Here is a 48,323-nt window from a genome sequence, read left to right on the forward strand (position 1 = left end):
TGAACCTGCGCGGCCGCATCGTCACCGTGGTCGACATGCGCGCCCGGCTCGGCCTGCCCAAGGCCGAAGACGGCAAGGTGCCGATGGCGGTCGGCGTCGACCTGCGCGGTGAATCCTATGGCCTCTTGATCGACCAGATCGGCGAGGTGCTGCGCCTGCCCGAGGACGGCAAGGAGGAAAACCCCGTCAACCTCGATCCGCGCATGGCCAAGCTCGCCGGCGGCGTCCACCGCCTCGACGGCCAGCTCATGGTCGTCCTCGACGTCGATCGCGTCCTCGAGCTCGAAACCAAAGTGCAAATGGCTGCGTGAGCCAACCGAAACATCGAAACCGGAGAACCAAAATGAAAACGTGTTTGGTGGTCGATGATTCCAGCGTCGTGCGCAAGATCGCGCGCCGGATCCTGGAAGGCCTGGAGTTCGAAGTCACCGAGGCCGAGGACGGCTCGAAGGCGCTCGAAATCTGCCAGCGCAAGCTGCCCGATGCGGTGCTGCTCGACTGGAACATGCCCGTGATGGATGGCTTCGAATTCATGGGCCACATGCGTCGCCTGCCCGGCGGCGACCAGCCCAAAGTGGTGTTCTGCACCACCGAGAACAACGTGGCTCATATCGCCCAGGCGCTCAGCGGCGGCGCCAACGAATACATCATGAAGCCCTTCGACAAGGACATTATCGCCGACAAATTCGCTGAAGTTGGGTTGATCCCGGTCGGACAAACCATGGTCTGAGTGTGTCTGGCCCAAAGTGTTTGGGCCAGAGTGTTCCAGTACAGTTTCGAAGAGGCCATCCGTGACCCCGACCGAGTACGAGTATCTGCGCAAGTTCCTAAAGGATAATTCCGGTCTCGACCTGTCCGCAGACAAGCAATATCTGATCGAAAGCCGCCTGCTGCCGCTCGCCCGCAAGACCGGGCTCTCCGGCATCGCCGAGCTTGTGCAGAAGCTGCAGGCTGGCTCGCGCCCGCTGATCACCGACGTGGTCGAAGCCATGACCACCAACGAGACCTTCTTCTTTCGCGACAAGGTGCCGTTCGAACATTTCCGCGACACGATCATGCCCGAGATCATCAAGGCGCGCGCCGGCCGCCGCAGCGTGCGCATCTGGTGCGCCGCCGGCTCGACCGGGCAGGAGCCCTATTCGCTGGCGATGTGCCTGAAGGAGATGGGCGCGGCCCTCACCGGCTGGCGCATCGAGATCATCGCGACCGACCTGTCGCAGGAGGTGCTGGAAAAGGCCAAGGCCGGCGTCTACAGCCAGTTCGAGGTGCAGCGTGGCCTGCCGATCCAGATGCTGGTCAAATATTTCAAGCAGACCGGCGAGACCTGGCAGATCAATCCCGAATTGCGGGCGATGATCCAGCATCGGCAGCTCAATTTGCTGCACGATTTTGCCCAGCTCGGCACCTTCGACGTGATCTTTTGCCGCAACGTGCTGATCTATTTCGACCAGGACACCAAAATCAACATCTTCAATCGCCTGGCGCGCCAGATCGAGCCCGACGGCTTCCTGGTGCTGGGCGCGGCTGAAACCGTGGTCGGATTGACGGACACGTTCAGGCCGATTGCGGAGCGGCGCGGCCTCTACAAGCCGAACGATCCGCGCGCGGCGGCAGCCAAGCCGGCTCTCGTCGGCGCGGCCCCGCGCCTGGCGGCGATGGCAGGACGGTAAGCATGGCCGAGGATGGAAAAGGTGCGGAGCGCGTGACGTTCAGCCGCGGCTATGACGTCTGCATCATGGCGATCGACGGCACCTGGCGGCGCGACTGCAAGCTCAACGCGATCTCCGACACCGATGCCATCCTCACGGTGGAAGGCTCGATCCAGGGGCTGAACCTGAAAGAGTTCTTTCTGCTGCTGTCCTCAACCGGCCTCGCCTACCGCCGCTGCGAGCTGGTACGGGTCAACGGCGCCGAGATGGATATCCAATTCCTGCGCGGCAAGAACCGGAAGAAGCGCGGCGCGACCGGCGGCCATGACGCCGCAGCCTGATCGGCGCGTGGCTGGCGCCGCGCTTTCCGCCACGTTGCTTTATATTTGCTGAAACATCAGAGCCAATTTGCCATAGCCGCTTTACGTCGTCTAAGCGCGAGCCGTGTAACCATTGCTGGTCTCAATCTCAGGAATACCGGCAATGCCCAGAAGCTCTCTCTCCCCCGTCTCGTCAAACCTGCCCGACGTCGCCGAGCGGCGTGCGCTTCAGCTCCTGGTGGTCGATGACGACGCCACGCAGCGCAGCCTGATCACGGTCGCCGCCAAGCAGGCCGGCCACGAAGTCACCGTGGCGCCCTCGGTGGCGGAAGCGATCGAGAAGCTCCGCGCCGCGCGCTTCGACTGCGTGACGCTCGATCTCGTGCTGGAGGATGGCGACGGCATCGATGTGCTGCGCGAGATGAAGGACGCGAAATTCGCCGGCGCCGTGATCGTCATCAGCGGCATGGACGGCAAGCGCCGCAGTGCCGCCCGCAGCTTCGCCCGTTCCGTCGGGATCGAGCTCCAGAGCCTGCCGAAGCCGCTGGATCTGGCGGCCCTGCGCATCAGCCTCGCCAATCTCGGCAAGACTGCGATGGGCCTGCCGGCAATCCATACCTGGGGGGGTGTCGCCACCGACGCGATCGTGGAACGGCACCGCGCCTAAAGCTTGATCCGGACCCGAAGGGCCACGTTAGCGCAAAGTGCGCAGCGGTTCCGAAAAGATCATGCTCAAACAACCAGCCTAAAGCGCGATGACGATTCATCCTAATCTCGTCGCGCTTTAGCTGCGGAGCTGCCATGCGATCGGATTTGCCGCCGCGCCGGCGCGCTGATCGAGATCCTACGCGTCGCTGGATTTCGACAGGCATTGCAGGGCGTGGCGAAGGCCCGCCCGGCAGGCGCCGAGGGCGGCGCTCGCGGTGGCGTACTGGGGCGTGACGTCGTCGAGGATGAGGACGTCCGCGGAACTTTCCGCATCATTGCCGTGTTCTTGATCCATGGCTGCGGCGATCCGGCGCATGCTGGTCTCGATCTGTGCGATCAGCAAGCGAAGGTCAGCTGCAATCAGCTCACGGCTCTCGACTTCGGGCGTTGCGAGCAACTGCGGTGTACCGGCTAAATTTAGCATGGATATTCTCCGTCTCCCGCAATTAGGCGCCATGCCGCTACTTGTGCGTTAAGTCTATGTCCCGTACAAATACGGGTGGGCCGAATCCGCGCCGAACGCCATAACGGTTGGCGCGGACGCGAGTCCTTCATGCCAACTGGATGTGGCACATGGCCGAACAAAGCTCTCGCGGTGAAATCTTCGTGGTCGACGACGACCCTGCCGTTCGCGACACCTTGTCGATGGTGTTGAAGGCGGCGGGCTATGAGGTGATCTGTTTTGCGGACGGCGCAGCGCTGCTCTCCGTCGCGCGGAACCGCACACCGGCTGCGATCCTGCTCGACGTGCATATTCCCGGAAAGTCGGGCCTCGACATTCTCAAGGAACTGCACGGCGAGGACTATCCGGCGCCGATCTTCATGATCTCCGGGCAGGGCGACATCGCGATGGCGGTCGGGGCGATCAAGAGCGGTGCGCTCGACTTCATCGAGAAGCCGTTCCGCGGCAGCGAGATCGTCGGCCGGCTCGACGAGGCGATCGGCGCCTATGCGCGCCGGCAGGCGGAGAATGCGTCGCCAAAATTCGGCTCGCTGCATTTCCCCGGACGCGAGCCGTTGACGCGCAGGGAGCGCGAGGTGCTCGAACAGTTCGCCTCCGGTGCATCCAACAAGGAAGCCGGGCGCACGCTCGGCATCAGCCCGCGCACCATCGAGGACCACCGCGCCAACATCATGAAGAAGCTCGGCGCGCGCAATGCCGCCGACCTGATCCGCATCGTGATGACCGCGGCCCAGCGCGCGTCGTAGAATCGATCGGCGAGCCTTTGTAGCCCGGATGGAGCGTAGCCCGGATGGAGCGCCAGCGAAATCCGGGACCGGTGCACGCAGCAAGAGACTTCCCGGATTGCGCTGCGCTCCATCCGGGCTACACGCGACCAGCTATGAAAGGCCTGCCTAAAAGGCCTGCGCTCATCCCTGCAACGCCTTGCGGATGATCCGCGCCAGATCCGATTTTCGATAGGGCTTGGCCAGCAGCAGGACCCCCGAATCCAGCCGGCCGTGATGGATGATCGCATTCTCGGTATAGCCGGACGTATAGACCACCCTGAGATCGGGGCGGGTCTTCTGGATCTCGTCGGCGAGCTGACGTCCGTTCATCTTGCCAGGCATGATGACGTCGGTGAACAGGAGGTCGAACCGCTTGCCGGCGGCGACGATCGCGAGCGCCTCCGCGGCGTTCGCGGCCTGCAAGGTGACGTATCCCAGCGAATGCAGCTGAGCCAGCACGTAGTCACGCACCAGCCGGTCGTCCTCGACCACCAGGATGGTCTCGTGTCCGCCCTCGATCGCCGCCGCCGTCACGCCCTCGCCGACCGCCGTCGGCGTCTTGCCCGGCGGCAGGTACATCTTGATCGTGGTGCCGTGGCCTTCCTCGCTGTAGATCTTGATGTGCCCTGCGGACTGCTTGATGAAGCCGTAAACCATTGAGAGTCCGAGTCCGGTGCCCTTGCCCGGGCCCTTCGAGGTGAAGAAGGGATCGAACACCCTGGCCAGCATGTTCGCGGGGATTCCGGTGCCGGTGTCGCTCACGGCGATCAGCACGTAGTGCCCCGGTGGCACGTCGTTGGCGCTGGCATAGACCTCGTCGAGATAGGCGGCGCCCGTCTCCACGATCAGCTTGCCGCCGTTCGGCATGGCGTCGCGGGCATTGAGTGCGAGGTTGAGGATCGCGGTGGTGAGCTGGTTGGGATCGACGATCGCGACGCAGCTCTCGTCCTCGAACACCGATTCGATCTGGATCTGTTCGCCCAGCGTCGGCCGCAGCAGTTTCGCGGTGTCGATGATCAGCGAGTTGATGTCGATCTCGCGCGGCTGCAGCGGCTGCTTGCGCGCGAAGGCAAGCAGGTGCTGGGTCAGATCGGCGCCGCGCGCGGCCGCCTCGTCGATCATCTTGGTGATGGCCGCAAGCTGCGGCTCCTTCTCGACCGCCTCCGCAAGGATCTCGATGGTTCCGGTGATGACGGTGAGGATGTTGTTGAAGTCGTGCGCCACGCCGCCGGTGAGCTGGCCGACCGCCTCCATCTTCTCGGCATGGCGGATGCGCTCCTCGGCCGCGATCTTGTCGGTGAGGTCGCGGTAGAAGACGTTGAACAGCAGGCCCTCGCGGCGCTTCAGCGCGGTGACGCTCAGCTCAGCCTTGAACTCCTTGCCGTCGCGGCGGCGGCACATCAGCTCGCGACGGCGGTTCAGCGTCTTGTCGTCTTCGTTCGCGAGGAATTGCGTTAGGCCGGCTCTAACCCTCTCGCGTTCGCTTTCGGCGACGATGAGATCGATCGTGTTCTTGCCGAGCACCTCGTCGCGGCGCCAGCCGAACAGCCGTTCGGCTTGCGAATTCCAGTTCAGGATGCTGCCGGTCTCGTCGGTCTGCACGAAGGCGTCGAGCGAGGTCTCGACGATCTTGCGGGCAAGTCGCTCGCTCTCGCGCAGCGATTCCTGCGCGAGCCGCGCCTCCGTCATGTCGCGCCCGACGAAGAAGAACCGCTGCGCCGGTTCGGACCAGTTGCCGAGCCAGGACAGCCAGACCATGTGTCCGTTCTTGTGGAAGCAGCGCGTATCACCGAGCTTTGGCCGCTCGCCGAGCCGCATCGCGCGCATGTTTTCGCGGGACTGCTCCAGATGGTCGGGATGAACGAAGTCGGCGCCGCTGCGGCCGATCATCTCCTCCGGCCGGTAGCCGAGAATGGTCTCGCTGCTCGGGCTGATCTGCACGACATGGCCGCGCGCGTCCATGACCATGATCAGGTCCTGCGACGTCTCGAAGATCTGCCGGCGCTCTTCGAGCTGCTGCTGCAGCGCCCGCTCGGCCCGCCGCGCCTCGGTGAGGCTGCGCGCAGATCCGGAGGCACCGACGATCTCGCCCGACGGGCCCCTGATCGGCGAGAGGCTGAGCGAGATCTCGACCGGCGTGCCGTCCTTGCGCAGGCGCACCGTCTCGAAGCGTTCGATCGGCTCGCCTGCCGCGATCCGCCGCAAGATGTTCTTGCCCTGCTCGCGGCGGTCGGCGGGTACGATGATGGCGGTGGATTTCCCGATCGCCTCGTCCGCCGAATAGCCGTAGAGGCGTTCGGCAGCCGGATTCCAGCCCGTGATGATGGCTTCGAGCGACTGCATCACGATCGCATCGTCGGACGATTCCACTGCGGCGCTGAACAGGCGCTCTCGCGCCGCATGATGGCTTCGAGCTGCCTCGGTGCGGCGATGCTCCTCGATCTCGCGTTGGAGTGCGGCCGTTTTCGCCCCGGTTTCCTCGACCATCTGGGCAAAGGCCCGTGCCAGCACGCCGGTCTCGCCGCTGGCATCGACGGGTATGTCCGCCGGACGTCCGCTGCCGATGGCCTGCACCGCCTTGGTCAGGCGGCCGATCGGGCGTGTCAACGAGCGCGCCAGGAGCACCGCGAGCAAAGCCGCAGCCAGCACGGCAAGCACGCCGACGAGCAAGGACGTTCGTTGAATCGCTGCGGGCACGAGGCCGAACACCGGCGAGGGAATCGTCTCGATGATCGCAACCCAGTCCTTGCCCACGAGCAGCGCCGGCGCAATCGCCGCCCCGCTCGGCCGGCCCGACCCGTCGGTCATGAGCCGCGTGGATCCTTCCAGCGTCCCGGCCGAGGCCGCAAAATAGGGAAAATCCTTGCGCCAGTCGTTGGGACGATCATGCCATGCGCCGAATTCCCGCGTGCGATCGGGATGGACAAGATAGTCGCCGCGCGAATTCACGACATAGATCTCTCCGCCCGAGGTCACGGTGGAGCGGACGCGGTCGAGCGCCGGTCGCATGTCGATATTGGCGATGATGATGCCGAATGGCCTGCCGTCCGCCGTGAACAGCGGGGTTGCAACGCGTAACGTCGGAATGTGGGAGGTCGTGGTTCCCCCCTGGCGGGTGGCGAGATCGGTGGCGGACACGTAGATCTCGCCCGGCGCCAGCCGGATCGTCTCCTGAAAGTAGCTCCGTTCGCTCTTGCGCTCGAGTTCGTCGTTGGGGGCGATCCGCGCCTTTCCATTCGGGCCGGAGCGATCGACGCGGACCAGCTCGCGTTGGTCGTCGTCGAGACCGATGATGCGAAATTGCCCGTAACTGGGTTTGGCGTCGATCTCGGCTGCGAGCCGCGCTGCGATGCGCTCGCGCCAGGTTTGCTCCGACACACCGTCGGATGCGTCGATGCCTCCACCGATGTGAGCGCGGATCAGGCCGTTGATGGCTGCGGCAGAGCGGTAGCCGAGCAGATCGCCGCGCGCGCCGGCGACGTAGGACTCGAGATTGGTCGCCAGCAGCCTTGACTGGGCTTCGACGCGTTCCAGCACACGCGGAATGACGGCCTGGGTGGTGTTGCGATAGCCCAGCCATCCGACTGCGGCCACGGTCACCGCCACCAGCAGGGTCATCGTGATGGCAAGCCGCGTTGCGAGCGTCATGGGGATATTCGCACCGGGTCCCGAATGGCGACGCCTGTTCTGGCCTGGAAAGGAATGAGGGTCCTTGTCATCGGTGGCCGGTGCTGACATCCGGATTCCCCACCGATGCCGCCTGGGCCGTGCCCAGGCAGCCATCGACCGCCGCGAGCAGTGCGCCTGGTCGGAACGGCTTTTGCAAGCCTGCCACCGCGCCGAGCTTGGTTGCCATCTTCAGGAAATCCGGCTCCGCATAGGGGTCCGGCGCGGCCGAACGGCCGGAAATGACGATGATCGGGACGGTCGGGGCCAGCGCCCGGATATGGCGCATCGTCTCCAGCCCGTCCATGCCGGGCATGAAAATGTCGAGAAACAACAGGTCGAACGGGCTGGCTTCGAACAACGCAAGCCCCTCGTAGCCATCGCCGGCGACGGTGACGTGATGACCGGCCCGCTCCAGGAGCAGCCGGATCGTGATCTGCACGGCCGGGTCGTCATCCACGATCAGGATGTTGGCCACGTCTGAGATCCTCCGGGGTCGGATGGGGATGCCCCAGCGACCGCAAATCAAGCCATCAAAGACGAAATTGTTGCGCGGATTCCGCCCGGCCCGCAAGCGCTTCGCGAGCGCCACCGTCCGGTCGAGGTAACCTCACGCTATATGCACGCTCCTGTGCATAAGCCGAGCCCAGCTCGGGTTCCCTCTTAGTCGGTCAGGTACTCGGGATAGCGGCTTCGGATCTTGTCCAACTCGCTCAGCGTGCCCGACAGATGCTTGCGCAGATGCTGTTGCGCGGCCTCGGCATCTCCGGCCTCGATCGCGCGCGTGATCAGTCTGTGGTGACGGACAATGTTCTGGGCCTTGCCAGGTGAGGGCAAATGCAGCCGGCGCAGCCGGTCGATATGTCCGCTGCGGCTGCGCACCAGCGTCCATAGATCTTGCTTGCCGGCGGCCGTGTAGAGCTGGGCGTGAAAGTCGTTGTCTCCGGCCATGAAGGCCTCGAAATCGCCGGCCTTGGCGAATTGCTGTTGCAGCGTGATGGCGTGATCCAGGCGGATCACCAGGGACTGATCGGGATTTGTTGCGAGCAGGCGCACGATCTCCAGCTCCAGTGCCTGACGCAGGAAATGGGCCTGCTGCGCGCGGTCGACGTCGATCCGGCTCACCACGGTCGCATGCTGCGGAAAGACGTCGACGAGGCCCTCTTCCTCGAGGCGCATCAGCGCGTCGCGCACCGGCGTCGAGCTGACACCGAACTGGCCGGCAAGCTCGGCGCGCGACAAGGGAGCGCCGGGCGGCAGCTCCAGCGCGACAATCGCGTTGCGTAGCCGCTCGAACACCTGCGGCGCCGCCTGGCGGCCGCGGTCGAGCCGGGCGGGGCGTGGGGCCGCGCGCAGCGCGGTATGGGATGATTCCATGGCGGGTCCCGCGGGCTTGCGTTTGATGCACTAATATATTAGTGCATCAGCAGGGTCAACGCAGATCGACGCTGGCCGGAGGAAACACACAACAATGATCAAGCATCTTCGCAGCAAGCTTGCGGCCGCCACCGTGATCGCCGCGATCGCCTTCTCAATGTCAACGGCTCACGCTCAGCAGAAATCCGAGATCGCGCTGTCGCGCCAGCCCGGCATCTTCTACATGCCGAGCCACATCATGGAGAAGCTGAAGCTGATCGAGAAGCACGCGGCTTCCCTCGGCGTATCCGGTGTCACCACCAAATGGATCACCTTCTCCGGCGGCGGGGCGCAGACCGACGCGCTGCTCGCCGGCGGCGTCGACATCCTCAACACCGGCACCGGCAATCTGCTGCTGCTATGGGATCGCACCCGCGGCGGCGTGAAGGGTATCGTCGCCACATCGGCGCAGCCGATGACGCTGATCAGCCGCGACGCCAACATCAAGTCGATTAGGGATTTCGGGCCGGGCGACAAGATCGCGGTGCCGACCGTGAAGGTCTCGACCCAGGCGATCGTGCTGCAGATCGCGGCCGCCGAGGCTTTTGGTGCCGATCAATGGTCGAAGCTGGATGCCAACACCGTGCAGCTCGGTCACCCCGACGCCTATGCGGCGCTGTCCAACCCGAAGCACGAGGTGCACAACCACTTCTCGATCCCGCCCTTCACCTTCCTGGAGCTGAAAAACGTGCCGGGCGCGCATGTGGTGCTGTCGTCGCCCGACGTGATGGGCGGCCCGCTCAGCCAGGCGCAATTCTTCACCACGACGAAGTTTGCCGACGCCAATCCAAAGATCATCCAGGCCGTGCGCGACGCCACCAAGGAAGCGCAGGATCTGATCCGCAGCGACACCAAGCAGGCGGTCGAGATCTACAGGGAGATCACCGGCGACAAGACGTCGGTGCAAGAGCTGCTCGATCTCCTGAAGGAGCCCGGCATGATGGAGTGGAATCTCGAGCCGCAGGGCACGATGAAATTCGCCGCCCATCTCTACAAGACCGGAACGTTGAAGCATCAGCCCAAGGCCTGGACGGACTACTATCTCCCCGTCGCGCACGATCTGAAGGGCAACTGATGGCGCTGCTCGACGTCAGCGGCGTGACGCTGCGCTACAAGACCTCCAGCACCGTCGTCACCGCCACGGAAAAAGTGAGCTTCACCGTCGACCGGTCCGACCGCTTCGTGCTGCTCGGACCCTCCGGCTGCGGCAAGTCGACCCTGCTCAAGGCCGTCGGCGGCTACATGAGCCCGAGCGAAGGCCGCATGACCATTGGCGATCGCGAGATCCATGGGCCCGGCGCCGACCGCATGATGATCTTCCAGGAGTTCGACCAGCTCCTGCCCTGGAAGAGTGTGCTCGCCAATGTGATGTTCCCGCTGCTCACGGCGAGAAAGCTGTCGCGCAAGGACGCCGAGGCGAAAGCGCGCGCCTACATCGCGAAGGTCGGCCTCACCCGCGTGGTCGATGCCTATCCGCACACGCTCTCCGGCGGCATGAAGCAGCGCGTCGCGATCGCGCGCGGCATGGCGATGGAGCCGGACATCCTGCTCATGGACGAGCCGTTCGCCGCGCTCGACGCGCTGACGCGGCGGACCTGTCAGGATGAGCTGCTCCAGCTCTGGAGCGAGACCAAATTCAGCGTGCTGTTCGTGACCCATTCGATCGCGGAGGCGATCCGCATCGGCAACCGCATCCTGCTGCTGTCGCCGCATCCCGGCCGCGTCAAGGCCGAGGTGATCGACGTCGACAAGGTTTCGAATGAGGACGGCAGCGCCGGTCGGCTGGAGAAGGAGATCCACGATCTCCTGTTCGCCTCCGAAGCTGTAGCGCACTAAGGGAGCCGCCATGGGCGAAGCCAGAATCTTGCTGCGTGACGCGCCGGTTGCCAGCACGGGAGGTGCAGGCGAGGTCGAGCGCAAGTTGGGTGTGCTTGAGCTGCTGTGGAACGACGGCTTTGTCCGCAAGTCGGTCATCATCCTGTTTCTCGCGGCGGTCTGGGAAGCGTACGGGGTCTACCTCGACAATCCCCTGCTGTTTCCGACACTGCACGACACCTTCATGACGCTGTTCGATCGCGTCAAGGACGGCACCATTCCGATGCGGGCCTGGACCTCGCTGAAGGTGCTGTTCATGGGCTATTCGGCCGGCATCGTGCTGGCCGCGATCTTCACCGTGCTCGCGATCTCGACGCGGATCGGCACCGACTTCCTCGAGACCGTCACGGCGATGTTCAACCCGTTGCCGGCGATCGCGCTGTTGCCGCTGGCGCTGATCTGGTTCGGCCTCGGCAATGGCAGCCTGGTCTTCGTGCTGATCCATTCGGTGCTGTGGCCGGTCGCGCTCAACACCCATTCCGGCTTCAAGAGCGTGTCCAATACGCTGCGCATGGTCGGCCGCAATTACGGCCTGCGCGGATTGCCTTATGTGGCGAAGATCCTCATCCCCGCGGCCTTCGGCTCGATCCTCACCGGCCTCAAGATCGGCTGGGCTTTCGCCTGGCGCACGCTGATCGCGGCCGAGTTGGTGTTCGGCGTGTCCTCGGGCCAGGGCGGTCTCGGCTGGTTCATCTTCGAGAACCGCAATCTGCTCGACATACCTGCCGTCTTCGCTGGCCTCTTGACCGTGATCATCATCGGGCTCTTTGTCGAGAACCTGATCTTCCGCGCCATCGAGCGGAACACCGTCCAGAAATGGGGCACCCAATCATGACAAAGAACAAGAAGAAAACGCCCGACCAGCTCCGCAGCGCGCGCTGGTTCGCACCCGACGACCTTCGCTCGTTCGGTCACCGCTCCCGCACCATGCAGATGGGCTACGCGCCGAAGGAGTGGAAGGACCGCCCGATCATCGCGATCCTCAACACCTGGTCGGATGCGCAGCCCTGCCACATGCACTTCAAGTCGCGCGTCGATGACGTCAAGCGCGGCATCCTGATGGCCGGCGGCCTGCCGCTGGAGCTGCCGGCATTGTCGCTGTCGGAATCGCTGCTCAAGCCCACCACTATGCTCTACCGCAATCTGCTGGCGATGGACGCCGAAGAATTGTTGCGCAGCCATCCCGTCGATGGCGTGGTGCTGATGGGCGGCTGCGACAAGACCACGCCGGCGCTGCTACTCGGCGCCACCTCGATGAACATTCCGGCGATCTATCTGCCGGCCGGTCCCATGCTGCGCGGCAACTGGAAGGGCAAGACGCTCGGCTCCGGCTCCGACGGCTGGAAATATTGGGACGAGCGCCGCGCCGGAAAAATCTCCGACAAGGACTGGCTCGACATCGAGGCCGGCATCGCCCGTAGCTACGGCACCTGCATGACCATGGGCACGGCCTCGACCATGACTGCGATCGCCGAGGCGATCGGCATGACGCTGCCGGGCGCGTCCTCGATTCCCGCCGCCGACGCCAACCACATCCGCATGGCCTCCGAATGCGGCCGCCGCATCGTCGAGATGGTGTGGGAGGATCTGACGCCGAAGACGATCCAGACCCGCCAAGCGTTCGAGAACGCGATCGCGGTGGCGATGGCGATGGGCTGCTCGACCAACGCGATCATCCATCTGATCGCGCAGGCCCGCCGCGCCGGCCAGGACATCAGCCTCGACGATTTCGAGAAGGCCAGCCGCAAGGTGCCCGTCATCGCCAACGTGCGGCCGAGCGGCGATACGTATTTGATGGAGGATTTCTTCTATGCCGGCGGCCTGCCGGCGCTGATGAGCCAGATCAAGCCGCATCTGCATCTCGACTGCATCACCGTCACTGGCAAGACGGTGGCTGAGAACATCGCGCACGCCGAAGTGCACAATGCCGACGTCATCCGCTCCGTCGACAATCCCATCTACAAGGAAGGCGCGCTTGCGGTGCTCAAGGGCAATCTCGCGCCCGACGGCTGCGTCATCAAACCTTCCGCTTGCGCGCCACGCTTCCTCAAGCACACCGGGCCGGCGCTGGTGTTCGACGATTATCCCGCGATGAAGAAGGCGGTCGACGATCCCAATCTCGACGTCACCGAAGATCATATCCTGATCTTGCGCAATGCCGGGCCGCAGGGCGGGCCGGGCATGCCGGAATGGGGCATGCTGCCGATCCCGACCAAGCTCGTGAAGCAGGGCGTGCGCGACATGGTGCGCATCTCGGATGCGCGCATGAGCGGTACCAGCTATGGCGCCTGCATCCTGCACGTTTCGCCCGAGTCCTATATCGGCGGTCCGCTGGCGCTGGTGCAGAACGGCGATCGCATCACGCTCGACGTCGCCGCGCGCACCATCAATCTCGACGTCCCCGAAGCCGAGCTCGACAAGCGCCGCGCCGCTTGGAAGCAGCCCGAGCGCCGCTTCGAGCGCGGCTATGGCTGGATGTTCACCAAACACATCAAGCAGGCCAATGACGGCTGCGACTTCGACTTCCTCGAGACCGATTTCGGCGCGCCGATCGGCGAGCCTTCGATTTACTAGAGAGCACGACATGACCAAACTCAGCGAAGCCACCCGCAACAAGCTCAAATCCGTCTCCACCGCCACCGTCGCAACCGCTTTGTTCAAGCGCGGCCTGCGCATCCAGATGATCCAGGATGTGCACCCCTTAAGCCCCGATCAGCCGACCATGGTCGGCGAGGCCTTCACGCTGCGCTACATGCCGGCACGCGAAGATCTCAACACCATCGAGGTCTTCAAGGACCGCTCGCATCCGCAGCGCAAGGCGGTCGAGGATTGTCCGGCAGGCACCGTGCTGGTGATGGACAGCCGCAAGGACGCGCGTGCGGCCTCGGCCGGCGCGATTCTGATCACGCGGCTGATGAAGCGTGGCGTCGCCGGCGTCGTAACCGACGGCGGCTTTCGCGATTCCGCGGAGATCGCCAAGCTCGGCTTCCCCGCCTTTCACCACCGCCCGAGCGCGCCGACCAACCTCACGCTGCACCAGGCGATCGAGATCAACGTCCCGATCGGCTGCGGCGATGCGCCGGTGTTCCCCGGCGATGTCATCCTCGGTGATAGCGACGGCGTCATCGTGATCCCCGCGCATCTGGCAGATGAGATCGCAAACGAAACCTTCGAGATGACGGCGTTCGAGGACTTCGTCACGGAGGAAGTCGGCAAGGGCCGCGGTATCTTCGGCCTATATCCCGCGACCGATCCGCAGACGCTCACCGACTTTGCCGAATGGCGCAAGAAGAACGGCCGCTAAGCCGAGAGCAAATCACGTCAAGAAACAGGCCGGCCGCATCAAGCGCCGGCCTTTTATCAAGCAGGGAGGATTACAATGAATTTCACGCGACGCAATCTGATGGCCGGCGCCGGCGCAGCAGTGGCATCCACGTTTCTCGCCCGCGCTGCCGGCGCCCAGTCGTTCGCGTTCACGCCCAATCAGCGCTAGCCGGACCCGGCCGTCCAGATCCTCGATCCCAGCTTCACAAAATACCGGCTCTATTCCTCGACGGTCGAGCAGGTTGCAACCGGGATGCGCTGGGCTGAAGGCCCGGCTTATTTTCCCGAGGGCGGCTATCTCTTGTTCTCCGACATCCCCAACAACCGGATCATGAAGTTCGACGAGAAGACCGGCCAGACCAGCGTGTTCCGCGCCGATGCCAATTACGCCAACGGCAATGCGCGCGACCGTCAGGGCCGCCTCGTCACCTGCGAGCATTCGGTCACCCGCCGCATCACTCGCACCGAGAAGGACGGAAAGATCACCGTGCTCGCCGACAAGTTCGTCGGCAAGCGGCTGAACGCGCCGAACGATATCGTGGTGAAGTCCGACGACAGCATCTGGTTCACCGATCCGCTGTTCGGCATCAACGGCGAGTGGGAGGGCAAGAAGGAGAAGGCCGAGCAGGCCACCACCAACGTCTATCGCATCGCCAAGGACGGCAAGCTCACCGCCGTTCTCACCGACCTCGTCAATCCCAATGGCCTCGCCTTCTCGCCGGACGAGAAGAAGCTCTACATTGTCGAGTGGAAGGGCACGCCCAATCGCAGCATCTGGAGCTACAATGTCGGCGAGGACGGTGCCTTAAGCGGCAAGACCAAGCTGATCGACGCCGCCGACCAGGGCTCGCTCGACGGCTTTCGCGTCGACCGCGACGGCAATCTCTGGTGCGGTTGGGGCTCGAACGGCGCGTTGCAATCCGAGCCGACCGAAATCGGCGGCCGCAAGGTGTTCCAGCTCAGGGGAAGGCCGGACGATCTCGACGGCGCCATGGTGTTCAACCCCGAAGGCAAGCCGCTCGCCTTCATCAAGCTGCCGGAACGCTGCGCCAACCTCTGCTTCGGCGGTCCGAAGAACAATCGGCTGTACATGGCCAGCAGTCATTCGGTCTACGCGCTCTACGTCGAGGCGCACGGGGCGGTGTGAGGTAGTTTGTGGGGCAGGTAGCTCGTCCCACAATCTTCGCCGTCGTCCTGGCGAAAGCCAGGACCCATTACCCCAAGGAGCAGTTTGGCGAAGGCTAGCAGTTTAGTGTCTTCGGTACGGCTACCTGCACCTTATCGATAGATCACGCGGTATGGGTCCTGGCTTTCGCCAGGACGACGATGTGGAGGCATTCAGCGCTCCATCCAGGCTACGTCGTCACGCCCCCGCCATCCCCGCCGCCCACAGTGCAAACGCATAGACGATCGCCACTTCATCCAGCCGGTCGAACCGCCCCGAGGCACCACCATGGCCGGCGCCCATGTTGGTGCGCAGCAGCACCGGGCCGCCGCCGCGCATGGTCGCGCGCAGGCGTGCGATCCATTTGGCGGGCTCCCAATAAGTGACGCGCGGATCCGTCAATCCGCCCATCGCCAGGATCGCCGGATAGTCCTTCGCCGCGACATTGTCGTAGGGCGAGTAGGACAGGATGGTGCGAAAATCCGTCTCGCTCTCGATCGGATTGCCCCATTCCGGCCATTCCGGCGGCGTCAGCGGCAGCGTGTCGTCGAGCATGGTGTTGAGCACGTCGACGAACGGCACTTCAGCCACGATTCCCGCGAACAATTCGCCGGCGCGATTGGCGACCGCGCCCATCAGCATGCCGCCGGCCGAGCCGCCATGGCCGACGATGCGCTTGGCGCTGGTGTATTTCGCTGCGATCAGCGCCCGCGCGCTGGCGGCAAAATCGTCGAACGAATTGGTCTTCTTCTCGCGCTTGCCGTCGAGATACCAGCCCCAGCCTTTGTCGGCGCCGCCGCGGATATGGGCGATGGCATAGACGAAGCCGCGATCGACCAGCGACAAGCGGTTGGCGCTGAACGAGGCCGGCATCGCCATGCCGTAGGAGCCGTAGCCGTAGAGCAGCAGCGGCGCCGAGCCGTCGAGCTTCAGCCCACGGCGATAGAGGATCGACACCGGCACCTCGGCGCCGTCATGCGCCTTTGCGATGATGCGCGTGGTGATGTAGTCGGCGGCATCATGGCCGGATGGAATCTCCTGGCGCTTGCGCAAGGTGCGCGTGCGCTTGACCATGTCGTAATCATAGACCTCCGACGGCGTCGTCATCGACGAATAGGCAAAGCGCAAATTCGTCGTCTCGAACTCGTAGGAGCCCATCGTATCCAGCGAATAGGCGGCCTCGTCAAAAGCGATCGCATGTTCCTCGATCGAGGCAAGATCGCGGATCACGATCGCCGGCAGCGCATTGGCGCGCTCCAGCCGCACCAGATGGCCGGCATAGAGATCGAGGTCGATGATGTAGATGCCGGGACGATACGGGATCAGGTCGCGCCAGTTCTTGCGCTCGGGCGCGGCGAGCGGCGCCGTGACGATCTTGAAGTCGATGGCGTCGTCGGCATTGGTGAGGATGAACAGCTCGTCGCCGCGGTCGGCCAGCGAATATTGCACGCCCTCTTCGCGCGCTGCGACCAGGCGCGGCGGCGCTTCGGGGTTTGCGAGATCGATCAGCCGCTGCTCCGAGGTCTCGTGGTCGCCGCCAGCGATCACGCAGAAACGGCCGCTGGTGCTCTCGTGCAGATGGGTGAACCAGCCGGCATCCTGCTCCTCATAGACGAGCGTGTCGTCGGCCTGTCTGGTGCCGAGCCTGTGCCGCCACACCTGCATCGGACGGTGATTGTCGTCGAGCTTCACATAGAAAAAGCTCTTGCAATCCGCGGCCCAGACCATGCCGCCGTCGGTCTCCTCGACGAGATCGTCGAGATCCTTGGCCGTAGCCCAGTCGCGCACGCGGATCGAAAAATATTCCGAGCCCTTGGTGTCGGCGCTCCAGGCCTGCAGCTTGTGATCATACGAGTGCCGGCTGCCGCCGAACTTGAAGTATTTGTGGTCCTTGGCCAGCGCGTCGCCGTCGAGCACGATATGGCCGTCGCCGCCGTCGCGCGGCATGCGGCCGAACAGCTCGTGCTGCCCGCCCTCGCGAAACCGGCGGAAATAGGCGAAGGGACCGTCGGGCGAGGGCACGCTGGAATCGTCCTCCTTGATCCGCCCCCGCATCTCGCGCACCAGCGTCTTCTGGAGCGGTGCGGTGTGGCCGAGCAGGCTCTCGGTGTAGACGTTCTCTTCATCCAGATATTTGCGGATGTCGGGATCGAGCACGCTGGGATCGCGCAGCACCTCCTGCCACTTCTCGTCCTTCAGCCAGGCATAATCGTCGGTCACGGTGATCCCGTGCCGCGTGAAGGAATGCGGCTGGCGCGGCGCGACGGGCGGGGTTTTGCTGCTGCTGTTGGGCAAATCGATCCTCGTGGCGAGTCCTGGCGTGTCTCGCGCTTATATCAGATCGGACATGGGGGATTTAAAGACGGGCCGGCGCTGATGTGAGGCACCACAGCCGCTTCACCCTCCACCGTCGTCCCTGCGAACGCAGGGACCCATACCCCAAGCGAGGAGTCGCGGCGCGAGCTGGCAACTCCGAGTCGTCGCCAAACTACGCCCTGTGGTTATGGGTCCCGGATTGCGCTCCGCTTCGCTCGCTTGTCCGGGACGACGGCGGAGTTTGTGGCTCCGCCTACACCGCCACTTCCTCGCCGAGATACGCGACCGCCGCCTCGAGCCCGCCCTTGCCATGCGGGATCTTCAGCGCATTGAGGCCGATCTCGATCACCCCCAACGTGCCGAGCAGCATCGGCGCGTTGACGTGGCCCATATGGGCGATGCGGAAGGCCTGGCCCGAGAGATCGCCGATGCCGGTGCCGAGCACGACGCCGCACTTTTCCTTGCAATAGCGTTGCAGCACGGCCGGGTCGTGGCCGTTGCTCATGGTCACCGTGGTCACGGTGTTGGAGCGCTCGCTGGCTTCCGCCACGTTGAAGCCGAGCACCTGGCCTTCCGACCATGCGCCGACCGCGCGGCGCGCGGCTTCGCCGAGCAGGCTGTGGCGGCGGAAGGCGTTCTCCAGCCCTTCCTCGTGCAGGAGGTCGATCGCCTGGCGCAGCGCGAACAACAGATGCACCGGCGCGGTGCCGGCATATTTGCGATAGTGCTCGGTGCCCTCGCGCTCGCTCCAACTCCAATAGGGCGTCGCCATGTTGGCTGTCTTGTGCACCTCGAGCGCACGCGCGTTGGCGGCGACGAAACCGAGGCCGGGCGGCGTCATCAGGCCCTTCTGCGAGCCGGACATCGCGACGTCGATGCCCCATTTGTCCATCTCGAACGGCATGCAGCCGAGCGAAGCCACGGTGTCGACCATATACAGCGCGGGATGGCCGCTGGCCTTGATCGCCTTGCCGATCGCCTCGATGTCGTTCTGCACGCCCGAGGCCGTGTCGACCTGGACGACGACGACGGCCTTGATGGTGTGCTCCTTGTCGCGGCGCAGGCGCTCCTCGACCTCGTGCGGCCGCACCGCGCGGCGCCAGTCGCCCTTGAGCACCTCGACCTCGGCGCCCATCAGCGCCGCCGCATTGCCCCAGCCGATCGCAAAGCGCCCGCTCTCCAGCACCAGCACCTTGTCGCCGCGCGACAGCACATTGCTCAGCGCCGCTTCCCAGGCGCCGTGGCCGTTGGCGATGTAGATGTAGGACTTGCCCTTGGTCGAAAACAGCTTCGAGATGTCACTGAGCAGCCCCGCGGTCAGGTCGGTCATCTGCTTGGAGTAGATGTCGATCGCCGGACGATGCATCGCCTGCAGCACCTCGTCGGGCATCGTGGTGGGCCCGGGGATGGCCAGAAATTCCCGGCCCGCGCGAACGGTCATTGCTGTTGGTCCTTGTGTCGTGAGAACGGACTGGTGGGTCGCTGAAAACACAATTTTACGCGGCGCCGGGGTTTGAGAAAAGCGCTCAAAACGCAGGTCTGAGGTGGGTTATCGCTTCGTCTCGCGGCAGCCCGCGGCCTCCGCCTCTTCCACCGAACAGAACCAGCGGGTGCCTTTGCTGATCTTCATCTTGATCTGGGTGTACCAGCGGCTGGTCGGCTGGTGGTAGATGCATTCGCCGGCGCTGTTGACGTTGCCCTTGATGGTGCAATCAGGCGAAGGCGCGACCGGTCCCGAGGCCGAGGCGAGCAGCACCGCATGCGCCCCATCGGGCGGCTTGGTGGCGCCGAGGATGGTGGTCTTCTTGTTGCGGACCCGCCAGTCCCAGGGCGCGATGAAGGCGCCCTGCCACATCCCGGCCTTGGCCTCCCGCGCGGCGGCTTCGTCCGCGACGTAATCATGGGACATGCGGGTGTAGGCCAGCGCCCAGCCGCTGCGCACCAGCCATTTCTGGATGTCCTCGCCGCCGACCTCGCAGCGCGCCACGGTGCGGCCGCGCCGGTCGATCGCGCGGGTATGGCACACCCAATTCTTGCCATCGGCATATTTGGCGAGCTCGTCTCGCGCCGCGACGCCGCAGGTCCAGCGCTCGGTCTTGGTGTTGAGGCAAAGCTGGTCGACTGCCGGCGCGTCGATGCCGCCGAGCCGCACCCGCGTGTTGCCGATCACCACGGTATCGCCGGCGCGCACTTTTGCCATGCCCGTGATGTCGGCGGCGTCAGCCAGCGACGGGAGGGCGATGAAAGCCAGCGCAATCAGGACTTTTCGCAACATGCCGGGTCCGCAAGTTCCAGGAAAATCTCGATAGACCCCGCGATTGTGGTCAGCTTTTGGCCACTCGGCCAGCGCCTGCCTAACAGATGGGCTTTCAACTTCCCGTCATTGCATGGCGCTCCTTCACCCTCCCCTGGAGGGGGAGGGTCGGCATGCGATCGAGCGAAGCAAGATTGCGTGACGGGGTGGGGTGATCTCTCCACTCGGGCACTGTTCGTCGCGGAGGGACCGTCACCCCACCCCGCTCGCGCTGCGCGCGATCGACCCTCCCCCTCCAGGGGAGGGTAAGAGGGCATCACCCCCGCCCAGCCATCGCTCGCCTCGCCACCGCCAGTCCCATCAGCACGAACGCCGACGTCACCTCGGGCCCGCCGACCAGAATCCGCGTCGGTGTCTTCATCTTGTTCCATTCATAGGCACGGAACGGGCCGCGGCGGCCGCCTTCGCCGATGGCATCGACGATCACGTTCAGCGCTGGCGCGAAGGCGCGCGGGTCGGCGCCGAGATGGCCGAGCGCGATCAGCGCCAGCGCGGCGTCGAACACGTTCATCTCCGCGGCCATCAGCTCGCCCTTGACGTAGGACAGCACGCGGTGGCGGATGAAATCGAAATCGCCGTCGGGATCGATTGCGGCCTGCGCCGCCAGCGGCAGCGCCAGGAAGGCTGCGTAACAACGGCCGAAATAGGCGCTGTAGAGCTCCGGCAGGTAATAGATGTGCGAGCGCGGATTGGCGAAAGCACCGCTCGCGGCCAGCCGCTTCTGGAAGCCGATGATGCGATGCACGGTGGCGAGGCGCGCCGGCGTCTCCAGAATCTTCCAGCGCGCCAGGTTGCGGAAGCTGACCTCGAGAATGTCAAGATTGAGCGTCGGATCGAGATCGTTGCCGTAAGGACGCTCGCCCGCGAGGTTGTCGATCCAGGTCGCAACACCGCCCTCATAGTCGATATTGTCGTTGAGCGGCACCGTCACGCGCGGCGCGTTGACGCCGGCGCGGACCTGATAGCCGGCGTAGAAATCCAGCAGCGGCTGGTCGATGATCTCATCGGTGCAGCCTGCCTGCGTCGCTGCGGAGATCGAGCAGGCCGTGGTGTCGCAATCCGGCACATAGATTCCGAAGCCGAGATCCTGCTTGATCTGGGCGAAGAAGCGGGAGAAGCGGGGATGCGGCGCCGGCGCGAGCGCGGTGATGACATTGAACCGCGCGCCGTCGATGCCCTCGACCTCCTCGCGGCTGATGTTGACGCAGAAATCCACCATGTCGGCGATCGCGCGCTCCGCCGCGATCTTGTCGGCGGGTGAGGCGAGCCCGGTCTCGATATAGCCCAGCAGCGCCTCGATGAAGAACGCATCGTAATAGGCCGAGCGGTGGCGGATCTGCACCGGCTCCCACATCGGCTCGGCAACCCCTCGCCACGGCGGATGCACCACGGCGCGCGCCGGCGAGCGCGCGATGAAGACGCGGGCGAGGTTGAACAGCAGCGAGGAGTTCTTGTAGCCGCGCGCGTTCAGCCCCGTGAGCGCCATGATCAGCTCGCGTCCGCGGCAATCGGGATCGCCGATCAGGTTGAAGGCGGCGTAGGTCGGCAGAAAACCGTTTCGGCGATACGAGCCGAGCAGGTGCTGTGCGCAGTCGCGGATCACGCCGTCGATCCGCGATTGTTGCGGCGCCTTACCGACGAACACGGCCGGTGGCGGCCTGGGATGGTCAAGCGCGATGCTGTCGAGGAGATCGGCCACGGGCTGGCCGACGGCCGCCCAGTCAGGCTCGGCCTCGTCGCGGGCACGGGCGAGCGCCTGCCGCAGCGCCGCTAGCCTCGCCTCGTCGCGCAGCTCAGTCAGTCCGGCCCGCCGCAGCAGCACCCGCAACGCGGGATTGCCGAGCGCGGTCTTGTAGAATTTGGCCAGATGCGGATCGCCGCCGGCCTGACCCGCCAGCACGGGATCGCAGACCTCGTAAAGCGAGGGGCCGTCCTTCCGCGCCGTCAGCGCCCGGCAGGCGGCGCCGGCAAAATATTGAAAGCTCATGAAATACCTGGTCGCGGGGCATTGGCCGGGGGCCGGCCGACACGCTCCCAGCTGCGTGCCACCCCCCTGCAAGTCGTTGAAAAAGCTACCCGGATTCGCAGGAAATACAAATGTGATGGGAGTCACGGAAAAAGCCGGCACGAAGGCTGCATGATGAAGGCCCCGGAAGCCTCCGGGGGAACCCAAAACGGAGAAAATCGGACCGGAGAATTATCTAACATCTTCAGCTGCTTAGCTCAATTATTGGGCAAACTATTGCCGGGGAGGCGATATCCGGTTAAAGGTTTGTTTGGTGCGGCGCCGCAAATTGCGCGCAATTCGGGGGCACATCCCCGGCCAATCCCTCAAACCTAAAGACGCTATCGCGCTACTCAAACAGTGTGCGCGCGCTTGGCTGGTCTTTGGCACAGGAACGAACCGAGATGAATGTAAGGCAGCTCGACCTTTCCCGACGCACGATTGCCGTCGCCGCCGCCCTCATCGGCACGGTGTCCCTCGTGATCGGCGCCCATGCTGCCCTCAACATGCGCGCGATCGACGCCGCCAAGGCCGTCTCGACCGACCAGATCACCGGCTCGATCGGCCATGCCACGCATCTGGCGCTGGTCATTGGCAATGGACATTATCCCGACGCCAACGCGCCCCTGACACAGTCGATCAATGACGCCCGCGCGCTCTCTTCGTCCCTGCGCAAGAGCGGCTTTGACGTCGACATGGTGGAAGACGCGACCAAGGACGACATGGTCCGCGCCGTCAACCGCCTGAAGTCCCGGATCAAGCACGACAGCGTCGTCATGCTGTTCTTCGGCGGCTATGGCGTGCAGGCCGGCCGCGAGAGCTACATGCTGCCGGTCGATGCCGTGATCTGGAAGGAAAGCGACGTCCGCCGCCACGGCGTCTCCATCGAGGGCGTGCTCGACATGATGAAGGAGCAGGGCGCCAAGGCCAAGCTCGTCGTCGTCGACGCCTCCCGCCGTAATCCCTACGAGCGCCGCTTCCGCTCCTACAGCCACGGTCTCGCCCCGATCAGCGCGTCCGACAATGCGCTGATCCTCACCTCGGCCTCACCCGGCAAGGTCGTCGATGACGGCAAGGGCGAGCACAGCGTGCTGGTCAGCGAGCTCCTCAACAACCTCAATGCGCAAGGTAGCAGCGCCGAAAGCGTCTTCAACAAGACCCGCGTCGCCATCTCCCGCGCCAGCGAAGGCGACCAGGTCCCGAGCGTGTCGTCGTCATTGCTCGAGGACGTCCGTTTCGGCGAAGCCGGCGGCTAGTTTTTTCGGTAATCGCAGCTCTTGTAGGGTGGGCAAAGGCGCAAAGCGCCGTGCCCACCATCTATCCAAGTTTTCGATAGAAGACGTGGGCACGCTTCGCTTTGCCCACCCTACGATGTGCGCGTTGTTGCGCACACCTGCATCCACGTCGTCATTGCGAGCGTAGCGAAGCAATCCAGAATCTTTCCGCGGAAGGACTCTGGATTGCTTCGTCGCAAGAGCTCCTCGCAATGACGATCGTGGCTGCTATTTCGCCGCTTCCGCGCTCGCCATCACCGGGCGCACCGGATCGCCCTCACGCAGCAGCGCGCCGGCGCGGGCGACGATCACGTCGCCATCGTTGAGGCCGTCGCGGACCTCGATATTGCCGCCCGACATCAATCCGATCTCGACGCGCTTGGTCTCGACGCGATTGCGGCGGATCACCTGCACCACTGTGCCGGCCGAGGAATATTGCACGGCCGTCAGCGGCACCGCGACGTTGCAGCTCTGCCCGGTCTTGATCAGCGCGCGCCCGCTCGCGTTGAGCAACAGGCGCTTCTGCGAGGAGATACCGATATAGACCATGCCCTGCTGGATGTTTTGCTCGACGGTCGGCCCGATGCGGCGAATCTTGCCGTCGATGTCGCCGGCGCCGGCGATGCGCACGGTCGCCTGCTGATTGACGGCGAGCTTGCGCATGTCGGTGGTCGCGACCAGGCCGACCAGATCATATTCGCTGCGCGCCACGATCGTGAACAGGGCCTCGCCCTTGGCCGAGGCGAAATTGCCGATCTGCGCGGTCGACGTGGCGATCACGCCCGCCACGGGCGCGGTGACCTGAAGCGTGCCGCCTTCCGGTAGCGCCAGCCGCGCCAGCACTTGGCCGGCAGTGATGGTCTGGCCGGCTTCCGCCAGCACCTCGGTTACCTTCAGGCTGGGACGTTCGGGCCGCACCGAGGTTTCCTCGCGCGCGATGATCGTGCCGGTGGCCTCGACGATGTCGGAGAAGCAGGATTTCGCGACCTTCAGCACCGTGACCGCCGGCCCCTTGGGGGCATCGTCCTCGGCGGCTCCGGCCGGATATGGGCCGAGAGCGAACACGCCGGCGATGGCTGCGGGAAACAGGCTTCGGGCAACGGCACGGGGCAAATGACGCATCGAAAATTCCACGGGTTCAAGCCCTTCAATCGATAGCAGATGGCAACGGGCCGGACTACGGCAGCGTTGTCCCATGGCGGGATGCCACGCCGGCGCGGGCCGCCGCGGCAAGTCTTTGATTAGTCGCGGGATTGGAGATCAGGTTCGCTCCGCCGGACGGGGAGGTCGCAGCGGGGCTGGCTGGCCGTCAGCTCCGGCGATCACCCAGCAGCTTGCCGGTGGCGCGATCGATCAGGTGCAGGCGCGTACAGGCCTGACACGGCACGGAAACATGCGTCCGATCGGTTGGCTCGTCGCCAAGCCAATATTGCACATTCATGCCGGTCTGGGGGCACTTGAAGACGATATGACGGTACATGCCCGATGATATGGCGCCAAGGCGGGCCGCGCGAAATTACGGATGATTACGTAGGCCGGCCGCGCGTCCCTCACGGCAGGCTCAGAAACTCCACCCAGTTCGGCTTCTTGCCGGTGGGATAGGATTTCAGCTTGGCGAGCGCGCCGCTGCTCTGGTCGATCGCATAGACCGTCATGCCGTCGGAGAGTTCGCCGACGGCGGCGAGATAGCGCCCAGAGGGATCGATGTTGAAGCCGCGGGGCTGCTTCTCGGTCGGCACGCTGCCGATCGTGGTCAGCTTGCCGCTGGTTGCATCGACCTTGTAGGCGGTGAGCGTGTTCGTGGTGCGCTCGGAGGCGTAAAGGAAGCGCCCGTCTGGGGTGATGTGGATGTCGGCGGCCCAAGGCTTTTTATCGGAAGCTTTGCCGTTGAACCCTTCCGGCAGTGCGGTGGTGCGCTGGATCTCGGTCCAGGCGCCGCTCTTGGCGTCATAGCTAAACGCCGCGACATCGCCGTTCAACTCGTGAACGAGATAGACGAACTTGCCGCCCGGGTGGAATACGAAGTGCCGCGGCCCCGATTTTTCCGGCACCTTGTGGGCCGGCGGATCGCTCGGCGTCAGCGTGCCGGTCGCGGCGTCGAACGCAAAGCTCAGCACCTGGTCGGAGCCGAGATTGGTCGCGAACACGAAGCGGTTGTCGGGCGAGGGCAGGACGGCGTGCGCGTTCAGCCCGGTCGGGATCACCTGCTTCGGCTCACCGACGACGCCGTTGGCTTGAAGCGGATTCAGCGCAACCTTGTTGCCACCATAGGAGGCACTGAACAGGAACTTGCCGCTGCGATCGACGGCGATATTGGCCATGCTGTCGGCGAGCGGCCCGTTGCCGACATGGCTGAGCTGGCCGGTCTTGGGGTCGATCGCGAAGCTCACCGCGAGGTATGGCTGCGAGCGGATGCCGGCGATCAGCACGCGCTTGTCAGGCGTGATCGCGAGCGGCGTCGAGGATCCCGGCTTTTCGACGCCGGTGAAGGCGGCCGTCTGCACCGGCATCATCTCGCCGCTCTCGGCCATCTTGAACACGCTGATGTCGTTGCTGTCGGCGTTGCCGACATAAGCGAAGGTTTCGGCCATGCCGGCGCGGACTCCAGGAATGAGGGCGAGAAAAGTGAGGGTGGTGGCGATCGCAGCGCGCGGCAGGCGTGATGCGATGCGTCGGGTCGGTCTCAACATGGTTTCCTCCTCGAAGCCGGTGCGGCATTGTCGTTTTGCCGTCGAGGATAGCGGGAAGGCGCGCCGTCGCACCAAATTCCAGTTGGGATCGATCGATGCCGAAATTGTATCGGTCGCTCGGAGGCTACCGCACCGCCGCCGTCACGCTGCGGGAGGGCAAATGCGGGCCGGGCGGTTGGCCGGGCGGACCGAGCACAGTCCATACGGTGACCGCAAGCAGCCCGCAGGTCAGGATGGTCCAGGTGATCAGTCGTTTCCGCATCAGGCCAAATCCGGCGGTCGAATCTCGATGCTTCGGCCAACGATCGTGCACCGCAAACCGCGGCGATCCTATGACCTCGTTCACAGTGCGAACCAATGCCGCGCCAGCGCATTGAAGCATCATGCCCCGTGAAAACGATCTCGAAGGCAAGCCCGACATGGGCGGCAAGCATGGCGGTCAGCAAGGCCAGCCCAAGCTGCCGCCGCATCAGGGCGAGCGCGACGAGGACGTCGTGGCAAAGCGCCACACCGGTCAAACCGGTCGCAGCTCCCCGCCGACCAAACAAGAATAGCCCCGCACTCGCACCGGGAACGGCAGCCTCGCCTTGCCGTTACCCTGATCCTGTGGGCGGAGGAGATCGAAACGGAGGCTGGCACGTGTTTTGGATCTATTGGGACACCGCCTGGTCGCTGATCATCAGCGGCATCATGTTTGCGACCATCGTCAGCCATCCCGACGCCGAGATCGCCGAAGTGCGTGCCGCAAAAGGCATGATGTAAACGCCACGCGGCAAAGCGCGATGAGATCGGGTGATCGTCATCGCGCTTCGGTTCGCGCTGAGCATGATCCTTAAACCGCGGCAGACTTTGCGCCAACGCGGCCCTTCAGGTTCGGATCATGCTTCTAGCGGTCAGTAGTCCCAGAACGCCGGCACCCAGCGAAAGTGATCGCCGTCGACCGCCACCCGGCCGACCGATGGGAATGGCATGTGAGTGGCGACGAGGAGTTCTCCATTCGCCGCCAGCTCCCGCAAGAGACGGACACGAACGCGCGCCGCCTCTTCGGGATCGTGCTCGAAGCCGTTGTGCCACTCGGGGTGATCGAATCCGACGGTGAACACGGCATCGCCGGCGAATGTCAGCCGCTCGCCGCCGGATGCCAGGCGCACCACGCTGTGCCCGGGGGTGTGGCCGCCGGTGCGCGTGACCACCACTCCCGGCGCCACCTCGTGCTCGTCCTCGAAGGTGCGCAGCTGGTTATGGTACTCTTTCGCGAACCGCTTGGCGGTCGCCCGCAGCGCGTCCGGAAATCCCGGCGGCATCGCGACGTGGGAGAAATCGGGCGCCTCCCAGAACTTGACCTCGGCGGCTGCCACGTGGATGCGCAGGTCCGGGCGCAGCCGGTCCCTGACCTCGTCGACGAGCAGACCGCCAATGTGGTCCATGTGCATGTGCGTCAGCACCACGTCGGTCACGGACCCAAGATCGATGCCGGCGGCTTCCAGTCGCTTGCTCAACTGCCCGGCCCGCGGCAGGTGCAAGTCGGGGTCGGACCCTAGTCCAGCGTCGACGAGGATGGTCTGGCCGCCGCTGCGCACCACCACCACGTTCAGCGCCCAATCGAAAGCATCCGGCGGCAGGAACATGTCCTTCAGCCAGGCCGCGCGGACGGCCGGGTCGGCGTTGTGGGCCAGCATCGCACCTGGCAGCGTCAGCACCCCATCGCTGATCACCAGCACGTCGATCTCGCCAATCCGCAGCGCGTACCGCGACGGGACCAGCTCTTCGGGGCCTCTGCCGAGGTGTGCAGTGTCGTGCAAGTTCATGTTCGTCTTCTCCTGGGTGTTGCGGATCGTCTGATTCATTGTTGAAAGCTCCTGCGCTCTGTCTTGACGTTCAGTTCGGGAAAAGACCGCGCGTCTCCCGTGGGCAGCGCGGTCAATGCTGGTGTGTCCCGTGATGATTTATCGAACGCGACGTGCGGCTGCCCCAGAGCGATTGCCGTCGCTATAGAGTGATTGCTGCCAACGCATGCGCGCAGCTATGCCAGTCCCAGGCCGCCGTCGATCGCGACCACCTGGCCCGTCACCCATTCTGAAGCGGGGCCGGCAAGCCGGACGATCCATTCTGCGACATCGTCCGGAACGCCGCGTCGCCCGAGCGGTATGCGCGCGCGCTCCTGCTCCTTGATTGCGGCAGCCTGCTCCAGGGACAGCCCCATCATGCCAGTCAGAGCGCCAGATTCCGTGGGTCCCGCAGCGACCGCGTTCACGCGTATACCGACCGGTGCGAGCTCCAGCGCCCAGCAGCGAGTCAAGTGCTCCAATGCCGCCTTGCTGGCTGCGTAATGGGACAGGGCGCCCGCCGGCTTGTGGCCGAAAGTGCTCGAGACATTGACGATTGTGCCCTGTGTTGCCTTGAGGTGGGGCAAAGCAGCAGCGGCGAGCAGACTTGGGCCGATCACATTCACGGAAAAGATGTCCATGATCCGATCGGCCGTCGCGTCGGCCAGCGGAAGAATTGCGCCTGCGCCTGCGTTGTTGACCAAGGCATCGACCTTGCCCCAGGTATCGACCGCCTTGGCAATTGTGCGCCTGGCATCTTCGGCGGAGGCGACATCGGCAACCAGGCCGGCAATGTTTGCATGCTCGGCAACCGTTTCTTCGATAGGACCGGGACGGCGGCCGGTCACGAGCACTTTGTCGCCTTGTCTGGCGAAACGTAGTGCCGCTGCGCGCCCGATGCCCGAGCTGCCTCCCGTCACGATGACGACATTTTCACTTTTCATGTTCGATCTCCTTCTTCGCTGACAGCGCAGTCCAGCCACGATCGCGTGGCCGATGTCGTGTGAGTGCCTAAAGCGCGATGAGATCAGGATGAATCGTCATCGCGTTTTAGGTTATGTTTGAGCATGATCTTTTCGGAAAACCGCTCCACACTTTTCCGGATCATGCTCTAGAGGTCAGTCACACGCTCCGGATCGGCCGAGGCCAGCGCGACGGCACGTTCGGCGCGCGGCGGGTAGATCCAGACGGTGTTGATCTCCCGTTTCGTCTTCTTGGCGACCTCGCCGACCATCTCCACGTTGCGTTCCCAGCCGCGCGTGAACAGCGCGCCGGCTTCGCCGAGATCGAGGCACGTGACATAGGCCTTCTGGTGATAGGGCCTGGTCGGCAGGCCCAGCAGCCCCGCGGCCGCATTGTTGCCGGCGAAGGCGCCCATGCGCGTGGCGTGCTGGCACGACATCAGCGCGTAATTGCCCTCGTCGTCGCAGGCGGCACGCGCCGCATCGCCGGCCGCGAACACGCCCTGGACGCCTGGCACCTGCAAGCAGCGGTCGACCAGCAAGCGGCCGAAACTGTCGCGCTCGGCGGGGATCTGCGCGGTCAAAGGCGCGGCACGAATGCCGGCCGCCCAGATCACGGTCTCGGTCTCGATGTGTTCGCCGCTGGACAGGGTGACGCCGGACTCGTCGAGCGAGGCGACGCCGGCACCGAGCCGGGTTTGAACACCGAGCTTGTGAAGGGCGTCCTCGATGACGGGTCGAGGACCTGCGCCCATGTCGGGCGCGATCGCATTGTTGCGCTCGACGATGATGACGCGGGTCTTCGCGTTGGCGCCGAGGATGTCGCGAAGCCGTGCCGGCATTTCGGTGGCCGCCTCGATGCCGGTGAAGCCACCGCCGGCGACGACCACCGTGTCGCGCCCGTTCGTGGCCGGCCGCTTGGCGAGACCATGCAGGTGCTTGTCGAGCGCAATCGCATCGTCGAGTGAATCGACGCTGAAGCCATGCTCGGCAAGGCCCGGAATGTTCGGACGGAACAGCCGGCTGCCGGTGGTCACGACGAGGCGGTCGTAAGAGAGCGTCTTCTTCGTGCCCTTCGCCGTGGCGATCTTCACCATGCAGGATTTGGTGTCGACCGTCTCCGCTCTGCTTTGCACATAGGTGACGTCGATGGCCTCGAGCACGTCGAGCAGGGGCGCCGTCAGGGTCTCGGGCTTCGGTTCGTAGAGCCGCGGGCGAACCACGAGCGTCGGCTCGGGGGCCACCAGCGCGATCTCGAGCGCCTCTGGCGAGACGCCCTGGATCTCGCGCAGGCGGGCTGCGGAAAGGGCGGCGTACATGCCGGCGAAGCCGGCGCCGATAATGACTAATCGCATGGGTTTGCTCCTTGGTAGGCAGTTTCGAAAGTCCGCGCGCGGACCGTCGCTGCTCCGCTCAGGGCAGCGTCCGGCGATGGCACGAAGAGATGAGAAGAGATGATGTGAAACGCTGGTCTTAAGGCGCTACGCAGCGCGACAGCGTCGAATTCGGAGGCCAGGCTTGGCGAAAAATAACCGACTGAGCCGCGCTCGGGCCCCAGTCCTGGTAGGGAAGGCCGGAGCCATCCCGGGTCATGATCGACATCAGCGGGTAGGCTGGGTGCAGGGCCTGCGCGGGAATCTCCACCTCCTCGCCCGTCGCGGACGTGAAGCGAACGGCCAGCGAGAGTCCGTACAAGGTTGCGGTCGCAAGACCTCGGCGGCGCGAGGCGATCACCCGCCGGCTGATGAAGTTTTTCCAGGTCATCTTTTTCCAGGTCATCTTCGGTCTCCGTCGATTGGTCCGGGCATGGTGATGGTTTAGCGGATCGGATCTGCCGCTGCGCCAGAGCGATTGCCGTGGTTACAGCGCGATTGCTGCTAACGCTGGCGCCTGCGCCAGTCGCTCGGGCTCTCCCCGGTCAGCTTCCTGAAGGCAGCCGCGAATGCCGTCTGCGAGGAATAGCCAAGCGCGGCTGCGATCGAGACCACCGCATCGTCACTGTCGCGCAGCATCGTCATGGCCTGCTCGAGGCGGTGCTGGCGCAGCCAGGCATGCGGCGACAGCCCGGTGCTTTCCTTGAAGGCACGGCAGAAGTGAAAGCGCGACAGACCCGCATCGGACGCCAGCGCATCGAGCGAGACGTCTGCATCGCTGTCGGACCGCAATCGTTCGATCGCACGGAGCAGGACCTTCGGCGACAGCCCGCCCATGGTCGGCTGCAATGTGGTCGGCGAGCCCGAATGGGCCGCCAGAACGCGCGTGGCCAGAAGATCCGTCAACTGATGCCGGAACAGATTATCCAGCGCGCCATGGCCCTCCAGCGCGTCCGCTGCGCTCAGCAGCAGTCGGGACGTGATGGGATCCGGATGCGCCGTTCGCTCCAGCAGGTCGGCCGGTCCGGTGGTCCCGGCCTCGTCGGCAATGCGCTTCAGCGTCGCATCGGGAAGATAGAGCTGAACCACGTCGACGGGCTTCGGAATGTCCCACCTGGAGCTCGATCCTTCCGGAATGATGATCAGGACCCCGGGGCGAAACGTACCGATCGCGACCGATCGTCCCGAGCGCCGCTCCATGCGCTGCATCACGCCGTTGTAGGCCATGATCACGTGGTGGCTCATGGGCTCGACGACGTCGTGCAGCGGATCGTGTCTCCAGTGCGCGAGGCCGGCGCCGGAAGCATCCAGCGCCATGCGAAACGGTTCGGTCCTGAGCACGCGCGCCATCTCCGCACCGGCGGCGCGCCGGTCGGAATGCGAGTTGTCCTCCCCCTGTGCGCCGGGCGCGGGTGGCAAGCCCTGCTGCGAGGGATCGCGCATGGGAGCAGTGTGTCCGGTCATTGTCGCGCCTCCTGATCAGTCGAACTTCAAATCAGTCACCCGTATTTGTACGGACGGCGCGCGTTCTATGGCTGCGAGGGCCCAGCGTATTGCCTGAAGCGGCCACGCTTTGTCCGATCCTGCTCCAAGCAGGCGCAGGGTTTCGCGAACGCACGATGGGCGGCGGGTGAGGAAAGCGCTTTATGACAAAAAGCGTGACAGGCGGTCGCACGGCTGTCGCGAGCCGACGTTCCGCGTTCGGTCGCGTGTCATCAGCCCAGCCGCATCACGAGCGTTTCGATGCCGATCGTCGCGGACACCGCGGATGGAGCGGCAGTCATCAGCGCGCGGCTCAAGCTGCGGCCGCCTGCGCCGACAATAGCTGCTTCAATTTCGCCGCGGGCACGGCCGGGCTGAACAGCCAGCCCTGCATCTGGCTGCATCCGAGCTGACGCAGCACCTCGCGCTGGGCCTCGGTCTCGACGCCTTCGGCGGTCGTCGCCATGCGGCGGGCGGCGGCCATGTGCACCACGGCCTGCACGATCGGCGAGGAATCGTCGGGTTCGCCGATGTCGCTGATGAAGCTGCGGTCGATCTTGATCTTGTCGAAGGGGAAGCGGTGCAGATAGCTCAGCGACGAATAGCCGGTGCCGAAATCGTCGAGCGCGATGCGCACGCCGAGCTCGCGCAGCTGCTGGAGGATGGTCAGGGCCTCTTCGTCGTCGCGAATGAGCACGGTCTCGGTGATCTCGAGCTCGAGTCGTTCCGGCGCCAGCCCCGATTCCGCGAGCGCGGCGGCGACCTTGAGCGCCAGCGTCCGCGAGCGGAACTGCACCGGCGAGACGTTCACCGCAATGTGGATCTGGCCGGGCCAGCTCGCGGCTTCGGTACAGGCCTGCTTCAGCACCCATTCGCCGATTTCGCCGATCAGGCCGGTCTCTTCGGCAACCGGGATGAAGTCCGCGGGCGAAACCATGCCACGCTCGGGGTGGCGCCAGCGCAGCAGCGCCTCGCAGCCGGTGACGACATTGGCCGCGAGGTCGACCAGCGGCTGGTAGTGCACCTCGAACTCGCCGCGCGCGAGCGCATGCCGCAGATCGAGCTCGAGCTGCCGGCGCGCCTTCGCCTTGGCGTCGTATTCGGGTGAGAAGACGCGGAAGGTGCGGCGCCCTTCCGACTTCGCGGCGTACATCGCAAGATCGGCGCGCTTGAGCAGGTCGTCGATATTATCGCCATGGTCGGGCGCGATCGCGATACCAATGCTGGCATCGGTCGGGATCTCCTGGCCCTTGCAGTTGACGGGCGCGCGCAGGGCATTCAAGATTGTTTCCGCCAGCGCGGTCAGCTGGGCCTGATCGTTGGTGCCGGCCTTGATGATGGCGAATTCGTCGCCGCCGAGCCGTGCCACCATGTCGTTGCCACTGACGCAGGCGCGCAGGCGGTTCGCGACCTGGCGCAGCAGCTCGTCGCCGACCTCGTGTCCCAGCGAATCGTTGACGCCCTTGAACTCGTCGACGTCGATATAGAGGATCGCGAACGGCTTGCCTTGGGCAAGCTCGGCGACGCGGCGCTCCAGATGCCCGCGCATCAGCACGCGGTTGGGTAGGTCGGTCAGCGCGTCGTAATGCGCCATATGGGCGATGCGCTCGTCGGCGCGAATGCGCGCGGTGACGTCGTCATGGGTGGCGAGCCAGCCGCCGGCCGCGCCCGGCTGGTTCTTGATCTCAATCAGCCGGCCGTCGGCGGTCTCGACGATGGTGCTTTGGGTGCGCCCGACATTGCTCAGGATGTCGTCGCAATAGGACGGGACGTCGCCGTGGAACGAGCCGGTATCGTGGCGATGCCGGATCACGTCGCGGAAATGGGCGCCGGGCTTCACCACCTCGCTCGACAGGGCGTACATCTCGATATAGCGCCGGTTGCAGACGATCAGCCGCTCGTCCTGATCGAACATCAGGAGGCCCTGCGTCATGGTGTTCATGGCGGTGTCGAGCCGCTGCTTCTCCAGCGAGAGCCGGTGCGTCACCTGGCGGAAGATCAGATAGAGCGTGAGCACGAGCAGGCCGATCGACACCACGGCCACTGTGACGAAGAACTTCGTCTGCGTGCCCCAGGTGGCGAGGGTCGCATCCAGCGACTTGGTCGCGACCACGACCAGCGGCTCGCCGGTGAGGAGGCGCGAAGCGACGATGCGGTCCTTGCCGTCGATCGGACTTGCGAGCTTCGTGGTGACGAAGGTGCGCTCGAACACCGCCATCTGCTCCGGCGTGCCCTTGCGGTAGTTCTGCCCGATCATCGCATCGACGCGCGGGATGCGCGCGAGCAGCTGGCCGTTCTGGTGATGCATCGCGATCGAGGATTCTTCGCCCAGCCCAGTCGAGGCGAAGAAGGATTCGAGCTGCTCCGGCGCGATCGCGCGCGAGACGAGCCCAAGGAATTCGCCGTGAGGGCCGGAGACGCGCCGGGCGAACACGATCGCCGGTCCGTTGCCGAGCCGGCCCTGTACGACCTCGATCTCTTCCTGCGCGGCCGGATCATTCTTGAGGCGATTGAAATAGCCGCGGTCGGCCACCGAGATCTCGGCGACCGGCCAGCGCCGCGACGAGTTGATCAGCACGCCCTTGGAATCGAACACATTGGCGCCGGCGACGTCGGACCAGCCGCTGGCCTTTGCGCGCAGCACCTCGTGCATGGCGAGCGTGCCCATCTCGCTGCGGAACACCTCGGCGGATTCGATGCCGCGGCTTTCGAGCTCGGCGATGATGCTCTTCTGGAGCACCGCAAAGTCCTCGAACTCGCGGTCGAAATGCCGCGCCAGCATGCGGACGGAGTTTTCCAGGCTGTCGCGGCCGCTCTCGATCGCATTCTGCCGGAAGCGGTCGACGGTGAGCGCCGTGCCGATGGCGGTTGCGGCCATCAGCACGAAGCCGCCGACGATCAACCATGTCAGCGGTGCCCCGCGCCAGCGGCGCAGCAACGCGCGCATCCGCGCGGTCCATCGGATCGATGTGCCCATCCAGCCCTCCCGTGGGACGCAAGATGCAGCAAAACCGACAAGACCCCGTTACCAGCAAGGGTTACGAAAATATGAATCGGAGCGGAATCAGGAGGTTGTTCCCGGCGTCACCGCCGGATCTCCCACTTCAGGGCTTCCGCATTCGCCTTGGCGAACATCGCCGGCACGTCGAAGGTGCCGGTCTTGAGATCATAGCGGCAGCGCCAGTCGGCGAGGCCCTTCATGGCGACGTTCTTCGGATGCTTGTCCATTTCGCCCGACAGCGAGATCACGAGGTAACGGTTGTCGGGCCATTTCACGCCGAGCCCGCGATAGGCCTCTTCCGTGCCTTTCACGAGATTGGCCGAGATGTGGCAGTCGAGCTTCATCTTCCGCGTGTCCGGCCGGCTGTGGAAATAGGCCCAGGCGAGATCGCTGAGCGAATGCTTCGTCGCGCTGACGAAGGCGCCCTTCTCGACATGGTAGAGAAAGAGGTCTTGCTCGCCGGAGCCGGTCTTCTGCATCCGCACCAGCCATTGCGAATCGCTCGTGAAACGGAAGCCGGCCGGATAGCCCTGCTCGGGCTTCAGCTCGGTCATCCCTTCGCCGTGTCGCGCCCACACCTGCCATTTGACGTCGAAATCCTCGCCGTCCTTCATGTACTGCTCGAGCTTGGTGGCCTTGTCGGGCGAGGTGAAGCCGAGATGTTCATCGTCGGTGAGGACGAAGCCCGGCGGCGGGCCGGAGGCAGCAAGCGCAGGCGAGGCGGCCAGCGTCAGGGCAAGCGCCAGCCATGGTGCAGGGCGGCAAAATGCGTTCACGGGGAAAATCCTTAAAAAAATTGGGCGCAATGCGGTCTCGTTGATTTGACGCCGACGGGGCCGCGCCGGTTCATCCCGGGCGCGGCTGCGCATCATCCCAACGATCGTCTTGCTGCCGCAGCGAAATCGGCGCAATTTGCTGCCCTCGGCTGATTTGCGTCCCAAGGTTCATTTCCGATGATCACCGCATCCAAGGCCTTCATTGCCTTCTGTCTGCTCGCGGTGGGCGGCACCGTGCTGGTGATCGGCCCCACCGAACTGCGCCGCCTGCTGCCGGGCGAGGCGAAGACCGAAGTCGCCGCCAAGCCGGAGGCCAAGGCCGAAGCCAAAGTCGATGCCAAGGTCGAAACCAAGCCCGCGCTGAAGCCGGAACCCAAGCCGGAAGAGCAAAAGCTTGCCGCCAGCGCGCCGCCGGCCCCGGCCGCATCGCCGGCGCCCGAGCCGAAGGCGGGCGCGCTGGCCGAGACGCAGAAGCAGGTCACGGCGCTGGCCGATCTCGCGCCGGTCAAGCCGCCGGCGGCAGCGGCGGATGCGGGTCCCCGTTTCGACGTCGCGCGCATCGACGATCATGGCGAAGCGGCGGTGATCGCCGGCCAGGCCACGCCGGGTGCGAAGGTCGAGCTGCTGCGCGACGGCAAGCCGCTCGACACCGTCACGGCCGATGCGTCGGGCCAGTTCGTGATGACCCCTCCGCAGCTTCCTGCCGGTTCCTACGAGCTGACCCTGCGGGCGAAATCGACCGACGGGACCGTCACGCAATCCAGCCGCAGCATGCCGGTGACGATCGCCGAGGCCGCGCCGCCGCCGGCACCCGCCGCGCGGCAAGAAGCGAAACAAGAGCCGAAGCAGGCCGAGAAGCCTGACGACAAGCCGGAAGTCGTGGCCTCCTTGCCCTCGGCATCGCCACACCTGGCCTCAGCACCCGACAGGCCCGCGGCTCGGCCCAGATTGACGGGCGCACCGAAGCCGAAGGTGATGGCCCGGGCGGCGGGGACGGCTGTCGCATCGGCTTCCCCGGCGGACGCACTCAGTGGCACACCTGCGGAAGCGGGTGGCAGCCGTGTGATCTCCCGCGGCGACAGCCTATGGGCGCTCAGCAAGCTCGCCTATGGCGACGGCGCCCGCTACGCCGTGATCTTCAACGCCAACCGCAACAAGATCCACAATCCCAATTTGATCTATCCCGGCCAGACGTTTGTGATGCCGCCAAAGGCGCAGTGACGGGAACGGTCTTTCCTCTCCCTCTCGCCGCAAAGCGGTCCGCAAGCAGGGAGGGATAAGCTCGCCCGCGACGCTTTGCCCTGTGTCGCTCCGGAACTATCGGTTCCCCCGCGCGTCATTGTGATGCGACGCAGTGCGCGCTTGGCGTTGGGAGGAGGCCGAGGTGGTCAGGTCAGTTTTCATGTCCGGACGCATGGGACTGGCGCTGGCGGGCGCTGCTCTCATGTTTGGGGCACTGCTGCTGCCTGACAAGGCCGAGGCCCAGTTCGGATTGCGCGGCGGTCCTCTCGGCGTTGCACGTTTTGCCGTCGGCCACATGATCGGCCTGTCGCGCTTGCGCCATGCCCGCATGGCGGTGCGCGGTGGCCGATACCGCTCGGCCGCGCTGAGGTCGCAGGATCCCCGCGGCGCCGAGCGCGGCCAGCCGGCCAACCCTTACGTTCTGCGTGCGGCGCTGACCGCGCAGGCCGCGCTGTCGGGCTGGCAGGGCGGGCGCCGCCCGCAGGGCTGGTGGCGTCATCCCGACGGCAGCTATGGCTGGGTCGGCCCGGTGTTCTGGCCGTTCGCGCATGACGATCTCACCACCGCGATCATCTTCGGCGACACCACCAGCCTCTCGCTCTATGGCTATGGCGACATCTATGCCGCGATCTTCACGCCCTATGCCGCCACCGAGCTTGCTGCCTACACCGCGCCGCAAGGCCGGCGCGCGCGGCGCACCCCGTCCGCAGAGACTCTTTGCGAAGCCAGCGACACCGGCGGTCTGCCCGTCGAACGCGTCACTGCTGCCGTAGCGCCGAACGAATCGCAGCGCACCGCGCTCGACGAGCTCGCATCCGCCTGGAATGCTGCGCGCGACACTATTCGTGCCGCCTGCCCGGCGCAGGCCCCGGACACCGCCGCCGAGCGCCTCGGCCTGATGCGCGAGCGGCTCGAGGCCATGATCAAGGCAATTGACGCGGTCGCGCCGCCGCTTGTGAAATTCGTCGGTCTCCTCAATGACGACCAGAAAGCCAGGCTCAATGCGCTCGGCAATGAGCGTCGCGCCGCGCTTGCCGCAGCTCAGCCCAAGGACGCGCAGGCGGCCGCCGCCTGCAAGCCGGGCTACGATCCCCGCTATGACGAAAAGGCGCAGCGCCAATACGAGCAGCTGGTGCAGCAGCAATGGCCCGCGGACGACATTGCTTCCACGCTCAAGCTCGACGAGGTCGCCCGCGCCCGCTTTGAGGTGCTCCAGGACACCACGCTGCGCACCATGGAGACGCTGAGCGCCTGCCCCGCAGCGGCCGCCGCGACACCGCAGGTCCGCCTCGCCGCCGTGAAGGCGCGGCTTGAGACGATGCTGCAAGCGGTCGGCGGCATCAGCGATGCGCTCGACGATTTCGAGGCCGATCTGAGCGACGAGCAGAAGGCCGGCTTCGAGGCGATCGGACCGAAGCGGGGGACGTGATCACCCGCACGCCCAGTCGAACTTCATGTCCCTGAAATCGAGCTGCGCATTGCCGCCGCCAAAATTATAGCCGCCGAAATATTCCTCGAACTCGATGTAGAACGGGCTCATCTCGGGCACCGCCTGGCACGGCCGCATGGTGCCGCCGAGATGATTGTGGGCGTGGTCCTTGCTCCAATCGTGCAGGCGGAAATTGTCGCGGCCCGGCACGCCGCCGATGTAATAGTAGTAAGGCTGATAGCCGGTCGGCGGCTTCTCGCGAGTGTGCTCGTCCTGCGGGCCTTTGCCGGCGTTGGGATCGCTCGCACGCGGCGACAGCGAAATGCGCGATTTTCAATGAGAGCAGCGCGCGGAGCGCTGGCGAACATCTTCTGCCCGTAAGGCGGCGCGGCCTCGAAGAAGGCGCTGGCGCCGCCGACGTCAAGCCAGCGCGGACGCTCGGCCGCCGCAAGTGCAATCGGCGCCGGCGGGGTCGCGAGCGCGCCCTCATATTCGGCCTTCGTCAGCAGCAGCGCGGCATATTCATAGTCAAGGATGTCGGTCATCCGCGACAGCCGCGGATGCGCCGGCAGCGCCAGCACGGCCTCGCGGATTTCAGGATCGTCGGGCGCGCCGCCGTCATTGTGATCGGGCGCGGTGGCAAAGAACGACACCGCGACGATGTCTTCGCCATGCACGCGATAATCCTCCGGCAGCAGAAGCGTAAAACCGTGCATCAGCGGATAGCCGCTGACCGGATCGAGCGGCCATTCTTCGCTGGTGATGCCCGGCGGCAGCCCATAGACCCAACCATGATCGCGCGCACGGTCGGCGGGACGGTCCAGCATCTGCAAATCATAAGCACGCGAAGGCAAGGCAAACGCCACAGATCGTCTCCATCCGGATTCTCGCGAAGCGAGGATTGGTCGCAGGGAGGCGGGATATGGTTCGTGGGAGGGTGAATTGCGCGAGATCCTCGGCTTCGCCGGCGCGCCTCCCAAGACGAAGGGCATCGGCTGCAGGGGGGGGGTTATATACCAGTTGACACAGAACTAAAGTTCCCTTATTTTTCTCATCAATAAGGGGAAAACCAATGTTGACGCAGTTCAAGACTCTGACCGATCTGATGATCGCCTTTCAGGACCCGCAGACTGCGATTGACCATTTCACCGCCATCCGCTGGCCGGAGGGCGCTGTCTGCCCGTACTGCGATTGCCAGAAGGCTTATACCCTCAGCCGCAAGAACAAGTTCCGCTGCTCTGACTGCCTTCGCAATTTTTCGGTGACGGTCGGCACCATCTTTGAGGATACCAAGCTCCCGCTGCGCATTTGGTTCGGCGTGATCTGGCTCATCACTAGTCACCCGAAGGGCATCGCCTCGACCACGCTGGCGCGGGACCTGGGTATCACGCAGAAGTCGGCATGGTTCGTCCTGCATCGCCTGCGTCATGCGGCGCGCACTCGCTCATTCAACAAGCCCCTCGATGGTGTGGTTGAAGTGGACGAGACTTACGTCGGCGGCAAGGCGATCAACCGTCACAAGCGCCGCAGCGGCACGCACGGCGGTCCGAAGGACAAGACGCCGGTCATCGGCGCGGTTGAGCGTGACGGGGAAGTTGTCGCCAAGGTTCTGCCAGAAGCCAACAAGAAGACCATGCACGAGCTCGTCAATGAGACGGTCGCGAAGGACGCCAGCCATGCTGGCGACCGATGCTCACCCCGTCTATAGGCGGCTTGAGGGCTATCAGAACCACGAGATCGTCAATCATCAGAAGGGCGAGTACAAGCGTGGCGAGGCCCATACCAACAGCATCGAAAGCGTTTGGGCACTCCTCAAGCGCCAGATCGTTGGTACCCATCATTGGGTGAGCGAGAAGCATCTGCAAAAGTACGTGCAGGAAATGACTTGGAGGCTCAACCGCCGTAATATGTCGGCGGCCGACCGCATGAATGATCTGTTCGAATGCGTCGCTGGCGCGCTCCCGTATAAGGTCCTGATCTCGTGAAAAAGCCGAAGATACGAAGTCAGCCGCCCGAGCCGCCATTCGGTCTCGATATGCCGTTTGACGAAGCTCTCAAGCGCTTCATCGGGACAGACCCGAAGGAAGTGCAGGCGAACATCGACAAGTCCAAAAAAAAGAAACCGCCGGGCACGAAGCCCGACGGGAAGAACTTGCAGCAAGAAAACGTCGTTTCGCTACGCAGCCGAAGGATGCGGAAACGAAATGACGGTCGCTGAGGTTCGGCTGGTCCGACGCCGGCGCCAATGACCGCGAACGTGCTGGATCACTCCATCACGAATGCGATAATAGGGATCGACGTAGATCCATTTCGGGGGAGTTGCAGTCATAGTAGACCTCATCTTCTGAGGCCCTTGAGCCCGAGTCGGCGGCACGCTATATTGCCGGCTCGCGGTCGAGTGGGCGCTGGGAAAGTGCCTCGACCACGGAACTAAACATCAGCCCCTTTCGCGTCTGATCCACGCGTCTGGGGCTGTATGCGTTTAGAACGCTCATCATCTACATAGCCGGATTCACCGGGTCATTCAAGGAACTTTCGAATGACCCTCTCGACACGCCCAAAAGGTTAACTGATTCTTAACAGGAAGGGTTAACGGAATCCTCTCATTGCGCTGTTCCCGCCGTCGTGATACAGATCTGACAATTCGAAACCGGGGCCGGAATGATGGATCAGGTATTAGCCAAGGCCTTGAAAAGGCGTCTAGAATTGGAAAACGAACTGGCGAAGTTAGACCAGTTCATTGAAATGTACCGCGATCTCGAGGGAACGAACCGGGAAGCTGTTGATACCGGGGGTAACTCTCAGTCCCAAGACCGTCCGTCTGAGGTCGCGCGCGTGGGATCAGAATCGGCGATACCGATTCGCCCACGAGGCCGCCCTGCCGACTTCGTGAGGATCATGGAGGGTGTTCTCAAGGATGCGGGGCGACCTCTGAACCGTGCTGCGATGGTCGCAGAAATTGAGGTTCGCGGCATCAACATTCCGAGCCAAGACAAACCGCGATACGTCGGAACTATACTTTGGCGAGCGCGGCATAAGTTCGTTCACATTGCTGAATATGGATACTGGCTGAAATATACAGCACTGCCAGAGGTTGGATACGATCCCAAGTCCTACGGACCATGGCTCGCCGACGCCACCAACATCTCCATCGACCGCAAAGACCAGCCAAATCTCCCGAGCATTCAGGAGGATGATTGACGCGACTGTTGCCTAGAAATTAATCGCATAACTTATCTGCGACATCGGCTGCGACACCTAGTCGTCTAGTGTCCACTCGTATATATGTTCCGTTTGCAGGCCTCTTGAGGAGAAATGATATCCGTTTTATGATATACAGTAGCTGATGTATATCATGGAGGGTCCCGTGCTCGTTTCCAAATGGGGAAATAGCTTGGCGGTTCGCCTGCCCAAGGCGCTTGTCGAGGCCCTGAATCTTTCGCCCGGCGACGAACTCAACGTGGTGGAGGCCTCGAAGGGCCGGCTCGCAGTAGAGAAGATCGACAAGCGAGCGGAATTTCTCAGGCAGGTGGAGCAGTTCCAGTTTCCCCTGCCCGAAGGCTACAAGTTCGATCGCGATGAGGCGAACGAGCGGTGAGCGCCTTCTTCGACAGCAATATTCTGATCTACGCCTATTCGACCGACACAAAGCGCCAGCGGGCGCTGAACACGATTGCTGGCGGTGGTGTCATCAGCGCGCAGGTGCTGAACGAGTTCACCAACGTGTTGCGTAAGAAGCAGAAGCAGGATTGGCCAATGATCGAGGCAGCTGTGCAGTCCCTCCGCTTTCGCTTTCCCGACATCTTGCCGCTGACATCACACACGCACGCCGCGGCGCTTGCGCTTGCCAGCGGTCACACCCTTGCCTTTTATGACGCGCTGATCGTCGCTGCGGCGGTCGAGGCCGGCTGCGACACGCTCTACAGCGAAGACCTGCAACACGGCCGCAGCATCGGCGGGCTCACCATCGTCAATCCGTTTCTCGGGAGCGCACCGTGAACGCCCAGACTCACGTCGCCAAGATCTGGAATTTTACGCATGTCCTGCGCGATCAGGGCGTCTCTGGAGCGCTTTCGTAACGTCGCGAAATCGGCCTGAGCGCCCGATCATGTCAAATCACGCCAGCCCCCGCGCGAGACGCGCGTAACCCATTGATCTTGCAGGCCCGGCTACTGTGCATGGGGTTGTTTTCGCACTTTTTTGTTTTGGCTACCCTCGCCGCCGTGCCGCCGCGGTATCCACCACGTTCTCCATCTCCTCGCGCCAGGACAGGATCTCCATCGCCAGCACGGGGTGATTGAAGCCCTTGAGCTGGAGGTCGTCGAGGGCGCGGGCTTCGACCCAGGGCTCGACCATGCCGTAGACGCGGCGGCTCACCACGATCTGGTTGGGCTTGGCCTCGCCGCAGAGGCGGGAGGCGAGGTTGGTGACGCTGCCGATCGCGGCATATTCCAGCCGCTGCTCGAAGCCGACCTGGCCGAGCGTCGCATAGCCGAGCGCAATGCCGATGCCGAAGCCGAGGCTATGTCCGCGGTTGCGCCAGCGCTCGGTCAGCGGGCCGATGGTGTCGCGCATCTCCACCGCCATCTTCACCGCGCGCTGGATGTGGTCCTCGAATTGGATCGGCGCGTTGAACAGGATCATCACGCCGTCGCCGGCGTATTTGTCGAGCGTGCCCTCATATTTGAAGATCAGCTTGCCGAGCGCTGCGTGATATTCGCGCAGCACGTTCATCGCCTCTTCCGGCTCGGTCGCTTCCGTGAACGCGGTGAAGCCGCGCAAATCGCAGAACACCACGGTCACCTCGCGGCGTTGGCTGGTGAGCAGCCCCTCGGGGCTGTCGGAGGAGGCGATCAGCTGCGCCACCTGCGGCGCCAGGAAACGCTCGAGCTTGCGGATGCGCTCGATCTCGCCGAGCTGGGTCTTGACGCGCGCCTCCAGCGATTTGTTCCAGTCCTTGAGCTGCTCGGTCTGCTCGCGCAGCTTGTCGGCCTGGGCGCGCACGGTCTCGTTCGCCGTCTCCAGCGCGTGGCTCTTGTGGTCGACCTCGGTGAACAGCCGCGCATTGCGCATCGCCAGCACCGCCTGGTTGGCGAAGGTGCGCATCAGGCCGATGATGCTGGGGGCGAATGCGCCGCTGGCACGGCGCAGCACCACCAGCGAGCCGAGCGTGCCCTGCTGGTCGACCAGCGGCACCACCAGCACCGCGTGGAAGCCGGCATTGATCGCAGCGTCGCGCAGCGGCTGCTCGAAGGCCTGGTCGAGATCGGCCAGCGCGATCGGCTCGCCGCTCCCGGCCGAATCGCTCAGGATGTTCTCGCCTTCGTCGATGGTGACGTGCATGCCCTCGGCCGATTTGTCGATGCCGCCCGCCTCGACCAGGTTGAAGCGGCGCTTGTCCGCATCATAGCCGTAGATCAGCACGGCATCGGCATGGGTGATCTCGATGGCGCGGGCCGCGATCGTCGGCAGCACGGCATTGAGATCGAGCGAGGAAGAGACCGCGCGGCCGACCTCTTCCAGCACCTTGAGCTCGTGGATCGACTGCGCGAGATCGCGGGTGCGCTCCTCGACCTTGGTCTCCAGGTTCGAATAGGTCTCCTGGATCTGATCGGCCATGCGGTTGAACTGGCCGGCGAGGTCTTCCAGCTCGTCGGAGGTGTGGACGTCGATGCGGTGACTGAAATCGCCCTCGCCGAGCTTGTGCGCGCCGTCGCGCAGCGCCGTGATCGGGATGATCATGCGGCGGGCGAGCAGCGTGCCGGCGAGGATCGCGACCATCAGGCCCATGCCGATCAGCAGCGCGATGCGTACCAGCTGGTCGCGGATCGGCATCAGGGCCTGCGTGGTCGGCTGCTCGAACAGCACGCTCCAGCCGAGCTTCGGCACCGTGCTCGCGGCGCTCATCACCGCATGGCCGTTGAAATCGGTGCCCGACGTGTCGGGCTCGCGGCCGGGCGCAATCGCGGCCGCGACCTGCGGCAGCTTCGACAGGTCCTTGCCGACATCGGGCCCTTTCGAGGACGTCGCCAGCACGCGGCCCCGCGGATCGACCACATAGGCGAACGCGGCCTTGCCGACCTGGGCGTCGGACAGGAAGTCGGAGAGGAAGCTGAGATCGATCTCCGCGACCGTGACGCCGGCGTTGAAGCCGGAATGCGCCACCGAGATCGACATGTACGGGGTCCGGTCGGCGAACCAGGCCGGCGCGTAGCTGACGCCGCGGGCGACGGTGTCGGTGAAGCGCATGTCGCGGGAGAGGTCGGCATTGCTCCCGGTCGTGGTCGACTGGCGCGAGACGCGCAGCACCTCGCGGCCGTCGCCGTTGAGCTGGAACAGCTGGTTGACGACCGAGACCTGATGCAGGAGCGATGCGTAGTCCGCACGGCGCTTTTCGAGCGTGTCCTGGCTCGCCCGCGTCACCCAGCTGATCTGGCGCTCGAGCTCCGAGATCGATTGCTCGATCCGCCGCGCGGCGCCTTGCGCCTTGTCCTCCAGCCCATCGGTCAGCGACGTCCGGGTGGCGCGGTAGGAGATCCAGGTCTCCATCGCGCCGTTGACGGCGAGCACGAACACGACGAGGCCGACGAGGGAGACGACATATTTGGCGAACAGGCCCTCGCGCAGAAACCGTGTCTTGTCGTTCGCTCCTGCCATCCCGATCCTCTCGCGCCGCCATTGCCGCTGCGCGCTACCGGCCGTACCGGCCCTTTCGCGCCGTTCTACCACAATTTGGGCCAGGGGATTGCCAAGGGGCCGGCCGAGCCGCCGTTGTGGTTACCCGCTGTGGACGCCAGAAGCGGTGGCAAAGGGGCAGTTGGAAAAGGGGATTGAATTGCCGCAGCCTGCGCGTTGGTCCGCCCCTCATCGATTAAAGAGCTGCCGCAGCACGTCGTTCATTGGCTGACTGTCCTGCTGCGCGACCGGCGGGTCCTCCAGGGCGGGGGCCGTAGGCGAGGCCTGTGGAGCCGGCGTGGATGGCGTCGCCGGCAGGCTGCGGCTGCGGCCGGCGCCAGTGTTGGATCCCGCGCCGCTGGAAAGCCCCTGCTGGATCAGATTGCCGATGGCTTCGCCCAAGGGGCCGCCGAGCAGATTGTTCTGTCCCGGCTGCAGACCTTGCGGATTGGCATTGCCGGTCGCGTTGCCACCGCCCGGTGCGGTGGTGCCGCCCAGCCCGAGGCCGCCCAGGATATTGCCGAGCCCGGCGCCATCAGGTCCGAACAGGCCCTTGCCCATCTCGCGCAGCTTGGCATAGGCGGCGTCCGGATTATCCAGCACGCCGGCCATGTCTGGATAGATCCGCGGCTGCGACCAGGTGCCCTGGATCATCACGGGAATGCCGAAGCCGACCGGATCGGAGGTGCGGCCCTGGCCCTCGGTCGTCATCACGAGCTTGGGCTCGACGCGGAAGCCCATCATCTTGGTGTCCAGGGCGATGGTGCCGGCGCCGGTCACGCGCACCAGCGGTCCGATCAGATTGAGATCGGTCGTCACCGCCTGGCCCTTGTCGATGCGGAAGGAGGCCGAGAGCTGCGACAGGTCCGTGCTCTGCTCCTGGCCGGGGTCCTGGCTTTCTTGCCAGCCGGACAGCGTGCCCGTGGTCAGCGAGCGGATCATCTGCGCGACATTGATGCCGCGGATCGCGCCGTCCTGGAAATTGACGAAGGCCGTGCCCTGCATGTTCGCCATCAGCGCACGCTGGCTGGCGCCGGCGCTGCGCAAAGCGAGCTTGGCCTGCAGCTTGCCGTCGATCCGGTCGAATTCGGCAAGACCCTGGAGCAGTGGCCGCGCGCGCACGCCGACCAGATCGGAATGCATGGCGAAGCTCGGCGCGCCGGTGGTCGCATCCAGGATCACCTCGCCCGAGACCTGGCCGCCATAGGCGCCGAGATTGGCAGTGCCGGCCTTCAGCACGCCGCCGGCGAGTTTTGCATCGAGCGCGAGCGGCGAAAGGCTGGCATCGCCGATCACGGCCTCGTTCGCCGAGATCCTGACTTGCGCATCGACATAATTGAGCCCGGAGACGTCGATCGGCGCATTGCTCCAGGGTTGTCCGGCCGCGCCCTCCGGCGATTTCGCCAGCGGAATCGCGAGCCGCTGGAAGTCGAGATCGACCTTGATCAGCGGCTTGCTCGCGATGTCGACCGAAGCCCAGCCGTTGAAGGCGCCGTCGCCGAGCCTGCCGTTCACGCCGTTGAACATCACGACATCGCCGCTCAGCCGCATGTCGGCGTGACCTGCGAGCTGGGACTTCAGCACGTCAGGCATGTCGATGGCGAAGTCGACCGGAATCGCCGGCCGGTCGCCTGGCGCCGTCGGCGTGCCCGCCTTGATGTCGAACTTGGTCGGGTGCTCGCCGACGCGCGCGGTGCCGGTGATGTTGACCTTGCGGTCGCCGCCAACGACGGCATCGGCATTGATGGCGCTGATGCGGCCCTCGACGCGATCGCGTATCCGCGCGAATGCAACCTCGCCGTCGGTGATCTTGACGCGGTCGATGGTCGCGCCGCCCGTGTCGAGCGCGAGCGGCTTCGACGCGGTGCCGGCATTCGGCAGGCGCTCACGCAGCAGCGGCTGGTAAAGCACGGGATGGGTGACGACGAGCTCACTGATCTCAGGCCGGCCCGACCATACGCTGGAGAGCGACATGTCGGCCTGCACGCTGTCGACCGTCAGGCGTGTGATGCCGCTGCGGTCCTTCGGGTCTTGCAGCGTGAGGTCGTTCAGGGTGACGTTCAACGTCGGCCACAGGCTGATCTTGGTGGTGCCGTCGATCGACAGGCGATAGCCCGTCGCGCTCTCGACCCGCGCGGCAATCGTCGAGGTCAGGAAGCCGGACGGGATTCCGACGACCAGCAGGACCGCGATCACGATGATGACGACAGCCAAAGCCGCGCCGATGAATTTCAGTGCTCTCATGTCGACTTCCCAACGACGGACGATCGGCAGCGAACCCGGCGGATTAACCGTCCTTTGCGCCCGTCTTTTGTGCCTGAGTTTATCCCGGGACGGGAAGCGGCTCCAAGCGCGCAAAAATAGTCGGGGGGTGCTGCAAAGTTATGTGACTTATGACACACTTCTCCGGCGCGGTTTTACGCGATCCTGATGTTGATGGTTCCAAGCGATTTGCCAAGGACATTCACGAGTAAATTGACGAGGACATTGAAATGAGCAAGCAGGCCGAATTTGCGGTCATCCTGAAGATGAACGCGATGTTCGCGGATCTCGGTGAGGACGAACTCCAGCGGCTGTCCAATCTGTGCCACACCCAGCATCTGGGGAGCGGCGAGGTGCTGTTTCAGAAGGGCGATCCCGGAAACGCGCTGTTCGGCGTGCGCCGCGGCCAGGTCCGCATCGAGACCGGCGCCTCCGACGGCAGCCGGCTGACGCTGAACTTCATGGGGCCGGGCGACCTGTTCGGCGAGGTCGCGGTGCTGGACGGCCAGAGCCGCACGGCGGATGCTACCGCGGGTGAGGCGAGCGAATTGTTCGTGCTGCGGCGCGAAGATTTCCTCGGTTTCCTCGAGCGCGAGCCAAAGGTCGCGATCAAGATCATCGCGCTGCTCTGCCAGCGCGTCCGCTGGCAGAGCGAGCGCATGGAGGAATCCATGCTTCAGCCGCTGCCGGTGCGGCTGGCGCGGCGGCTCTGCGCGCTCGCCGCCGATTTCGGCTCCGAGGTGCACATCTCGCAGGAGCAGCTCGGCGTCTTCGTCGGCGCCGCCCGCGAAAGCGTCAACCGCCAGCTTCAGGCCTGGCGCAAGGAGGCGATCCTGGATCTCCAGCGCGGCCGGATATTGCTGCGGAACATGACCAAGCTGACGGCGATCGCGCGGAACGAGTAGGGGCTCAGGTGCGCTCCTCTCGGCCGTGCCAGATGCGCGTGATGAGAATGTCGCCCGCCTCCGGAACGGTGACGTATCGCACGACGTAACCGGATGAACCTGGCTGTGTGAAAAGCCACGAGTCAGCTACGATTCCTCCGTTTCCTGATGGGGGATACGGATGGGACGCTTCGTTGAAGGTGCGGACAGATCCCAGCTGACGCTCTTGCCGGAATGTTTGGAGGATTGGGTAAGCGAAGACAACGCGGTCCATGTGATCGACGTGTTCGTCGAGGCGCTCGATCTGCATGGAATGGGGTTTGAGCGTGTGATCGCCAAGGAGACGGGCCGGCCCTCCTATCATCCGGCAGTCCTTCTGAAGCTTTACATTTACGGTTATCTCAATCGGGTGCAATCCAGTCGCCGCCTGGAACGTGAGGCGTGCCGCAATATCGAGGT

Annotated in this window: 45 protein-coding genes and 1 pseudogene; 25 read left to right on the forward strand and 21 right to left on the reverse strand. The window is 64.6% G+C overall.

The annotated features are described in order from the left end of the window. From BLV07_RS40715 to BLV07_RS40735, 5 genes are all read left to right on the forward strand, one after another. Window positions 1-311, forward strand: a 311-nt coding sequence (locus BLV07_RS40715) for a chemotaxis protein CheW (protein ID WP_176946090.1), incomplete at its 5' end; no start/stop codon positions are given. Window positions 312-343: 32 nt separating this feature from the next. Beyond that, complete coding sequence (locus tag BLV07_RS40720; protein ID WP_091897857.1) at window positions 344-730, forward strand: response regulator; 387 nt, start codon at window positions 344-346, stop codon at window positions 728-730. A gap of 61 nt (window positions 731-791) precedes the next feature. After that, the gene (locus BLV07_RS40725) at window positions 792-1,670 is read left to right on the forward strand and encodes a CheR family methyltransferase (protein WP_091897859.1); all 879 of its coding nucleotides are present in this window, start codon (window positions 792-794) and stop codon (window positions 1,668-1,670) included. Between the two features lie 2 nt (window positions 1,671-1,672). After that, on the forward strand, window positions 1,673-1,990 hold the full coding sequence (locus tag BLV07_RS40730) for a pilus assembly protein PilZ (RefSeq protein ID WP_091897861.1): 318 nt from the start codon (window positions 1,673-1,675) through the stop codon (window positions 1,988-1,990). 142 nt (window positions 1,991-2,132) lie between these two features. Then, window positions 2,133-2,636 carry a response regulator gene (locus tag BLV07_RS40735; RefSeq protein WP_091897863.1) on the forward strand — a complete coding sequence of 168 codons (504 nt, stop codon included), beginning with the start codon at window positions 2,133-2,135 and terminating at the stop codon, window positions 2,634-2,636. A gap of 177 nt (window positions 2,637-2,813) precedes the next feature. Here BLV07_RS40735 and BLV07_RS40740 read toward each other — a convergent pair whose 3' ends face one another. After that, entirely contained in the window at window positions 2,814-3,101 is a 288-nt protein-coding gene (locus BLV07_RS40740) for a hypothetical protein (RefSeq protein WP_091897865.1), read from the reverse strand. Between the two features lie 149 nt (window positions 3,102-3,250). Between BLV07_RS40740 and BLV07_RS40745 the strand changes: the two genes are divergently transcribed. After that, complete coding sequence (locus tag BLV07_RS40745) at window positions 3,251-3,886, forward strand: response regulator transcription factor (protein ID WP_091897867.1); 636 nt, start codon at window positions 3,251-3,253, stop codon at window positions 3,884-3,886. A 162-nt stretch (window positions 3,887-4,048) separates the two neighbouring features. On the opposite strand, the gene BLV07_RS40750 is transcribed toward BLV07_RS40745, so the two are convergent. From BLV07_RS40750 to BLV07_RS40760, 3 genes are all read right to left on the reverse strand, one after another. Continuing rightward, the gene (locus BLV07_RS40750) at window positions 4,049-7,645 is read right to left on the reverse strand and encodes a PAS domain S-box protein (RefSeq protein WP_091897869.1); all 3,597 of its coding nucleotides are present in this window, start codon (window positions 7,643-7,645) and stop codon (window positions 4,049-4,051) included. Next, window positions 7,623-8,051 carry a response regulator gene (locus BLV07_RS40755; RefSeq protein ID WP_091897871.1) on the reverse strand — a complete coding sequence of 143 codons (429 nt, stop codon included), beginning with the start codon at window positions 8,049-8,051 and terminating at the stop codon, window positions 7,623-7,625. The genes BLV07_RS40750 and BLV07_RS40755 overlap by 23 nt, the downstream gene beginning before the upstream one ends. 185 nt (window positions 8,052-8,236) lie before the next feature. Continuing rightward, entirely contained in the window at window positions 8,237-8,950 is a 714-nt protein-coding gene (locus tag BLV07_RS40760) for a GntR family transcriptional regulator (RefSeq protein ID WP_091897873.1), read from the reverse strand. A 94-nt stretch (window positions 8,951-9,044) separates the two neighbouring features. Between BLV07_RS40760 and BLV07_RS40765 the strand changes: the two genes are divergently transcribed. The 6 genes and pseudogenes from BLV07_RS40765 (at window position 9,045) to BLV07_RS40790 (ending at window position 15,335) form a co-directional block, all read left to right on the forward strand. Beyond that, entirely contained in the window at window positions 9,045-10,064 is a 1,020-nt protein-coding gene (locus BLV07_RS40765) for an ABC transporter substrate-binding protein (protein WP_091897874.1), read from the forward strand. Further along, the gene (locus BLV07_RS40770) at window positions 10,064-10,825 is read left to right on the forward strand and encodes an ABC transporter ATP-binding protein (protein ID WP_091897875.1); all 762 of its coding nucleotides are present in this window, start codon (window positions 10,064-10,066) and stop codon (window positions 10,823-10,825) included. Before BLV07_RS40765 ends, BLV07_RS40770 begins: the two co-directional genes overlap by 1 nt. A gap of 10 nt (window positions 10,826-10,835) precedes the next feature. Beyond that, entirely contained in the window at window positions 10,836-11,699 is an 864-nt protein-coding gene (locus BLV07_RS40775) for an ABC transporter permease (RefSeq protein WP_091897876.1), read from the forward strand. Next, the gene (gene araD, locus BLV07_RS40780; protein ID WP_091897877.1) at window positions 11,696-13,438 is read left to right on the forward strand and encodes an L-arabinonate dehydratase; all 1,743 of its coding nucleotides are present in this window, start codon (window positions 11,696-11,698) and stop codon (window positions 13,436-13,438) included. Before BLV07_RS40775 ends, araD begins: the two co-directional genes overlap by 4 nt. 10 nt (window positions 13,439-13,448) lie before the next feature. Next, entirely contained in the window at window positions 13,449-14,168 is a 720-nt protein-coding gene (locus BLV07_RS40785) for a ribonuclease activity regulator RraA (protein WP_091897878.1), read from the forward strand. A 75-nt stretch (window positions 14,169-14,243) separates the two neighbouring features. Then, a pseudogene (locus BLV07_RS40790) lies at window positions 14,244-15,335 on the forward strand (SMP-30/gluconolactonase/LRE family protein). Window positions 15,336-15,551: 216 nt separating this feature from the next. On the opposite strand, the gene BLV07_RS40795 reads toward BLV07_RS40790, so the two are convergent. The 4 genes from BLV07_RS40795 to BLV07_RS40810 all read right to left on the reverse strand — a co-directional run bounded on the left by BLV07_RS40795 (window position 15,552) and on the right by BLV07_RS40810 (window position 21,970). Beyond that, a complete protein-coding gene (locus BLV07_RS40795) occupies window positions 15,552-17,648 on the reverse strand; it encodes a S9 family peptidase (protein ID WP_091897879.1) in 2,097 nt (698 codons plus the stop codon). Between the two features lie 274 nt (window positions 17,649-17,922). After that, on the reverse strand, window positions 17,923-19,110 hold the full coding sequence (locus BLV07_RS40800; protein ID WP_091897880.1) for a pyridoxal-phosphate-dependent aminotransferase family protein: 1,188 nt from the start codon (window positions 19,108-19,110) through the stop codon (window positions 17,923-17,925). Between the two features lie 108 nt (window positions 19,111-19,218). After that, window positions 19,219-19,944, reverse strand: coding sequence for a thermonuclease family protein (locus tag BLV07_RS40805; protein ID WP_091897881.1), 726 nt, complete (start codon window positions 19,942-19,944; stop codon window positions 19,219-19,221). 295 nt (window positions 19,945-20,239) lie between these two features. Then, on the reverse strand, window positions 20,240-21,970 hold the full coding sequence (locus tag BLV07_RS40810; RefSeq protein ID WP_176946091.1) for a hypothetical protein: 1,731 nt from the start codon (window positions 21,968-21,970) through the stop codon (window positions 20,240-20,242). Between the two features lie 422 nt (window positions 21,971-22,392). Here BLV07_RS40810 and BLV07_RS40815 point away from each other — a divergent pair, with 422 nt between their 5' ends. Further along, window positions 22,393-23,244 (forward strand): caspase family protein, encoded by an 852-nt coding sequence (locus BLV07_RS40815; protein ID WP_091897883.1) that lies wholly within the window; start codon window positions 22,393-22,395, stop codon window positions 23,242-23,244. Between the two features lie 246 nt (window positions 23,245-23,490). Here the strand turns inward: BLV07_RS40815 and BLV07_RS40820 are convergent, their stop codons facing one another. From BLV07_RS40820 to BLV07_RS48130, 3 genes are all read right to left on the reverse strand, one after another. Continuing rightward, on the reverse strand, window positions 23,491-24,384 hold the full coding sequence (locus tag BLV07_RS40820) for an efflux RND transporter periplasmic adaptor subunit (protein ID WP_176946092.1): 894 nt from the start codon (window positions 24,382-24,384) through the stop codon (window positions 23,491-23,493). 428 nt (window positions 24,385-24,812) lie between these two features. After that, the gene (locus tag BLV07_RS40825) at window positions 24,813-25,952 is read right to left on the reverse strand and encodes a lactonase family protein (protein ID WP_176946093.1); all 1,140 of its coding nucleotides are present in this window, start codon (window positions 25,950-25,952) and stop codon (window positions 24,813-24,815) included. Window positions 25,953-26,076: 124 nt separating this feature from the next. Next, complete coding sequence (locus BLV07_RS48130) at window positions 26,077-26,214, reverse strand: hypothetical protein (RefSeq protein WP_176946094.1); 138 nt, start codon at window positions 26,212-26,214, stop codon at window positions 26,077-26,079. Window positions 26,215-26,335: 121 nt separating this feature from the next. Here BLV07_RS48130 and BLV07_RS48135 point away from each other — a divergent pair, with 121 nt between their 5' ends. Together BLV07_RS48135 and BLV07_RS49940 are read left to right on the forward strand one after the other, a co-directional pair. Next, entirely contained in the window at window positions 26,336-26,506 is a 171-nt protein-coding gene (locus tag BLV07_RS48135) for a hypothetical protein (protein WP_176946095.1), read from the forward strand. 85 nt (window positions 26,507-26,591) lie between these two features. Continuing rightward, window positions 26,592-26,714, forward strand: coding sequence for a hypothetical protein (locus BLV07_RS49940; protein ID WP_256477651.1), 123 nt, complete (start codon window positions 26,592-26,594; stop codon window positions 26,712-26,714). 131 nt (window positions 26,715-26,845) lie between these two features. Here BLV07_RS49940 and BLV07_RS40835 read toward each other — a convergent pair whose 3' ends face one another. The 7 genes from BLV07_RS40835 to BLV07_RS40865 form a co-directional block, all read right to left on the reverse strand. After that, complete coding sequence (locus BLV07_RS40835) at window positions 26,846-27,799, reverse strand: MBL fold metallo-hydrolase (RefSeq protein ID WP_091897885.1); 954 nt, start codon at window positions 27,797-27,799, stop codon at window positions 26,846-26,848. Between the two features lie 176 nt (window positions 27,800-27,975). Continuing rightward, window positions 27,976-28,761 (reverse strand): SDR family NAD(P)-dependent oxidoreductase, encoded by a 786-nt coding sequence (locus BLV07_RS40840; RefSeq protein ID WP_244551391.1) that lies wholly within the window; start codon window positions 28,759-28,761, stop codon window positions 27,976-27,978. Between the two features lie 128 nt (window positions 28,762-28,889). Then, window positions 28,890-30,095, reverse strand: a complete 1,206-nt coding sequence (locus tag BLV07_RS40845; protein WP_091897887.1) for an NAD(P)/FAD-dependent oxidoreductase — start codon at window positions 30,093-30,095, stop codon at window positions 28,890-28,892. A 118-nt stretch (window positions 30,096-30,213) separates the two neighbouring features. Further along, a complete protein-coding gene (locus tag BLV07_RS40850; protein ID WP_244551392.1) occupies window positions 30,214-30,519 on the reverse strand; it encodes a hypothetical protein in 306 nt (101 codons plus the stop codon). Window positions 30,520-30,617: 98 nt separating this feature from the next. Further along, complete coding sequence (locus tag BLV07_RS40855) at window positions 30,618-31,577, reverse strand: helix-turn-helix transcriptional regulator (protein ID WP_091897888.1); 960 nt, start codon at window positions 31,575-31,577, stop codon at window positions 30,618-30,620. 331 nt (window positions 31,578-31,908) lie between these two features. Continuing rightward, window positions 31,909-34,572, reverse strand: coding sequence for a bifunctional diguanylate cyclase/phosphodiesterase (locus tag BLV07_RS40860; protein ID WP_091897889.1), 2,664 nt, complete (start codon window positions 34,570-34,572; stop codon window positions 31,909-31,911). A gap of 107 nt (window positions 34,573-34,679) precedes the next feature. Further along, the gene (locus tag BLV07_RS40865; RefSeq protein ID WP_091897890.1) at window positions 34,680-35,372 is read right to left on the reverse strand and encodes a hypothetical protein; all 693 of its coding nucleotides are present in this window, start codon (window positions 35,370-35,372) and stop codon (window positions 34,680-34,682) included. Window positions 35,373-35,549: 177 nt separating this feature from the next. On the opposite strand from BLV07_RS40865, the gene BLV07_RS40870 reads away from it, so the two are divergent. Together BLV07_RS40870 and BLV07_RS40875 are read left to right on the forward strand one after the other, a co-directional pair. After that, window positions 35,550-36,593 (forward strand): LysM peptidoglycan-binding domain-containing protein, encoded by a 1,044-nt coding sequence (locus BLV07_RS40870; protein ID WP_091897891.1) that lies wholly within the window; start codon window positions 35,550-35,552, stop codon window positions 36,591-36,593. A 181-nt stretch (window positions 36,594-36,774) separates the two neighbouring features. Further along, window positions 36,775-38,043 (forward strand): Spy/CpxP family protein refolding chaperone, encoded by a 1,269-nt coding sequence (locus tag BLV07_RS40875; protein WP_091897892.1) that lies wholly within the window; start codon window positions 36,775-36,777, stop codon window positions 38,041-38,043. A gap of 107 nt (window positions 38,044-38,150) precedes the next feature. On the opposite strand, the gene BLV07_RS40880 is transcribed toward BLV07_RS40875, so the two are convergent. After that, window positions 38,151-38,870, reverse strand: a complete 720-nt coding sequence (locus BLV07_RS40880; RefSeq protein WP_244551393.1) for a hypothetical protein — start codon at window positions 38,868-38,870, stop codon at window positions 38,151-38,153. A gap of 245 nt (window positions 38,871-39,115) precedes the next feature. On the opposite strand from BLV07_RS40880, the gene BLV07_RS49945 reads away from it, so the two are divergent. The 6 genes from BLV07_RS49945 to BLV07_RS40905 all read left to right on the forward strand — a co-directional run bounded on the left by BLV07_RS49945 (window position 39,116) and on the right by BLV07_RS40905 (window position 42,042). Further along, window positions 39,116-39,751 (forward strand): IS1595 family transposase, encoded by a 636-nt coding sequence (locus BLV07_RS49945; protein ID WP_210187849.1) that lies wholly within the window; start codon window positions 39,116-39,118, stop codon window positions 39,749-39,751. Further along, complete coding sequence (locus tag BLV07_RS49950) at window positions 39,720-40,028, forward strand: IS1595 family transposase (RefSeq protein WP_210187850.1); 309 nt, start codon at window positions 39,720-39,722, stop codon at window positions 40,026-40,028. Before BLV07_RS49945 ends, BLV07_RS49950 begins: the two co-directional genes overlap by 32 nt. After that, window positions 40,025-40,261, forward strand: a complete 237-nt coding sequence (locus BLV07_RS40890; protein ID WP_143035671.1) for a hypothetical protein — start codon at window positions 40,025-40,027, stop codon at window positions 40,259-40,261. The genes BLV07_RS49950 and BLV07_RS40890 overlap by 4 nt, the downstream gene beginning before the upstream one ends. 443 nt (window positions 40,262-40,704) lie before the next feature. Continuing rightward, window positions 40,705-41,244 (forward strand): hypothetical protein, encoded by a 540-nt coding sequence (locus BLV07_RS40895; protein ID WP_091897894.1) that lies wholly within the window; start codon window positions 40,705-40,707, stop codon window positions 41,242-41,244. A 166-nt stretch (window positions 41,245-41,410) separates the two neighbouring features. Continuing rightward, a complete protein-coding gene (locus tag BLV07_RS40900) occupies window positions 41,411-41,641 on the forward strand; it encodes an AbrB/MazE/SpoVT family DNA-binding domain-containing protein (protein WP_091897901.1) in 231 nt (76 codons plus the stop codon). Next, entirely contained in the window at window positions 41,638-42,042 is a 405-nt protein-coding gene (locus BLV07_RS40905; protein ID WP_091897895.1) for a PIN domain-containing protein, read from the forward strand. Before BLV07_RS40900 ends, BLV07_RS40905 begins: the two co-directional genes overlap by 4 nt. A 210-nt stretch (window positions 42,043-42,252) precedes the next feature. Here the strand turns inward: BLV07_RS40905 and BLV07_RS40910 are convergent, their stop codons facing one another. Both BLV07_RS40910 and BLV07_RS40915 read right to left on the reverse strand, forming a co-directional pair. Further along, complete coding sequence (locus BLV07_RS40910; RefSeq protein ID WP_091897896.1) at window positions 42,253-44,700, reverse strand: adenylate/guanylate cyclase domain-containing protein; 2,448 nt, start codon at window positions 44,698-44,700, stop codon at window positions 42,253-42,255. 207 nt (window positions 44,701-44,907) lie between these two features. Beyond that, the gene (locus BLV07_RS40915) at window positions 44,908-46,962 is read right to left on the reverse strand and encodes an AsmA family protein (RefSeq protein ID WP_091897897.1); all 2,055 of its coding nucleotides are present in this window, start codon (window positions 46,960-46,962) and stop codon (window positions 44,908-44,910) included. Between the two features lie 248 nt (window positions 46,963-47,210). Here BLV07_RS40915 and BLV07_RS40920 point away from each other — a divergent pair, with 248 nt between their 5' ends. Next, window positions 47,211-47,885, forward strand: coding sequence for a Crp/Fnr family transcriptional regulator (locus BLV07_RS40920; protein WP_091897898.1), 675 nt, complete (start codon window positions 47,211-47,213; stop codon window positions 47,883-47,885). A 160-nt stretch (window positions 47,886-48,045) separates the two neighbouring features. Continuing rightward, window positions 48,046-48,323, forward strand: a 278-nt coding sequence (locus tag BLV07_RS40930; RefSeq protein ID WP_143035672.1) for a transposase, incomplete at its 3' end; no start/stop codon positions are given.

Origin of the sequence: Bradyrhizobium sp. Rc2d, assembly GCF_900099855.1 — a bacterium.
Classification (GTDB): Bacteria; Pseudomonadota; Alphaproteobacteria; order Rhizobiales; family Xanthobacteraceae; genus Bradyrhizobium.

Excerpts from the sequence above, each read along its gene's own strand:
- BLV07_RS40870 (WP_091897891.1), top strand. The coding sequence starts at position 35,550 with ATGATCACCGCATCCAAGGCCTTCATTGCCTTCTGTCTGCTCGCGGTG.
- BLV07_RS40745 (WP_091897867.1), top strand. The coding sequence starts at position 3,251 with ATGGCCGAACAAAGCTCTCGCGGTGAAATCTTCGTGGTCGACGACGAC.
- BLV07_RS40815 (WP_091897883.1), top strand. The coding sequence starts at position 22,393 with ATGAATGTAAGGCAGCTCGACCTTTCCCGACGCACGATTGCCGTCGCC.
- BLV07_RS40775 (WP_091897876.1), top strand. The coding sequence starts at position 10,836 with ATGGGCGAAGCCAGAATCTTGCTGCGTGACGCGCCGGTTGCCAGCACG.
- BLV07_RS40875 (WP_091897892.1), top strand. The coding sequence starts at position 36,775 with ATGTCCGGACGCATGGGACTGGCGCTGGCGGGCGCTGCTCTCATGTTT.
- BLV07_RS40720 (WP_091897857.1), top strand. The coding sequence starts at position 344 with ATGAAAACGTGTTTGGTGGTCGATGATTCCAGCGTCGTGCGCAAGATC.
- BLV07_RS40845 (WP_091897887.1), bottom strand. The coding sequence starts at position 30,095 with ATGCGATTAGTCATTATCGGCGCCGGCTTCGCCGGCATGTACGCCGCC.
- BLV07_RS40915 (WP_091897897.1), bottom strand. The coding sequence starts at position 46,962 with ATGAGAGCACTGAAATTCATCGGCGCGGCTTTGGCTGTCGTCATCATC.
- BLV07_RS40800 (WP_091897880.1), bottom strand. The coding sequence starts at position 19,110 with ATGACCGTTCGCGCGGGCCGGGAATTTCTGGCCATCCCCGGGCCCACC.
- BLV07_RS40820 (WP_176946092.1), bottom strand. The coding sequence starts at position 24,384 with ATGCGTCATTTGCCCCGTGCCGTTGCCCGAAGCCTGTTTCCCGCAGCC.
- BLV07_RS40735 (WP_091897863.1), top strand. The coding sequence starts at position 2,133 with ATGCCCAGAAGCTCTCTCTCCCCCGTCTCGTCAAACCTGCCCGACGTC.
- BLV07_RS40770 (WP_091897875.1), top strand. The coding sequence starts at position 10,064 with ATGGCGCTGCTCGACGTCAGCGGCGTGACGCTGCGCTACAAGACCTCC.
- BLV07_RS40810 (WP_176946091.1), bottom strand. The coding sequence starts at position 21,970 with ATGAGCTTTCAATATTTTGCCGGCGCCGCCTGCCGGGCGCTGACGGCG.
- BLV07_RS40895 (WP_091897894.1), top strand. The coding sequence starts at position 40,705 with ATGATGGATCAGGTATTAGCCAAGGCCTTGAAAAGGCGTCTAGAATTG.
- BLV07_RS40730 (WP_091897861.1), top strand. The coding sequence starts at position 1,673 with ATGGCCGAGGATGGAAAAGGTGCGGAGCGCGTGACGTTCAGCCGCGGC.
- BLV07_RS40835 (WP_091897885.1), bottom strand. The coding sequence starts at position 27,799 with ATGAATCAGACGATCCGCAACACCCAGGAGAAGACGAACATGAACTTG.
- BLV07_RS48135 (WP_176946095.1), top strand. The coding sequence starts at position 26,336 with ATGCCCCGTGAAAACGATCTCGAAGGCAAGCCCGACATGGGCGGCAAG.
- BLV07_RS40910 (WP_091897896.1), bottom strand. The coding sequence starts at position 44,700 with ATGGCAGGAGCGAACGACAAGACACGGTTTCTGCGCGAGGGCCTGTTC.
- BLV07_RS40855 (WP_091897888.1), bottom strand. The coding sequence starts at position 31,577 with ATGACCGGACACACTGCTCCCATGCGCGATCCCTCGCAGCAGGGCTTG.
- BLV07_RS40880 (WP_244551393.1), bottom strand. The coding sequence starts at position 38,870 with ATGCTGGACCGTCCCGCCGACCGTGCGCGCGATCATGGTTGGGTCTAT.
- araD (WP_091897877.1), top strand. The coding sequence starts at position 11,696 with ATGACAAAGAACAAGAAGAAAACGCCCGACCAGCTCCGCAGCGCGCGC.
- BLV07_RS49950 (WP_210187850.1), top strand. The coding sequence starts at position 39,720 with ATGCTGGCGACCGATGCTCACCCCGTCTATAGGCGGCTTGAGGGCTAT.
- BLV07_RS40785 (WP_091897878.1), top strand. The coding sequence starts at position 13,449 with ATGACCAAACTCAGCGAAGCCACCCGCAACAAGCTCAAATCCGTCTCC.
- BLV07_RS40825 (WP_176946093.1), bottom strand. The coding sequence starts at position 25,952 with ATGTTGAGACCGACCCGACGCATCGCATCACGCCTGCCGCGCGCTGCG.
- BLV07_RS40750 (WP_091897869.1), bottom strand. The coding sequence starts at position 7,645 with ATGTCAGCACCGGCCACCGATGACAAGGACCCTCATTCCTTTCCAGGC.
- BLV07_RS40760 (WP_091897873.1), bottom strand. The coding sequence starts at position 8,950 with ATGGAATCATCCCATACCGCGCTGCGCGCGGCCCCACGCCCCGCCCGG.
- BLV07_RS40740 (WP_091897865.1), bottom strand. The coding sequence starts at position 3,101 with ATGCTAAATTTAGCCGGTACACCGCAGTTGCTCGCAACGCCCGAAGTC.
- BLV07_RS40765 (WP_091897874.1), top strand. The coding sequence starts at position 9,045 with ATGATCAAGCATCTTCGCAGCAAGCTTGCGGCCGCCACCGTGATCGCC.
- BLV07_RS40860 (WP_091897889.1), bottom strand. The coding sequence starts at position 34,572 with ATGGGCACATCGATCCGATGGACCGCGCGGATGCGCGCGTTGCTGCGC.
- BLV07_RS40920 (WP_091897898.1), top strand. The coding sequence starts at position 47,211 with ATGAGCAAGCAGGCCGAATTTGCGGTCATCCTGAAGATGAACGCGATG.
- BLV07_RS49945 (WP_210187849.1), top strand. The coding sequence starts at position 39,116 with ATGTTGACGCAGTTCAAGACTCTGACCGATCTGATGATCGCCTTTCAG.
- BLV07_RS40805 (WP_091897881.1), bottom strand. The coding sequence starts at position 19,944 with ATGTTGCGAAAAGTCCTGATTGCGCTGGCTTTCATCGCCCTCCCGTCG.
- BLV07_RS48130 (WP_176946094.1), bottom strand. The coding sequence starts at position 26,214 with ATGCGGAAACGACTGATCACCTGGACCATCCTGACCTGCGGGCTGCTT.
- BLV07_RS40850 (WP_244551392.1), bottom strand. The coding sequence starts at position 30,519 with ATGACCTGGAAAAAGATGACCTGGAAAAACTTCATCAGCCGGCGGGTG.